The sequence below is a fragment of the Pseudomonas citri genome, assembly GCF_025336485.1.
Lineage (GTDB): Bacteria > Pseudomonadota > Gammaproteobacteria > Pseudomonadales > Pseudomonadaceae > Aquipseudomonas > Aquipseudomonas citri.
Genome location: NZ_JAODAB010000033.1, coordinates 1 through 54,982, shown reverse-complemented (window position 1 = coordinate 54,982; position 54,982 = coordinate 1). Strand labels below are relative to the sequence as shown.

Below are 54,982 nucleotides of genomic sequence, written 5' to 3'. Positions count from 1 at the left end.
GGCAAGGCCCAGTGCTCTAGCCATAACGTCGATTCACTGCGGCCCAACGGATCGGTTTCGCTGATCAGGTTGCCGGCTTCGTCGTAGCTGAATTGGTACTGGCCGCCCTGTGGATCGGTGGCGCCGAGCAGTTGGCGTTCGTCGTTCCATTCGAAGCGCCAGGTCTGACCGAGGTTGTCGGTGAGGCGGGTGATCTGGTGCTGGTTGTTCCACTGCCGGGTGCTGACCCGTTGCAGGCTGTCCGTGATGCGGGTGGTGCCGGCCTTGAGGTCATAGTCGAACTGGTAGGCGTCGCCGTCGTCGGTCCAGTGGCGGACCACGCGCCATTCCTGGTCTTCGATCAGCGCCCAGTCATAGAAGCAGCGCAGGCCGCTGGGCAATTGGTGTTCGACCATGCGTCGGCCGACGTCGTAGCTGAAGCGCCGCTGCACTTGGCCGCTGGCGTCGCGCACTTCGGTCAGATTGCCCACGGTGTCGTAGGCGTAGCTGACCAGTACGTCGCGCGACTGGTCGGGGTAGAGGCGTTCCAGACGCGTGACGCGTTCACTTTCGCGGATCAGTTCGACCTGCACCAGATCGAAGGTGTCGCGCAGCCGCACCAGGCGCCCGGCGGCGTCGTAGTCGAGGTGGATGCGGTTGTCGTTGCGATCACCCAGTTGGCTCAGGCGCAGCCGCGACGCATTCCCTGGCGTAGCTTCGAACAAGCGGTACAGGCCGTCGTCGCTTTCGATCAGCAATTGCCCGTTCACATGGCGGCGCACGGCCAGGCCTTCGCCAGCGCTGAACACCGCACCGCCCAGGGGGATCGCGCCCATGTCGATGGGACGGCCTTGTTCATCGGTGTATTGCAGGGTTTCGCCGCCGTCCGGGTGCGGGAGGATGTCCACGCAGACTTCGTAGGCCACGCTCCAACCGGCGCCGAACAACGTATCGTGGCGTTCGTCGCGGCTGTTGTAGACGCGTTGCCAGTCGATCGGCAGGATGCCGGGCAATACGAAATCCAGTTCCTCCACATCACCGAGCACTTTGGCGCCAGTGGCGGCATGCACCGGGTTCGACGAGCCCATGGCGGCATTGGCCGCGGCGCTCATGGCGCTGCTGATGGCCATCGACGCCGCCGCGCCGGCCAGCATGCACGGCAGCTTGCTGAAGAATTTGCCCTTGCCGCCCTTGAGCATCAACAGCGCCGTGACCGCCAGCCCGACGCCCGGGGTCTTGCCGCTGCGGATCTCACGCACCACCACCGAGCCACCGCCAATGGTCACGTTGGGGGAGATCAGCCCCGACGACACTACCTTGGCATCGCAGGTGCTGCGGTCGCCGCTGCGTACGGCGGGCTGGCCGTTGATGGTGACCTTGTCCGATCCTTCGGCCAGGAACTGCGGCGGCATCGGTGGATGCTTCATGCAGGTGATCATGTCCAGCGGCTTGGGGACCGCGCCGGGAGCGGGCGTGGCGACAGTGGGGCGCCACATCTGCGAGAAGAAACTCTCGGCCATGTCCAGGTAGCTGGGCTCCGGTGCTTCCAACTCGGTGCCGGCGGCTTCGACGTGGGACTGGATGGCCCCGGCGGCACGGGCCGCAGGAATGCTGTTGGTCAGGGTGTCGATGGCGCCGGTGAGGATGTTGGCCTGCACCGTGGGCGGAAAGAGCGCGTTGCCGATGCCTTCGCACATGTCGCTCAGGCCCTTGTCGGCCCCGGTCTTGCTCATGGCGATGCCGACCACTGCCCCGACCACCGCGCCAAGCAGGAAACAACCGAGCCCGCCGGTGGCGACGGTGATGCCCGTGGCGGCCACCACGGCAGCGGTGGCCAGGGCGGTGATGGCGATGTTCGCGGCTACCTCGAGCACGCCGCCGAGGATGTCGGCCATCATCGAGGTGTGTTCCAGCGCGTCGCCCAGGCGAGCGGCCCAGAGTGCCTCAGACATCTAGCGCTTCCATTGCACGTTGCTCCTTGTCGGTTTCCGTCCAGCCTCTGGTAAGGCAATCGGGCGGATGGAGATTAGCATTCCAAGTGCAGGATTGTCCGCGAGCATCAAAAGTGAGACGGCTGTCATGGGCCTCGAAAACGAGCCCCTCGGTCAGCTTGATTGTTACCATTCATTGCTTGAAGATCTGCCACTTGCCGCAGCCTCTCTCTTGCCTGGAAACGATCCGAATCATGACGCTCTATCGCCTTCAAGAAGCCGATCTCGATATCCCTGACAGCTGGCAGGACCAGAGCATCAATATCTTCAAGCTGCCTGCCGTGGGCGGTGCCAAGGAAGCCAGTTTCGTCATCAGCCGTGACCCGAGCCGGGGCGACACGCCGTTCAATGACTACGTGGCCCAGCAACTGGCGAGCGCCGAACAGCAATTGCCAGGTTTCAACCTGATCAAGCGCTGGGACTTCTTCCTCCATGGCCATGCCGCCGTGCTGCTCGATTACAGCTGGCAACGCGAGGGCCGCGAGTTGATGCTGCGCCAGGTGTTCATCGACCGCCAGCCCGTGGGGTTGATCACCACGCTGACGACCACGCCGAACGATCTGGTTCACCACGAGCCGGCCTGGAAGGCGGCGATGCATTCTTTCAAGGTCCTGCCTCAGACCGCTTGATCACTCCGGGAAGATCACAACGCAATGGATATGCTGGCCGCTGCGCGCCTTGGCGATGAAATAGCCCACGGTTTTGGTGTTGCCGCGATGGTGGCGGGCGCCGTCGCGGGGGCGTTGATCGGGGCCGCGGTGGTGGCGGCCACCGTGGCGACCGGCGGCGTGGCGCTGGCGATCATGGCCGGTTCGATTGCCGCCGGCGGGCTGTCGATGTTCCAGATCCTCAAGGGCCTGAACACGATTTTCAACCTGCCCGAACCCACGACGGGGGCGCTGATCATGGGCAGCCTGAATGTCCAGATCAACCGGCGCAATGCGATGCGCGCCGGCATGGACACGGCGGCCGGCTGCACCGGCTTGCCCCTGAACCACCCGATCTGGCCATTCCCGGTGTTGATCGCCGAAGGCAGCGCCACCGTCTTCATCAACGGCAAACCGGCGGCACGCTTGCAGAGCAAGATGGTGTGCGGCGCGCACATCAAGACCGGCAGTTCCAATACGTTCATTGGCGGGCCCACGGTGTCCGTGGCGTTTGTGCTCGACCTCGAAGGCTGGCTGCACACCGGTCTCGAAGCGTTGGGGATGCTGGCTGCGGGGGCCGCGCTGGTCTTGGCTGCCATGGCAGGAGCCGCCGCCCTGGCCACCGCCGTTGCCATCGGTGCCGCCGCAATGGGCGGCATGGCCCTGCTGGGCGAATTGGGCGACCGCCTGGGGCCGGGTTATCGCGATCTGTTGCAGGGCGTGGCGGGGATGGCTTTGCTGGGTATCGGGCCGAAGTTGGCGAAGCTGGGCAAGCCAACCACCCCTCCCAAGACGCCCAAGACATTTGAAGAGGTTTATGCCAAGGCACCGGCTGCCAAAGCGGAAATCGATGCCGTCGCCGATGAGATCGCCGCCCAGTACGGGGGCAAGGTTGCCAAGGCACCGGTCAAGTCCGAGGCGCGTGCCCGGCAGAAAATCGATAACGACTACGGTGGGGATGCGACCCGGATCAAGGACCTGGCGCGCAACACGATCATCGTCGAGTCCGACCAGATCAATGCCGTTGCGGCAGAGCTTGGCAAGCGCGGCGCGAACGTGAAGGTCATTGAAGGCGCCACCAATGAAATGGGCTATAGCGGCGTTAACTCGACCTTGCCAACCCGTGCGGGCATACCAGGGGAGATCCAGGTTAACTCGCCGGAAATGATCTACGCCAAAGAGCCGGAACCGCTGGCCCGGGTACTGTTGGGGGACGAAACCTATGATGCCGTTGCCGCTAAATCCGGGGTGCCTGGGGGGCTGGGTCATAAGTACTACGAGGACTTCCGGGTCTTGGACAAGGCCAGCCCGGAGGCGCAAGCTATCGCGGACCAGAGCAAAGCCTATTACGACGCGATAAGGGGGAACGGTGGGAATTAAGGATCTGAGTGCCTTCGCGAGCCGGGATGTGTTCCTGGATTATGACTTCGAAGAGGTGACCTACCGCTGGGATCATCGCACCAAGACGGTCTTCGTGAAGTTCTACGGCGCCGCTGAAAGCGACCGGCCAGTGCCGGCGGATAACCGGCTGTACAACGATGCAGTCTTGTATGGCCGCGAGATTTCCAAAGAAGAATACGAGAAAGGCTTCGAGCGCCGATGAGCATTCTGGATGCGGCAATCGCCCTGGCGGCACGGGTCCACGCGGGCCAGGTGGACAAAGCGGGCAAACCCTACATCCTTCACCCCTTGCGCCTGATGATGGCGTTCGATGGGCTGGAAGAACAGTTGGTCAGCTTGCTTCACGATGTGGTCGAGGACGGTGATGTCACCCTCGATGAGTTGCGTGCGCTGGGTATTCCGGAGACGGCCGTGACCGCCATCGATTGCCTGAGCAAGCGCCCGGGCGAAGCGTACGAACAATTCATTGCCCGGATTCGCCCCAATCCGCTGGCGACCAAAGTGAAGATCGCGGACATCCGTGACAACCTCGACCTCACCCGACTACCCGTCGTGCGCGACAAGGATCTGGAACGCGCCGCGAAATACCATCGGGCACTGCTCTACTTGCTAGAGCCTCTTGAGTCGTAGTGCTGGATCCGGCATCGCCGCCCGGCGCAAGCTTCACCCCCACAATCAGGCCGGGCTGTCGAACACCAGCGAGCCCTTGATCGTCGCCCAATGCGCGGCTTCGGCATCCCCGAGCTTTTCGGCTTTCACATAGCTGAGTGCCAGCAGCTTGCGGGTGCCGGGCAGGACCAGCGCCAGTTGGAACTGGAAGACCTTTTCAGTGCCCTTGTTGAACTGGCTGCGCAGCTCGACGCCTTCGACGTCCTGGTTGGGGCCCAGGCGCACGGCGACGCCGGGTTGGCAGCGCAGGTCCTGGACCTGTTTTTCCAGGCGTTCGAGCTGGGCGTCGAGGTTGCTTTGCAGGGTTTCGCCCTCGGCCAGCAAGCTGCGACTGATGATCAACGACGTGCCCAGTTCGGGGAACTTGAGGATGTTGATCGTCGCGTCCAGCAATTCGCTGGGCGGCAATTGGAACTGGAATTCGTTGATGCGGTAAGTCATGGCGCCTGAGTCTCTGGATTAACCCTTGGGGAACGCGGCTTTGACGTTGGCGTCGATGCTCGCCTTGACGCCCTGGCCGTCGGGTGTGGCACCCGGGCCGTTGCCGTTGTTCAAGTGCAGCACGCCGCCGGTGTTGAACTCGGCATCGCCCTTGGCATAGAAACTGATCTGCACGCCGCTCAGGTTGATCTGGCCGCTGGCATTGAGTTCCAGGATGCTTTCGCCACACACCAGGCGCAGGTTCTCACCCACTTCGATGACGTAGCTCTGGCTGATGCTATCGGTCTTGCGCAGGCCCACCGACAGGATGTCTTCCTGTTTGACGATGCGCAGGCGGTTGTTGCCGATGGTCACCGTTTCGTTGTGGCCGATGCTCTTGTTGCGGTCGTGGCCCACCGAATGGCTTTCGTCCACCTCGACCACGATGTCCTGGTTACGCTCGGCGTGGATGTACAGCTGCTCGGCGCCCTTTTTGTCTTCCATGCGGATTTCGTTGAAATTCGCCGGCGTGCCGCCCTTGCTGGAACGGCTCTTCATGCCGCTCTGGGTGGCGTTGTCGGGCAAATCGTAGGGCACGGTCTGTTCGGCGTTGTAGACGCGACCGGTGATGATCGGCCGGTCCGGGTCACCTTCGAGGAAGCTGACGATCACTTCCTGGCCGATGCGCGGGATCTGCATCGAGCCCCAGTTCTTGCCGGCCCAGGATTGCGACACACGAATCCAGCACGAGCTGTTTTCGTTGGACTGGTCGTGACGATCCCAATAGAAATGCACCTTCACCCGGCCGAACTGGTCGGTCCAGATTTCCTCGCCTTTGGGGCCGACCACCAAGGCGGTTTGCGGGCCTTTGACGATGGGGCGGTGGGTCGTCGCCAGCGGACGAAAACTCTGCTGGGCGTCGATGCAGGTCAGGGTACTTTCGAACTGCGCGGAAGGCGCGCCGCCGCCGGTTTCGCCGCTCTCCTGGGAAAGGTAGTAGCGGGCGCCGACGATCAGGTATTCGCGGTTCTGGTCCTGGCGGGTGAAGCCGGTGAGGCTGAACAGATGGCCCGATCCCAGGCCCCGGGCATTACCGGCCAGCTCGACCTGTTCGTGTCGGCTCTGCAAGGCTTCAATGCGTGTGCGGGCGTAGTGTTCGCCGTCTTCGCTCTGCACATAGGTGCCGGGATAGTCGTACAGCGGATAGTCACCGGCGGTGTGCGGACGCGGCATCGCCGAGCGCACGTCGATGCGCGCGCTGGGGCGTTGGAAATCGTAGTCGTTGAGCTCCAGCGAACCGGGCTGGACTTCCTGGGCCAGGTGCCAGTCGTGGATGTGATCGCGCTCGCGCTGCTGTTCGTTCTTCGGGTAGTAGGGCACTGACGCGTAGCCCGGCGCACTGGTATGGGCGCCGTAGGCGTCGGCCAGCACCAGCACATGGCGACCCTGTTCGTGACGGAAGAAGTAGTAGATACCTTCCTGCTCCATCAGCCGGCTGACGAAGTCGAAACTGGTTTCGCGATACTGCACGCAGTATTCCCACTCGCGATACGGACGGCTCAGGGCGTCTTCGAAATCGGAGAAGCCCAGGTCGCGGAACACCTGCTTGATGATCTGCGGGATGGTCAGGTTCTGGAAAATCCGGCAATCGGAGGTGCGGGTCAGCAGCCACAACCAGGGGCGCAGCGTGGCCTGGTAACTGGCGAACTGGCCTTGGTCGACGTTCTGGCTGAAGCGGGCAACGATGCCATGGAAATGCCGTTCGCCGCCGCCGTCCAGCTGCATGCTGACGCACATGGGCTTGCCGAGCACCTGGTGGAGGTCGATGGCGTTGTCCAGCGAGTGCAGTTGCAACTCATAGTTGAACAGCCTGCCCAGCTCTTCGCCGCCGCCCATGTCCTTGAGCAGCAGCACCTCGGGGCCCAGGGGGCTGGTGATCTTTGCCAGGCGTGAGGCTTGGTTGAATAACATCGAGTGTCCCATGCACGTTGTAATAGCCGAAGGTGCGCAACCCTGTGGGAGCTGGCTCCCACAGGGTTATCGGTGTTCCGGTCCGATCAAGCCGCGTCGCTGAAATCGTACTGCAATTCGTTATCCACAGCGCTGATCCGCACGCCGGCCAAGGCCTTGCCTTCGAGCATGCGGGTCAGGAACTCGCGGCTCATGTCCGGCAGCAGGCTGTTGGTCAGGATGGCGTCGATCATGCGGCCGCCGCTTTCGGTTTCGGTGCAGCGCGAGACGATCAGGTCAACCACCGCGTCGTCATAGTCGAATGCCACCTTGTGGGTGTTCTCCACACGCTTCTTGATGCGGTTGAGTTGCAAGCGGGTGATGGACTTGAGCATCTCGTCGCTCAGCGGATAGTACGGAATCGTCACCAGGCGGCCCAGCAAGGCCGGCGGGAAAATTTCCAGCAGCGGCTGGCGCAGGGCCTTGGCGATTTCCTCGGGCTCGGGCACATCCTGCGGGTTCTTGCAGACCTGGGCGATCAGCTCGGTGCCGGCGTTGGTGGTCAGCAGGATCAGGGTGTTCTTGAAGTCGATCACCCGGCCTTCGCCGTCCTCCATCACGCCCTTGTCGAACACCTGGAAGAAAATCTCATGGACGTCCGGGTGGGCTTTTTCCACCTCGTCCAGCAACACCACGCTGTACGGTTTGCGCCGCACGGCTTCGGTCAGCACGCCGCCTTCGCCATAACCGATGTAGCCCGGTGGCGCACCCTTGAGGGTGGACACGGTGTGGGCTTCCTGGAACTCGCTCATGTTGATGGTGATGACGTTCTGCTCGCCACCGTACATGGCTTCGGCCAGGGCCAGGGCGGTTTCGGTCTTGCCCACGCCCGAGGTGCCGGCGAGCATGAACACGCCAATCGGCTTGCTCGGGTTGTCGAGGCCGGCACGAGAGGTCTGGATGCGCTTGGCGATCATCTGCAAGGCATGGTCCTGGCCGATGATGCGTTTTTTCAGGTGCTGGTCGAGGTTGAGCACCGTTTCCAGTTCGTTGCGGGCCATGCGGCCCACCGGGATACCGGTCCAGTCGGCGACCACCGAGGCCACGGCCTGGTAATCCACGGTCGGCAGGATCAGCGGGTTTTCGCCTTGCAGGGCGCTCAGGCGCTGTTGCAGGTCCACCAGCTTTTCGCGCAGGGCATGGCTTTCGTTGTCAGAAGCTTCGCTGGCGTCGTCGCTGTCCACCACGCCGACGCGTTCGCGCAGGGTCGCGCGGGTTTCCAGCAACTCATCCACCAGGGCTTTCTCTTCGGCCCAGCGGCTTTCCAGTTCGGCCAGGCGCTCACGCTCGGCGCTCAGCAGGCTTTCGGTCTGGGTCTGGCGGCTGCCGATGGCCACGCCGATGGCGTGTTCACGGGCGATGATCTGCAGCTCGATTTCCAGCGCTTCGATGCGCCGACGGCTGTCGTCCACTTCGGCCGGCACCGCGTGCAGGCTGATGGCGACGCGGGCGCAGGCGGTGTCCAACAAGCTCACGGATTTGTCCGGCAACTGGCGCGCGGGAATGTAACGGTGGGACAGCTTGACCGCAGCTTCCAAGGCTTCGTCGAGGATCTGCACCTGGTGGTGTTTTTCCATGGTCGAGGCCACGCCGCGCATCATCAGCAGCGCCTTGTCTTCCGACGGCTCGGCCACTTGCACTACTTGGAAGCGGCGGGTCAGGGCCGGGTCTTTCTCGATGTGTTTCTTGTACTCCGCCCACGTGGTGGCGGCGACGGTGCGCAGGGTGCCACGGGCCAGGGCCGGCTTGAGCAGGTTGGCCGCGTCGCCCGTGCCGGCGGCGCCACCGGCACCTACCAGGGTGTGGGCTTCGTCGATGAACAGGATGATCGGTTTCGGCGACGCCTGGACGTCTTCGATGACCTGGCGCAGGCGCTGTTCGAACTCACCTTTCATGCTCGCGCCGGCCTGCAACAGGCCGACGTCGAGGCTGCGCAGTTCCACGTCCTTGAGGGACGGCGGCACGTCACCGGCGACGATGCGCAGGGCAAAGCCCTCGACCACCGCAGTCTTGCCCACGCCAGCTTCACCGGTGAGGATCGGGTTGTTCTGCCGGCGGCGCATGAGGATGTCCACCAACTGGCGGATCTCTTCGTCGCGGCCGACGATCGGGTCGAGCTTGCCGCTGCGGGCCTGTTCGGTGAGGTCGACGGTAAAGCGCTTGAGGGCCTCCAGCTTGCCCATGGCGCTGGGGGCCATGGCGCCGCTGGCTTCGCCGGGCACGCTGCCGGCGTTGAAACCGTCGCTGGCGGTCAGGGCGTTCTCCGGCGAGTCGCCGACATACTCGTCAAAACGCTCGCTCAGGGCTTCGACCTTGACCTTGTCGAACTCCGACGACAGCCCCAGCAATGCGTGGCGCAGGCTCGGGGTCTTGAGGATGCCGATCACCAGGTAACCGGTGCGCACCTGGCTTTCGCCGAACATCAGGCTGCCGTAGACCCAGCCGCGTTCCACCGCTTCTTCCACGTGGGACGACAGGTCGGTGATGGACGTCGAGCCCCGTGGCAAACGGTCCAGGGCGTCGGTCAGGTCACGGGCCAGGCGCGCCGGCTCGATGTTGAACTGGCGGATGATGCGGTGCAGGTCCGAGTCCTGCAGTTGCAGCAATTGATGGAACCAGTGGACCAGTTCCACGTAGGGGTTACCGCGCAATTTGCAGAACACGGTGGCGGCTTCGATGGCTTTGTAGGCCACGCTGTTGAGTTTGCCGAACAACGCGGCGCGACTGATTTCACCCATGCTCATGGCTCCTTGAGGTCTGTGAGGTGTTGGCCTGTTCGGCGTAATGCCGGGCCAGGATTAAATCGTTGGCATCTGTTTCGGGTTTCCCCAGCCAGGTGTTGAATCCCAGGCGGAAGCGACCGTTGAGTTGCAGCGCCGGGACTTCGGGCTGCTCCAGGACCAGGTTCAAGTCCCAGTCCAATTCATGGCCCAGGTATTCGGCGACCCAGGCCACCAACTCGTTGAACGGTTGGCTGCCGGGCAGCATGCCCATGTAGTCGACGAGCTTGAGGGGGCCCAGGCGAATGCGGAATTTGTGTTGGCGGTCCCACACGTAGCGACCCAGGCAGAAGTCCACGCCCAGCCGATGAGCGCTGACGCCGACGCGGCTGCGCTCGGGCAATTCCAGCCATTGGCCGACGTACTCCTCGATCTCCACCGGCAAGCCGAAGTACTCGCTGAGAATGGCCTTCAAGCCGTCCGGGTAGCGGGTCTGTGCCGACAGGTGACCGCTGTAGTGCAGCTTCGCGGTGTCGGGGATCGGGCCCTGGTTGAGCAGGCTCGGCATGCCCCGGCCGCTGAACGCCGCCAGGCGCGCCGACCAGTAGTCATCGTCGGGGCGGTCGTGGCTGATGGTCGGCCGCGCTTCGGCCCAGGCCCGGTAGAACAGGCTGAGCAGGCGATGGTGGAACACGTCGAGGAAGCGCTTGCTGGTGCTGTCGGCGTTGTTGCGCTGGCGTTCGCGCACGTATTCGGTGAGGTGCAGCGGCATCGGGCCGTTGGGGCCGCCGAGGCCAAAGAAGAACTGCTCCAGGCGCGCCGGCGCACCGTCGACACCCGGTTGCACCGCGGCCAGGGTTCTCGGGGCGAAGGTGCAGTCGGGCTGTTGGCCCAGGCGCAGCGGGTCATCGGCCAGGCGCAGGGAATGGCCCAGGCGCGGCAGCTCGGGGGTTTCGCACTCGATGCGCCGCAACGCCTGGAAGAAGTCGTATTCCCAGGGTTCCTGGTGCATCGCCTCCAGGGTACTCACAGGGTCGGACGACGTCCGGGCTTGGCTTTCCATCGCATGATCTCGCCGCGTTCGGTGGTGCGCACCACCGTCTCGGTAAAACTGTTGATCGACACGTAGCGTGCCAGGAAGCGCTCGAACACGGCGCCGAGCAGGAACACCCCGGTGCCGCGAAACGCGTTTTCATCGAATTCCAGGGTGATCTCCAGGCCGCGCCCGAACACGATCGGGCCGGGCATCGGCAGGCGTCGGGTGCAGGCCTTGCTGCTGACGTCGCGCAGGCCTTCGATCTGCAATTGCAGCGCCGCGTCGTTGTTGTCGCCGTACAGGCGCAGCAGCTCGCGCAGGGCCGCGGCGCCCTGGCCCTGTTCGCTGAGGGACAAGTAGTTCAGCGACAACTGGCTGATCAGCCGCCAGGCCTTGGCGTCGTGGGCATGGCTGGCCCGTGGGCGACTCGGCCCGGCCACGCAACGCACGGCCGAGACCGGCGCGCTGTCGGCCAGGGTGAAATCGGTCTTGCCACTGCCCACGCTCATGAACAGCGGCAGGTCGCGGTTGGTGCACAACGCCGTCACGCCCAGTTGACGCAAGTCGTGGCGATAGGGCGCTTGCTGGCTGTCCACCAGGCTGACGAAGGTTTCGCTGCCCACATAGGTCGAGCGCGGTCCGTTGCGGCGCTGGTCGCTGGACAACACGCGCGGCTCGCGACGCACGGTGTAGTAGGCCTGGTCGCGGCCATAGCGCGACGGATCGCGCACGGCGTAGAACGGCAGGAAAGGTTGTTCCGGGCCTGTGCCATGGCCGCTGAGGCCGGTCAGCGAATGCACTTCGAAATCCATCGGCCGGGTACGGTCGGCGATGACGTGGTGTTCGTTGACCCGGTCCGACAAGTGGATACGGTCCAGGCGCTTGGGGAACAGGTTGATGGCCGGGGTGCAGAACGGCAGGAACTGCGCGGCACCGACGCTGCCTTCCAGGCTCGGATCATGACGGTTGAATAGCACGATCAGCTCCAGCTCCTGGCCGTCGCAGCGCCGGACCGCACGGCTGAGCTGGGTGAAATCGACAAACAGGAAGCGCTGGGGCAGGGCGAAATATTCCTGCAACAGGCGATAACCCTGGAAGGCTCTCGACACCACTGGCAGTGCGGCGTCGGCATCGTCGAAACCCCGCGGACGCAAGGCATCCTGGGGCAGGCGCTCGACCCAGTTGCCGCCGGGCTGGCGGGCGAACACCGCGCAGGCATTGCCCAGCAGTTGTTCATAGAGGCGGAACGGTTGTTCGTCGGCGCCGCTCAGATACAGCGGCAGGTTGTCCAGCGCCAGGCTGTTGAACGGCAGTTCGGCGCCGGTGCGCAGGGTCAGGCGCAAGCCGGCCTTGGCCTTCGGTTCGCTGGCGGCCAGGCGTCCGAGCACGGTGGACGGGTTGCCGAAATATTCGGCCTGGCTGATCTGCAGTGGCCACAACGTCACCGGGTGCGCGGTGCGGTACTCGCAACAGGTCTGGGTTTCACGCCCCAGGGCGGCGCGCAGGGCAGTGTCGCGCGGGAGCGCGAAGCCACTGCTCAATGAGCCTTCATCGGGATCGGCCTGCAACTGCACCACGGTCATCGACGGCGTCGGCGCCAGGTAATGGGGGTAGGCGATTTCCAGCAGGTTGTGGGTGAACGTCGGGTACTCGGCATCGAGCTTGAGCTGCACCCGCGCCGTCAGGTAGGCGAAGCCTTCGAGCAGGCGCTCGACGTACGGGTCGGCGCAGTCCATGCCGGACAACGTCAGCCGACTGGCGATCTTGGGGTATTCCTTGGCGAACTCCGCCGCGCTTTCGCGCACGTGGTGCAGTTCCTGGTTGTACAGCTCCAGCAGGCGCGGGTTCATGTGCGTCTCCGCTGATCAGCGTTGACGACTTGCACGTGTCCGGTTTCCAGGTCCAGGTCGGTTTGCAGCATCAGGCGCAGCGGCACGGGCTGGGCCCACAGGTCACCTTCGATCTCGAAAATCAGGGCGTTGTGGTTCATTTCTGCCGTCGAGCGGGCGCGCACCCGCAGGGTATGACGCAGGATGCGCGGTTCGAACGTGGCGATGGCCTGGTGGATCAACGCCTCCAGCGCCGGGACGTCGACGTTCGACGCGCTGCTGCCGGCCAGCGCCGGTAACCCGAAATTCGCCACCGACGTGCCCGCCGCGGTGTGCAGCGTGGCGTCGGCATCGAGCAATGACGTGGTGTTGAGCAACCACGCCAGGTCGCGCAGCACCGAGGCTTTCAACTGGGTGAGCGACAGCACGCGCTTGTCGGCGCTTTCCTTGGGATTGGTCGGATCGTCATCGGTCAACCGGTCCAGCAGGGACGGTTGCAGGCGATCGCGGGTGGCGATTTCGGTTACCACGTAAAGGGCGCTACGTACATTTTCTGGTCTCCGCCGGAGCCGCAAGACGCATATCGACTGACCGGACCCGCCTCAAAACCTGTCGGCATCTGACGGATAGCCTGCATTTTGCTCAGGCAATCGCGGCTGGGGGCCGGCATATGTTCGCTGCGCCAGACCGCAAATATGGGGATGTTGTTGAACATCTCCACGCGCAGTTTTTGCTGTTTATCCAGGCTGAAGCCACAAGGCCATTCCATGTCCAGCTTCATGCGGCTTTGGTCGGCTTTGACCAGCGTGCATTGGCCCTGGTCGTCAACCAGGCTGAGTGGTTGACCCGCGAAAACGGCCTGGGTCGTCGGTGTCGCGGCCTGCTCGGCGCAGGCCGTCAGGCTGGATAACAGGCAGCCAACCAATATCGCGCAGTGAGCCTTGCTCATGTGAGCTCCCAGAACCAGATCGCGCGTGAACGATAGCCGGGATCGTCATAGCCGAGGGTCAGGCCACGATTCCAGAGATCGATGTGATCGCCGGTACGACTGTCTGAAGACTCGCCCAGTTGCTGGAAACAATCCTTGAAGAAGATCAGCCCTTTCTTGTCCATCAGCTTACGGCGTTCTGCTGCGCTGCCGCCGAGAATCATTGGACGTCCCAGGTGATGTTTCCACAGCCAGTTCGCCAGCGATTCGGCGCCCCTGGCGTGTTCGTGCGCGCACTTGGGTTCGGTGTACGTGGATTTGTTGACCTTGATGGTGAGCTCTGCATTGAGCGTCATGCTCATGCGGATAGCGCACTGGTTTGCCCACGGTCCGTCGCATGGTTTTGCGTCGGGATAGGTCGCCAGCAGATCGGAATACGCTTTCCACAGATTGATAAACGAAGGCTTGGCCATGACTCAGATACCGCGCTATAGAGGATTGGATTCGAGCAAGCACCAAACACCCCCGGCGTGTGGCGCCGGGGGTGTGTTCGATTACACCTTGACGTTCTGGCGGATGTTCCAGCCGAACTTGACCGGGCCGCCTTCCTTGGTGCCGTCGGCTTTCTGCGGCTGGTAGTCCACCAGCACCTTGGCGAAGTTCAGGGTGACGTTTTCGGTCAGGCGATCATCGCTGCCCGAACCGCCGGTGCTCAGGGAGGTGATCAGCACTTCTTCCAGGTTGATGATCATGTACTCGACCTGGCTTTCGCCGCCGGCCTTGCGCACGGTCAGCTTGACCTTGTCGATGTGCTTGCCGCTGGCGCAGTGCATCATCAGGTTCGGGGAAGCCTTGTCGACGTACTTGGTCAGCGACAGGTCCTGGACGTTGACCTTGCCGGCACCGCCGCCGCTGCCCACGTGCATGTTGCCGGACTGGGACATGCCCCAGCTCCAGTTCAGGACATCGATCTCGTCCTTGTGGGCCTTGTCCATGGACTCGCCCTTGATGTCGCCGATCTTGATGAAAATATCAACAGCCATGATGTCTCCCTGCGTGGTGTCTACCACATTGTTTGATTGACGCTGACCTTGCGAAATTACGTTGGATGCCGGTCAGGCCCGCTCCCACACAGGAACGGGCCTTTTCCAACAAACCTTCTGCTTACGCGCCCTTGGCCGAAGGCAGTTTCGATACCAGGCGCAACGACACGGTCAGCCCTTCGAGCTGATAGTGCGGGCGCAGGAAGAACTTGGAGTTGTAATACCCCGGGTTGCCTTCGACTTCCTCGACGATCACCTCGGCCGCTGCCAGTGGGTGTTGGGCCTTGGTGGTCTCGGTGGAGTGTGCCGGGTCGCCGTCGACGTAGTTGAGGATCCAGTCCTGCAACCAGCGCTGCATCTCGTCCTTCTCTTTGAAGGAACCGATCTTGTCGCGCACGATGCACTTCAGGTAATGGGCGAAACGGCAGGTGGCGAACAGGTACGGCAGGCGCGCGGCCAGGTTGGCGTTGGCGGTGGCGTCCGGGTCATCGTATTCGGCCGGTTTCTGCAACGACTGGGCGCCGATGAACGCGGCGAAGTCGGTGTTTTTCTTGTGCAGCAGTGGCATGAAACCGTTCTTCGCCAGCTCCGCTTCACGGCGGTCCGAAATGGCGATTTCGGTCGGGCACTTCATGTCCACGCCACCGTCGTCGGTCGGGAACGTGTGGGCCGGCAGGTTTTCCACTTCACCGCCCGATTCGACGCCACGGATGCGCGAGCACCAGCCGAAGTGCTTGAAGGAGCGGTTGATGTTCACGGCCATCGCGTAGGCGGCGTTGGCCCAGGTGTACTTGGAGCTGTCGGCGCCATCGGTGTTTTCTTCGAAGGCGAAGGCTTCCACCGGGTCGGTCTTGGCGCCATATGGCAGGCGCGCCAGGAAGCGCGGCATGGTCAGGCCGATGTAGCGCGAGTCTTCCGATTCACGCAGCGAACGCCAACCGGCGTATTCCGGCGTGGTGAAGATCTTGGTCAGGTCGCGCGGGTTGGACAGTTCCTGCCACGAGCCCATGCCCATCACCGTCGGCGAAGCGGCGGAGATGAACGGCGCGTGCATGGCCGCACAGACTTTCGACAGCTCGCCCAGCAGCTCCACGTCCGGAGGCGACTGGTCGAAGTAGTAGTCGCCCACCAGGCAACCGTAAGGTTCGCCGCCAAACTGGCCGTATTCTTCTTCGTACATCTTCTTGAAGATCGGGCTCTGGTCCCACGCGGTGCCTTTGAATTTCTTCAGGGTCTTGTGCAGGTCGGGCTTGGAGATGTTGAGCACGCGGATCTTGAGCTGCTCATCGGTCTCGGTGTTGTTGACCAGGTAATGCAGGCCACGCCAGGCGCTTTCCAGCTGTTGGAAGTCCGGGTGGTGGATGACCTGGTTGACCTGGGCGGTGAGCTTGGCGTCGATGGCGGCGATGATCGACTCGATCGACTTGATGGCGTCGTTGGACACCAGGTCGGTCTGCGCCAGGGCCTGCTCGGCCAGGGTGCGCACGGCGGTCTCGACGGCTTCGCGAGCGCGTTCGGTCTTGGGTTTGAATTCTTGCAGCAGCAGGGAAGCGAACTCGCTGGTTTCTTCGGTCGCGCCCAGGTTCTGCGAGCTTTCGCGGGCTGTATTGTCAGTCATGATCATTGGTCCTGTGCTGGCTTCGGCGCGCTCGCCAGGGCCTGCAACAGCGCTGGGTCCTTGATCGCCTTCATGATGATTTCTTCGGCACCGGTCTTGCCGTCCATGTAGGTCAGCAGGTTGGCCAACTGGGTACGGGCCTCGAGCAACTTGTTCAGCGAGTCGACTTTGCTAGCCACGGCGGCCGGGCTGAAGTCGTCCATGCTTTCAAAGGTCAGGTCCAGGCTCAGGTTGCCTTCGCCGGTCAGCTCGTTCGGCACATTGAACGCTACGCGCGGCTTCATGGCCTTGAGGCGCGAGTCGAAATTGTCGACATCGATCTCGAGGAACTTGCGATCGGCCACCGGTGCCAGAGGCTCGGCGGGCTTACCGGCGAGGTCGGCCATTACCCCCATGACGAAGGGCAACTGGACCTTTTTCTCGGCGCCGTAGAGCTCGACGTCGTACTCGATCTGCACTCGAGGCGCGCGGTTGCGCGCGATGAATTTCTGAGAACTTTGCTTCGCCACGTTGCTGCTCCTGGTCGCTTGAGCGACGGTGTTGGCGTCATCGGCGAAACCGATGACGTGACTGCGTGATCCGTTCGCTTTTTATTCGCTGTCTGGGCCGCGCAGGTTTTCAAATTGGCTCATGCCGTCGGGAATCAGGTTGCGCACGATGGCTGCGAAGTCGGCGTTGACCAGATTCTTGGCCCGGTTCAACAGCACCGGCAGGGGGCTGGAGGGCTCGTGACGGGTGTAGTAAGCGAGAATCCGGTCCAGGCTGCGCAGCACGTCGTCGCGGCTGCCGATCTCGCCGCTGACGGCGTTCGGGGCAGCGCGCGGAGCGCTTGGCGCGGCGGCATGTTCCAGCGCGACGGCGCCGTCGTCGTTGACGGCTTCGGACGCTGCGCTGTCGCCACTCTGCGGGGCGAACTGGCCGAGTATCTGCAAGGCCATCTTCAGCGGCTGCTTGAGCGGGCCCAGGTCCACGCCCTGGGCGGAACCGACCTGGTCGCTGACTTCTTGCTCGATGGCTTCGGCGGCGCTGCGGGCTTCCTGCAGGGCGGTGCGAGTGATTTCCAACTGTTCGGGATCGCTGTCGAGCAGTGCCCCGGTGAGCTGTTCCGCGCCGAGGGTTTCATCGGCGAAATTTTGCAGGCCGCTGGCGTTGGCGGCGGCGCGCAGGCTGACGGGGCCGAACGTGCGCGAACGCACCAGAATGCTTTCGCGCAGCAGACGAATGGTGACGTCCGAGGTCAGGCCAGTCAGGGCGTTGATGCGCACGGTGGGGTCGTTGTCGTCATCGGCATCCAGGCGCGGGTGCAGGTCCGCCCAGTATTGCTTGAGCAATTCACTGATGAGCGACAGCACACGGGCCAGGCCGGGAATGCCTTCCAGGGCCAGGGAGCTTTGCAACAGGAAATGGGTGATGCGCAGGTCTTTGCTGCGTTGCAACAGGTCCAGGCTTTGCTGTTGGATGCTGCGCCATTCAGGCGGTTCGGCAGGCAGGATCGAATCGCCCATGCTGCGCTCGGGCTGACCCCGGGAGTCGCGTTCCAGGCGCAAGAAATCCGCGTCATATTCCAGATCTTCACCGCACGGCGAGGTCGCGGAAACGGCGGCGAGCAGCAAAGGCACATCCACTTGGATCGATCTCCCTATCACCCGCTGAAGAAGTCGGGCAGTTCACACGCAAGTTTCGGATGAAACTTCACATGTTTCCTTGACGGTAATGGCCTGTTAGATGCGCAATGATCTTAAAGTGCCATCATCTATATTCAAGAAGTTGTGCATTTTTGGTGTAGTACTTATGGCTTGTCAAGGTAAGCTATTTCGTCAGTGTAGCCGCTGTGTAACAGTTGTGATGGGCTTAACAGCCTGTCCGACCGAACGGTCGAAGCAGCGACTGACGTGGGGTTTTTGTCATGCAAGAGGGTTATGATCTGCCATCATGCTGGCAAAAAGCCGTTTAGCTCGGTGGTTGGCAAGGTTGTCGGTGGGTGGCAAAGGGATCTCTGTCCTCGAATGCACGCCCGCGCGCGGAAGTATTAAGCAAGGAGGCGAAATGCCACTGTGTTTGACTATCACTAGTTATCACAAGATTACCCCAGGCCAATGTTCTGAGAAGTCCATGGACCAGGGAGTGATGGCAATTGGCCGTAATTCCGATAATGACTGGGTATTACCGGATCCCGAGCGCCTGGTATCGGGCAAGCATTGCGTTATTCAATACAAGGATGGGCGCTATTACTTGACCGATAACAGCACTAACGGCGTGGAATTGGTCAAGGCCGGTGTTCGTTTGCGCAAAGGCAACAGCGAGCCGCTGCAAGACGGCGAAGTGATCCGTATCGGCGATTACGAAATCCAGGCGCGCGTCGATTTCAGCCTGCCGGTTGCCGGCAGCAACCCATTTGCCGAATCCCCCAGCAGCTTCGAAGCCCTGATGGGGGCCCAGGGTGCGAGCGCGCCTGCGCCCGTGTCGATCGCAGCGGCGCCTCCGGCACACTTCCAGGGCGGCTCGGCCATGGACACCCTGCCGGACCTGTTCGACTTCCTGGCGCCCAGCAGCATCCCGCCGGCGACCCAGCCTGATCACGTCCCGGCCCAGCAACATGATTTCCGTCCGCCGACACCGATCCCGCGTCCGACTCCGATTCCGAGCCCTGCACCGACTGTCGAACCACTGGCAGTGCCTTCCGCCTCGGTGATACCCGAAGACTGGGACCTGTTCAGCGACAAACCCGCGCCCGCGGTGCCGCGGCCCCTGCCCGTCGCGCCACCGCCGATCATCGAGCCGGTCGTGACGGCCCAACCTCGAATTCCCGATGTCGAACCGGCGCCGCTGGAATCCGCACCCTTCGAAGCGACGCCATTCCCCTTCGAAGCTGCCCCTTTTGAAGCTGCCCCGTCCGAGGCGGCCCCTTTCGAAGCTGCGCCGCTGCGCGAGGCGCCGGTGACCCGCGTCGAAACCCCGGTTGCGCCACCGGCTGTCACCCCGGTTGTCACGCCAGTGGCAACCCCGGCCCCACCGCCGGTCACCGCCGCCAATCCGGTGGACGCTTCCCAGCCCGACCTGCTGCAAGCCTTCCTGCGCGGCGCCGGGCTCGACCAGTTGCGCCTGGACAAGGCCCAGGCCGAGGCGCAGATGGAGAGCATCGGCCGCAGCTATCGGCTGATGGTCGAAGGCCTCATCGATGTGCTACGCGCCCGCAGCAGCCTCAAGGGTGAATTCCGCATCCAGCAGACGATGATCCAGCCGGTGGAAAACAACCCGCTGAAGTTCGCCCCCAACGTCGACGAAGCGCTGCTGTTGCTGTTGCGCCATGGCAACCAGGCATTCATGGCCCCGGACGCGGCGGTGCGCGACAGCTTCGACGACCTGCGTGCCCATCAACTGGCGGTGATGGCCGGGGTGGAGGCAGCGATCAAGCATTTGCTGGCGCGCTTCGAGCCGTCGCAACTGGAGGAGCGCATGGCCAAGCCCGGTGGGCTGTCGGGGATTTTCGGCGGCTCGCGACAGGCCCAATACTGGCAGCAGTTCACCGAGCTCTACAGCAACATTTCCCGCGAAGCCCAGGAGGATTTCCAGGACCTGTTCGGACGTGAATTCAGCCGTGCCTACGAAGAGCACAGCACGCGACAGCGACGCCGCTGAGTGGCGTCGCCCTAACCATTCAATAGCAAACAACGGATAGCTCAAAACGTCATTGAGGACGCAGGATGATTCCCAGGTTTTTACTCGCAGCCGCCACCGCGCTGCTGCTGACGGCGTGTGCCAAGGACACGGCCCAACCCCAGCCCGAAGAGGCTGAGGCCGATACCGCCGCCGTCGAACTGCACTTCCACGCCATTGCCGGTCTCAACCCCGGCGCCACCGGCCAGCCCGCGCCGGTCCGGGTGCGCATTTTCGAATTGAAGAACGCCGCCACCTTTGGCCGCGCCGATTATTTCGCCTTGGCCGAACGGGCCCAGGCGACCCTTGGCGCCGACCTGCTCGACCAGGACGAAGTGCTAATCCAGCCCGGCCAGCAGTTGAGCTTGCAACGCGACCTCGACCCGGCCACTCGTCATATCGGAATACTGGTGGGTTATCGCGAGCTGGATCGGTCGTTGTGGCGCACGGTGATGAATGTCCCGGCGCGCCAATACACCGAGTACCAGATCAGCCTCGACGTGCGCGCCGTGCGCAGCGACGTCGTCGTTCTCCCAACCAGCCCAGCCCAATAAGCAATCGGAGCCCCCATGTCCTGGAACAATCGCGTGGTCTGGTCGGAAGGCATGTTCATTGGAACGCAGCACTTCCAGCAGCATGACCGTTACCTGGAAAACCTCATCGACGCCCGCAGCCGCCCGCTGTCGGCCGGTGCCTGGGGGTTCTCCGAATTGATGATCGACCAGGGCCTGCTGGCCCAGGGCAAGCTGGCGATTATTTCGGCACGCGGCCTGTTGCCTGACGGCACACCTTTCAACATTCCCCAGGATGACATCGCGCCGACGCCACTGAACGTCGACGACAACCTGCGCGACGGCCTGGTATACCTGGCTTTGCCACTCAAGCGCGCCGGCGCGCGGGACACCGTCGACGAGGGCGAAGAGTTGGGCGCTGCGCGCTACGTGAGCCAGGTGAGCGAAGTGCGCGACGACAACGCGCCGTTCGAGAACCGCGCGCCGGTGGCCCTGGGTGCCCGGGCGCTGCGCTTGCTGACCGAACAGGACGGCATCGGCGACTACGCCGCCGTCGGTGTGGTGCGCATCAAGGAGAAGCGCGCCGACCGCGCCCTGGTGCTCGATGACGCCTACATCCCGCCGCTGCTGGATGTGGTCGCCTCCAAGCCGTTGGCGGCGTTTCGCAGCGAACTGCTGGGGTTGCTGCATCAACGCGGCGAAGCCCTGGCGGGACGGGTGGTGGCGTCCGGTGCCGGTGGTGCCTCGGAGATCGCCGATTTCATGCTGTTGCAACTGGTCAACCGCGCCCAGCCGTTGATCCAGCACCTGAGCCAGTTGAGCCCGTTGCATCCCGAACGTTTCTACAGCGAGCTGGTGAGCCTGGCCGGGGAGTTCTCCACGTTCACCGCCTCCGAGCGACGACCGCAGCAATATCCGCAATACCAGCACGATGACCTGGCGCTGAGCTATGCGCCGGTGATGCAGGCCTTGCGCGAAGCCCTGTCGATGCTGATCGACAGCAAGGCCACGCCGATCCCGATTGTCGAGAAGGCCTACGGCATCCACGTGGCGATGCTGGCCGACAAGACGTTGCTCGACAACGCCAGTTTCATTCTGGTGGTGCGCGCCGATGTCCCCGCCGAAACCCTGCGCGGCCGCTTCGGCCAGCAGAGCAAGGTCGGCTCGGTGGAGCACATTCGCGACCTGGTCAACCTGCAACTGCCCGGCATCGGCTTGCTGCCGTTGCCGGTGGCGCCGCGGCAACTGCCATACCACGCCGGCTCCACCTACTACGAACTCGACCGGGGCAGCGACCACTGGCAGCAGTTGAGCAACTCTGGCGGCTTTGCGTTCCACATCGCCGGCCAGTTCCCTGGGCTGAACCTGGCCTTTTGGGCGATCCGAGGATAAACCGCGATGAGCAACGACGATCGTACTCAGTTCATGCCGACACCCGGTGGCCGTGGCGGGGATCCTTTGCGCCAAGACCCTTTGCGCCAGGACCCGTTCCGTCCGGACCCGGTGCGTGCCCAGCAGCCCGCGCCAGCACCACTGTCGATGCCGGCGGCACCGGTCCTGACTGGCAAGGCCCAGGGCCTGAACCCCTTGGAGAGCGCCGCCGGCCCGCTGCTGGCCCTGCTCACGCGCCTGCGCAGCACCATCGCCCACCCGGCGCCGGCCAGCCTGCGCGCGCAACTGCTGGCCTACCTGCGCCAGTTCGAAGAGCGCGCCGAGGCCGCCGGCGTGGTGCGCAACGATGTGCTGCTGGCGCGCTATGCCTTGTGCACCGCCCTGGACGAAGCCGTGCTGAGCACCCCGTGGGGTGGCGCCAGTGATTGGGGCAAGCAAAGCCTGCTGATCACCGTGCACAACGAGGCCTGGGGTGGCGAGAAAGTGTTCCAGCTGCTGGAGCACTGCCTGCAAAGCCCACGGGAGCGCCTGTACCTGCTGGAGCTTTTGTATCTATGCATGTGCCTGGGTTTCGAAGGCCGCTACCGGGTGATGAACGACGGTCGCAGCCAGTTGGAAGCGTTGCGCGAGCGTACCAGCGCTGTGATCCGTAGCGCCCGTGGCGAGTACGAGCGCGAGCTGTCGCCGCACTGGCGTGGGGTCACGGTGGCCCGTGACCGGCTGGCGCAATTCATGCCGCCGTGGATCGCCGTGGCCATCGGTGCCGCGCTGCTGCTGGCGTTGCTGTTCGGCCTGCGCATGAAGCTGGCATCGGATGCCGAGCCGGTGTTCAAGAACATTCACTTCCTGGGCGAAATCCCGGTGCAAACCATCGACCGTCCGGTGGTCCAGCCCAAAGTCGTCGAGCGCCCACGCCTGGCCGGCTTTTTGGCCGATGAGATCAAGGCCGGTCGGGTGGCGGTGGAAGACGCCGTGGACCGCTCGGTGGTGACCATCCGTGGCGATGAACTGTTCTCCTCGGGCAGCGCCAGCATCAAGGACGATTTCGAGCCGCTGATGCTGCGCATCGCCGAAGCCGTGCGCCGGGTCAAGGGCCAGGTGCTGGTAACCGGTCACAGCGACAATCGGCCGATCGCCACCCTCAGGTTCCCGTCCAACTGGGCGTTGTCCGAGGCGCGGGCGCAGTCGGTATTGCAGATTCTTTCGGCCAAGACCGGCCAGCCCGAGCGCTTCAGCGCCGAGGGCCGCAGCGACACCGAGCCGCTGGCCTCCAACGCCACGACCGAAGGACGTGCGCGCAACCGTCGGGTTGAAATCACAGTATTGGCGGAGGGAGTCGAGTGAAGGCTTTTTTCAGTTTTATGATCCGCTGGGTCATTCCGGTACTGGGGCTGATCGCCCTGAGCCTGATCATCTGGTTCGTCGGCCCGCTGCTGGAGTGGCTGGTGCCCGAAGGTCGTCGCTGGGCATTGATCATCCTGGTGTTCGCGGTGTGGATCGCCTACCGCGTGTTCCGCATCATCCAGGCCCGCCGCCAGGCCGCCGAAGTCATGCGCAGCCTGGCCGCGCAAACCCCGCCCGACCCGAGCAGCATCGCCACCGCCGAGGAGCTTGAAACCCTGCGCCAGCGCATGGACGAAGCCCTGGCCCTGCTCAAGAAAGCCAAGCTGGGCGGTGACGAGCGCCGTAATCTCTATGAGCTGCCGTGGTACGTGATCATCGGGCCGCCGGGTTCGGGCAAGACCACCGCGCTGGTCAATTCCGGGCTGCATTTCCCGCTGGCCGCGCAACTGGGTGCCGGAGCGGTGCGTGGCGTGGGCGGTACGCGCAATTGCGACTGGTGGTTCACCGACGAGGCGGTCCTGCTCGACACCGCCGGCCGCTACACCACCCAGGACAGTGACGCGACCGTCGACAAGGCGGCCTGGCTGGGCTTCCTGGGCCTGTTGAAAAAACAACGGGCCCGTCGCCCGATCGATGGTGCGTTCATTGCCATCAGCCTGTCCGACCTGCTGTTGGGCAGCGATGCCGAGCGTGCCGCCCATGCCGCGGCGATCCGTTTGCGTATCCAGGAGCTGTACACCCAATTGGGCGTGCGTTTCCCGGTCTACCTGATGCTGACCAAGCTCGACCTGGTGCCTGGGTTCATGGAGTATTTCGATACCCTGAGCAAGGAAGAGCGCGCCCAGGTCTGGGGCATGACCTTCGCCCTGGACGACGGCAAGAGCACCGACAGCCCGCTGGCGCACCTGCAAAGCGAATTCGCCCTGCTCGAACAGCGCCTCAACGACCGTTTGGTGGAACGCTTGCAGCAAGAGCGCGACCCGGCGCGGCGTGACCTGATCTACGGCTTCCCGCAGCAATTCGGCGCCCTGAAGGATTGCCTGCAAAGCTTCCTCGAAGGTGTGTTCAAGCCCAATGCCTTCGAAGAGCGCGTGCTGCTGCGCGGTGTGTATTTCACCAGCGGCACCCAGGAAGGCAGCCCGATCGACCGCCTGATCGGCGCCATGGCCCAGAGCATGAACCTGGACCGTCAGCATCTGGCGCGCCAGACCGGCACCGGGCGCAGTTACTTCATCGAAAAACTCTTCACCGCCGTGGCCTTCGCCGAGCGTGGCCTGGTGGGCGTCGACCCGAAGGTCGAGCGTCGGCGCAAATGGATCGCCCGTGGCGTGCTGGCCTCCACCGTGGCGTTGGTGTTGGTGGTCAGCACCTTGTGGTGGGTGAGCTATCGCGCCAACCAGGCGTACATCGCCCAGGTCGACCAAAAGGTCGCGCCACTGGGCCAGACCGTGCAGAACCTCAGCCCGGCACAGCGCGACGTGCTCGCCGTGCTGCCATTGCTCAACGCGGTCAAGCACCTGGCCGGCGACGCGCCGAGTTGGGCCGAAGGCCTGGGCCTGTACCAGGGCGACATGCTCGAAGCCGAGTCCGGCAGCGTCTATCGCAAGTTGCTGATCGCGGTGTTCGCCCCGCGCTTGCTGACGCGCATCGAAGAGCAACTGCACAGCGGCGGTAATTCGGACTTCCTCTACGAAGGCTTGAAGGCTTACCTGATGCTCGCCGACAACGAGCATTACGACGCCGACTTCATCAAGGCCTGGATCGCCCTGGATTGGGACCGCACCCTGCCGCGCGACCTGCCGGCCGAGCAGCGCCTGGCCTTGAGCGAGCATTTGCAGGCGCTGTTCGAGCGGCGTCCGCCGACCGCGCGCCTGGATCCGCGCCTGGTCGAAGACCTGCGCCGCCAACTGCAACAACTGCCGGTGGCCCAGCGCGTCTATGACCGCATCAAGCGCCAGAAACTGCCGGAAGGCATCCCGGACTTCCGCATCAACGAAGCCGCCGGACGCGACGCTGCGCTGGTGTTCAGCCGCAAGAGTGGCAAGCCGCTGGGTGAACCATTGAGCGGGTTCTTCACCGTCAAGGGTTACCGCCAGGGCTTCTTGCTCACCAGCCTGAGCCAGACCGGCACCCTGGCCGAAGAGCAATGGGTGCTGGGTCACGAACAGGCCGATCAACAGAACGTCGCCAGCCTGGCCGCCGACGTGCGCCGCCTGTACTTCCAGGACTACCAGCGCCAATGGGATGCCCTGCTGGCCGACATCGACTTTGTGCCGATCACCAGCGTGGCCCAGGCCGCCGACGTGCTGCGGGTACTTTCCGGGCCGACCTCGCCGCTGAAGAAACTGCTGGTGGCGGTGGCGAAGGAAACCGACCTGCAACAGGACGAACGCCTGCTGGCCGCCCAAGGCGCACCAGTGGAAGGCGGCGTGGACAAGCTCAAGGAGCGCCTGGGCAGCCTGCTCGGCCAGGAACAGGCGACGCAGAACACCCCGGCGGCCAGCGATGATCCGATCACCGCGCACTTCGCCGAGCTCAACAGCATCGTCAATAAAAACGAAGGCGAACCGGCGGCCATCGATGGCCTGTTGGCGGACATGAACGCCTTGTACGTGCAGGTCAGCGCCATGGTCGGCGCCAGCGGCGATGCCTTGCTGGGCGAAGCCAAGAACCAGGCGAGCGCCGCCGCCACCCGCGTCAGCCTCAACGCCGAACGCCAGCCGCCGCTGGTGCAGGGCCTGGTCAAGTCGGTGGTCAACTCCACCACCAACACCATGATGGGTGGGGTGCGAAACCAACTGAACGCCGCCTGGACCAGCGAAGTGGTGAACATCTATCGCCAGTCCCTGGCCGGACGCTACCCGATGTCGCCGGGCAGTGCGCGGGACGCGACCCTGGACGACTTCGGCCAGTTCTTCGGCGTCGGCGGGGTGATGGACAACTACTTCCGCAAGTACCTGCAACCTTATGTCGACACCTCGACACCGACCTGGCGCTGGCAGCCGGGCGCGGCGCAGAAACTCGGCATCGCCCCTGGCGTGCTGCAGACCTTCCAGCGCGCGGCGACCATTCGCGATGCGTTCTTCCGTTCCGGCGGCACCCAGCCGATGGTGCGTTTCGAACTCAAGCCGGTGGCAATGGATTCGACCATCACTCAGTTCCTGCTCGACCTCGACGGTCAGCAACTGAGCTACGACCACGGCCCGAGCCGCCCGACCGCCATGCAATGGCCAAACCCCGGCAGTATTGGGGTGGTGCGGATCTCGGTCATGCCGCCGTCGTCCAGTGGTCGTTCCGGCATTACGCTGGACGGCCCGTGGGCCTGGTTCCGGCTGCTGGAGCAATCGGACCTGACCGCCGGCAATTCGCCGGACCGCTTCAACCTGCGGTTGCGGGTCGACAACGCCAGTGCCTCTTACGAACTGCGGGCCAACAGTGCCTTCAACCCGTTCAAGAGCCGGGTACTCAGTGGCTTCAGCCTGCCGGAGCGGCTATGAGTACAGCGGGCTTCTATGGAAAGTTGGCCAGCCGTGGGGACTTTGTCAGCCGTGGCTTGCCCCAGAGCTTTATCGGCCCGTGGGACTCCTGGCTGGCGGCGGGTTTGCTCGCCAGCCAGGCCAGCCTCGGCGAACGTTGGCTGGACGCGTACCTGGTCAGCCCGTTGTGGCGCTTTTTGGTGGCGCCGGGCGTTTGCGGGCCGGACGCCGCCGTGGGCGTAGTGATGCCGAGCATCGACCGGGTTGGGCGTTATTTCCCGTTGACCGTCGCGGTGTTGCTGGAGCCCGACGCCGATCCGGCTTCGGTGGTCGGCGGCGCGGACGATTGGTTCGAGCGGGTGGAAAACCTGCTGTTGGGCACCTTGAGTGTGGAGGCCAGTTTCGAGGCCTTCGGCGCAGAGCTGGAAAGCCTGGGCAGCCCGATGACCGTGCCACGTACCCCGAGCGGCCGGTTCGCCAGCCTGCACCGCTTCGACGCCACCGACCCGCAGCGGCGCATGAGCGCCCTGGCCGAGTCGGCCTGTGAAGGCATGAGCCTGTGGTGGGGCCAAGGTTCGGAGCGTATCGCTCCTGGTTTGATGCGCTGCCAGGGATTGCCGGCGGCGGCTGATTTTGCACAATTTCTGCTCGGCCAAGAAGGTGTGGTGTAGATGCGTCCAAGTGCTGGGAAAGCATTCAAGTCGGCAAGCAAGAGCCATGTCGGCATGGTCCGTCAGGTCAACGAAGACGCTTGCCTGGATCTGCCGGAAAACGGTTTATGGGTGGTCGCCGATGGCATGGGCGGGCACGCGGCGGGCGACTACGTCAGCAGCCTGATCGTCGATAGCCTGCGCAGCCTTGCCCTGGGGCGCTCGTTGGACGAATACGTCGCGGCGCTGCACAGCGACCTGCTGCGGGTCAACGCCGCCGTGCGTGAGGAAACCGCCAACCGTGGCGTGACCATGATGGGCAGTACCGTGGTCGTCCTGGCCACGCGCGACTTGCGTGGCGTGTGCCTGTGGGCCGGTGACAGCCGCTTGTATCGCCTGCGCGACGGCGTGCTCGAAGGCATCTCCCGTGACCACAGCTACGTCCAGGACCTGCAAGACAGCGGCCTGCTCAGCGAAGCCGAGGCGCGAGTGCACCCACGGGCCAACATCGTCACCCGGGCCATCGGCGTCGAAGCGCAATTGAACCTGTCGACGGTCGAGCTGCTGCTGGTGCCGGGCGACAGCTACCTGCTGTGCAGCGACGGGCTGACCAAGACCGTCGAAGATGACGAAATCCGCGGTGTGCTGGGCCACGACGACCCCGGCGAAATCGCCAGCAGCCTGGTGTCCCTGGGCCTGATGCGCGGTGCGCCGGACAACATCACCGTGGTGGTCGTGAAGGTGCCGTCATGAGCCTCACCCTGAACATCCAGATTCCCGGCTACGACATCGAAGGGGCCATCGGCGAAGGCGCGATGGCCAGCGTGTACCTGGCGACCCAGCGTTCCCTGGAGCGCAAGGTGGCGTTGAAGGTCATGGCGGCGGCGCTGGCGGCCGACCCGACGTTCTGCGAGCGTTTCCTGCGCGAAGGCAAGACCCTGGCGCGCCTGTCGCACCCGCACACCGTCACCATCCACGACATCGGCAACGTCGGTGAGCTGTATTACATGGCGATGGAGTACTTGCCCAACGGTACGCTCAAGGAGCGCATCGCCGAGGGGCTGACGCCGGAGCAAGGCCTGATCTACATCCGCCAGATCGCCTCGGCCCTGGGTTATGCCCACGGCCTGGGCCTGGTGCACCGCGACGTGAAACCGGCCAACATCCTGTTCCGCGCCGACGGCACGGCGGTGCTGTCGGACTTCGGCATCGCCAAGTCCCTGGACGACCGCACCCAATTCACCCAAGCCGGTTTCGCCGTCGGCACGCCCAGCTACATGAGCCCGGAACAGGCCCGTGGGCAGGACATCGACGGGCGCGCCGACCTGTATGCCCTGGGCGTGGTGCTCTATGAAATTCTCGTCGGCAAGCTGCCGTATACCGGCAACGACGCGTTGTCCACGGCGTTGGCGCACCTGACGGAACCGTTGCCGGAATTGCCGGTGCATCACGGGCGTTATCAGGACGTGTTGCGCAAGCTGCTGGCGAAGGATCCGGCAGAGCGCTTCCCGGATGCCGCGGCACTGTTGCGGGCGTTGGACAACCTGCCCCAGGATTCGGCGGAGGCGACCTTGATCCGGCCGTTGCCGCTGCCGGTCTCGACGAAGCCGGCAGGCGATGACCTGGCGGGCTTGACGCCGATGTCCATCGACATCCCGAGCGGCCCCGCACAGCCGCAAGCCCGGCCCCAGCCGACACCGCCGCCCGTGAGCCCGCCGCCACGGCCTGTCGTTGCAGCGCCGCGCAAGACGCCGGTGTTCGCCTTGGCCGCTGTCGCCGTGGCCGTCGCGCTGGCCCTGGGCGGCGCCGGTTACTGGTGGATGTCCGGTGATGCGAAGAAGCCCGAGAAACCGCCCGTGGCTTCGACGAAGGCGGTGAAGCCTGCCGAGACCTCCCAGCCCAAGCCCCCCGAGGCGCCACCGGCCAAACCGCCGGAGGCCCCTCCGGTACAACCACCCGTACAGCCGCCCGTGGCGAGCGAGGCTGACGGTGGCCAGCGCCCGTTGCTGATGGCCGGCAAGAAAACCTTGTTCCAGCGCGTGCTCAGCAAGCCGGGGGCAAAACTCGCCGACGCGCCGGGCTCCGCCCCGGGCAAGGCACTGCCGGCGTTTTCCGTGCTCTATGTCTATCAGCGCAAGGACGTCGATGGCAGCCCGTGGGTACGGGTCGGTGCGGCTACCGATGGGCGCAGCGACGGTTGGTTGCCGGCCGCCCAGGTCAGCGACTGGAAGCAAAGCCTGGTGCTCAAGTTCACCGAACGTTCCGGTCGTGCGCCGGTGATGTTCCTGCGTCAGCCCGGCGACGTGGAAAAGTTGTTGGCGAACCCTTCGAACGCCAGGAACATGTTGCTCAAGGCCCAGCAGAACCCCCAGGACAACCAGCAAGTCCTGGCCCTGGAGCCGGCCGCCAGCGCGGTGCCACAGAGCCAGTTCTACCTGTTGCCGATCTTCGATTCCCGCGAGAGCCTCGACGAGAACGGTCAGCCCGTGCAGTTGCTGAACGTAGCCTCCATCGACCCGGGCGATACGCCCAAGGCCAGCGCCAACACCCCCATCCTGACGGCCAACGCCGACGCGTTCCGCACGGCCGTGGTACTGGTGGTGGACACCACCGTGTCGATGCAGCCCTACATCGACCAGGTGCGCGACGTGGTCCACGAACTGCAGACCCGCATCGCCGAGCGCGGTGAGTTGGACAGCGTCAGCTTCGGGCTGGTGGGGTTCCGCAGCAGCGTCCAGAAAACCCCGGGCCTGGAATACGTCGCCAAGACCCTCATCACCCTGGAGCAAGGTCGCGACCCGCAACGCTTCATGGAGCTGGCGCGGCAGGTCAAGGCGGCCACGGTGTCGAGCCATTCGTTCAACGAAGACGCGTTCGCTGGCGTGATGGAAGCGGTGCAGGGCATGGACTGGTCCGGCTATGGCGGCCGCCTGATCCTGCTGGTGACCGACGCCGGCGCCCTGCGCAAGAACGACCCGCTGGCCGCCACGCAAATGAACGAAGCCGAAGTGCGCCAGGCTGCATTGGGCAAGCAGATCAAGATCTACGCCCTGCACCTGCTCAGCGACGCCGGCAAGAAAACCCACGCCGGCGCCCAGAGCCAGTACCGCACCCTGACCGCCGACCCCAACCCGCAGATCGGCGACCTGTACATCCCGGTGCCGGGCGCCGATGTGCGCAAGTTCGGCGAGCGGGTCGACGAGATCGGCTCGGTGTTCGCCGACCTGGTCCACCAGGTGCGCAGCAACAAGGCGCAAAGCGCGCCGATGCTGGGCGCGGCGCCGAGCGTGGCCGACAAATCGGCAGCGGTCGGCTATGCGATGCATATGGACTTTCTGGGTCGCAAGAGCGCCAGCCAGGCGCCGCAACTGGTCAGCGCCTGGACCGCCGACCGCGACCTGACCAACCCGGCGCTGCCGTCGTTCCAGGTCTGCGTGATGCTGACCAAGCTGCAACTCAACGACCTGCAACAGTCGCTGAAGCTGATCGTCGACGCGGCCCGCAAGACCCAGAGCTCGCCCAAGGATTTCTTCCAGGAAATCGCCAGCGCCAGTGCCTACATGAGCCGCGATCCGCAGGCCCTGCGCAAGGGCGGCAACCTGGCCGATGGCGGGATCCTTGGCGAATACCTCGAAGGGCTGCCCTACCGCAGCAAGTCACTGAACATGACCCAGGAGCTGTGGTTGTCGTTGAGCGTAGCCGAGCAGGAAGACTTCATCGACGAGTTGGATTCGAAAATCCGTCTCTACGAAACCTTCCACAACGACCTGGCGAACTGGGTGCGTTTCGGCGATGCCGAGCCGGGTGACGCCCTGTACCGCGTTCCGTTGTCGACGCTGCCGTGATGCTGAGCCTGAACGCCGTGCACAAGAGCCGGGGCGCCGGCAGCCAGCGCTACAGCCTGGTGATCCCACGGCTGCAACTGCGCGGCGGTGAACAACTGGCGGTGGTCGGTCCCAGCGGCTGCGGCAAGAGCACCTTGCTCGATCTGCTGGCGCTGGTGTTGGCGCCGGATCAGGCCGGGCAGTTCGACTTCACGCCCGCCAACACGCCGGTTGACATCGCCAAACTGTGGCGCGCGTCGCAACAGGACACCTTGGCCGAGCTGCGCAGTCGTCACCTGGGGTATGTTCTGCAAACCGGCGGCTTGCTGGGTTTCCTGGATGTGCGCGGCAACATCGAGTTGTCGCGCAAACTGCTCGGTTTGAAGGATGACGGCAGCGTGACGCGCCTGGCGGGACAGTTGGACATTGCCGATCAGCTGGGCAAGAAACCGGCGGACTTGTCTGTCGGCCAGCGCCAGCGGGTCAGTTGCGCCCGGGCCTTGGCCCATGGTCCGCGGCTGTTGCTGGCGGATGAACCGACCGCCGCCCTCGACCCGCTGAACGCCGAACGCGTCATGCAGTTGCTGGTGACCCAGGCCCGCGAACAACGCGTGTGCTGCGTGGTCGCCACCCACGATGAAGCGCTGGCCCGCGCCAGCGGCTTGCAGGTGCGGCGCATCAGTTGTCGGCGCGACGCCGACGGCGGTGTCACCGCCACCCTCGGGGAGGCCAGCTGATGCGCAGTGCGTTGGTGGCTTCCCTGGCCTGGCAGGATTATCGCAACGACGCCTGGCTGTCGGCCTGTTCGGTGTTGGCGCTGGTGGCCGTGGTCGCGCCGTTGCTGGTGTTGTTCGGCCTGAAGTTCGGCCTGGTCACCAGCCTGACCGAGCGCTTGCAGAACGACCCGGCCACCCGGGAGATCATTCCCTTGGGCGGCGGTCGCTTCAGTGCCCAATTCATCGAGCAATTGAGCCTGCGTAGCGACGTGGCATTCGCCTTGCCGCGCACCCGGCAAATCGCGGCGACGGCCGATCTGAGTGGCGATGCTTCGGTCGTCACGGTCGAGATGATTCCCACCGCAGCCGGTGACCCCTTGTTCGACCGTTTGCCAGTGCCGCAAGGATTGGATCAAGTGGTGCTCAGCCACACCGCAGCCGAAAAGCTCGGGGCCAAGGCCGGTGATTGGTTGCCGGCCAGTTTCGGCCGGCAGGTGGCCGGTCGTAACGAGGCGCAGCGCACGCGCGTCCAGGTACTGCATGTGCTGCCGCTGGAAGCCTTTGCGCGGGACGGTTTGTTCGCGCCGCTGGCCTTGCTGGAGGCGGCCGAGGATTACCGCGACGGTCGCGCCGTGCCCGCGTTCGGCTGGCCCGGTGATGCGGTGAGCGTGCCCGGGCAACGGGTCTATCCAGCCTTCCGGTTGTATGCCCGCAGCCTTGGCGACGTGGAGCCGCTGCGCCAGTATTTCGCGGCGCAAAACCTGTTGGTGTCGACCCAGGCCCAGGCCATCGCACAAGTGCAATCGTTGAGCCGCAACCTGTCGATCGTGTTCTGGATCATCGCCGGGTTGGCCTTGGCCGGCGCGTTCGCGGCGATTTCCGCCGGCGCCCTGGCGGCGGTCGAGCGCAAGCGCCGGGAGCTGTCGGTGTTGCGCCTGCTGGGGGTGTCGACCGCGGCGCTGTTGTGGTTCGTGGTGTTGCAGGCGCTCTACAGCGCCACGTTTGCGGCCCTGCTGAGTGCCGGGTTGTATGGCATGGCTCAGTCGGGCCTGAATCATTTATTTGCGCAGATGCCCGGCGAGTACGCCAGCCATCTGCTGCTGCGTCATTACCTGTTGGCCCTGGTGGCTGTGCTCGGCGTCAGCGCCGTGGCGGCGGCCTGTGGTGGCTGGCGCGTGGCGCGCATCCAGGCGTGTGAAGGAATTCGTGATGTATAAGTTATGGGGCGCCGCCGTGGCGCTGAGCCTTGCCGCTGCGATCAACGTAGCAAGCGCTGATGAAGGCACCGACAAGCTCGACAACCCCAAGCCGTTGCCCGACGACATCAGCCTGCCGCTGCCGTGTGACGGGCAGATGGTCTTCCGTTACGTCTACATCCTCGCCCAGGGCACCCTGGACGACCGTGAGATCAGTCTCGGCTACCCGTTCAGCGAAGGTGAGGCGGGCTATCAGCAGTCGTTCATTTCCGGCTACCGGCGCGATTTCATCAACGGCCAGTTCACCCTCAAGGACCTGCCCAAGGATTGGAACAAAACCATCACGCCGTTGATGCCCAAGACCGACGCCAAGACGCCGCTCAAGCCGATGCTGTACTTCATCGGCAAGTACGAGGTCACGGCCCGGCAATACGCCCAGGTCATGGCCCAGGCCCAATCGTTGGCCAGCGGCGAACCGGCGCCGGCTTGCGAAACCCTGCAAGCCGACTTGCCCCAAGGCGTGGCCGGGCGCTTGCCCAAAGTGAAACTGTCAAAATTCGAGGCCGAGCGCTTCGCGGCGGTGTACAGCGCCTGGCTGATGAAATACCACAAGGACCTGCTGCCAGTGAGCGGGCGCGGCACCGCGGCTGAAGACGGCGGGCTGGGTTTCGTGCGCCTGCCCACGGAAGTCGAATGGGAATTCGCTGCCCGGGGCGGGCAAGCAGTCAGCCGCCAGGACCTGGAAGGACGCCTGTTCCCTCGGCGCCTGGAAGGCAGTGAGAGCGACGGGCCGCTGGCCGACTGGGCGGTGTTCAACCAGGTTGCCGGCGGCACCGGCCAGGCGGCGCGGCTGATGCCCATCGGCACCAAGCTGCCGAACCCCATCGGCCTGTTCGACGTGGTCGGCAACGCTGCCGAGATGGTCCAGGAGTCCTTCCAACTGGTGCACGCCGGTCGCCGCCAGGGCGCCTATGGCGGCTTCGTGGTCAAGGGCGGCAACTACCTCGAAGGCGAGGGCACGCTGTTCACCGGCATGCGCCGCGAATACCCGTTGTTCGCCGCCGACGGCACCGAACAGAGCAATGAAACCACCGGTTTCCGCGTGGCGGTCGGGGCGTTGTCGGCGCCGCGTTCGCGCTACAAGGAACTGCTTGCCCAGTGGCAGAAAGAAGGTCGCCTCGCGTCCCTCACCGATGCCATCGATGACGCCGAAGATCCGACCAAGCGACTGGACAGCATCATCGCCGCCAGCACCGATCCGCGCCTGCAAGCCGAACTGGGCCTGGTCAACGAAGAGCTCAAGCGCAACGTTTCGCTCATCGCCCAGCAACGCGAGGAAGCGGCCGGCAACCTGATCCAGTCTTCGGCCCTGGTGGCCGAGACCGTCAACAACTACAACATCCGCCTGACCAACCTGCAAAACAGTCGGCAGGCGGCCCTGGACGCCAAGGACGAGGCCAGCGCCGCGCTGTTCGCCACGGCCATCGACAACGGTCGCAGTGCGCTGGAGGGCGCGGTGGCGATCTACATCGACAACCTGGCCACCGGCACGCGCTACACCGATGCCGTGATCCAGGCGCAGTTTCAACGCATCAAGGAGGAGTTGGAGCGCAAGCCGGTACTGGGCAAGAGCCTGGTGGCGCGCGCAACGCTGTTCGTTCGTCATGTCGGGGACTATCGTCAGCAAAAACGAGCCGACCCGGCAGCGATATTGAAGGAATTGCTCGCATCGAATGCCCAGCGGTCTTGAGTATTCGTTGTCAGCGAGCTTGGAAGGGACTCAGGTGGCAATCGGGCCGCGCTGAGCTGGTCAAACTTAAAACGAGAACACAACTATGCTTTTCTCCCGTAAACCTTCTGCTTCGGTTTCCAAGCGTCACTTGCTGATGGTCGCAGTTGGCTTCAGCACCGTACTGACCGGCTGCGCCACGTCGCCGACCTCCAAGGTCGCGTCGAGCACCAAGGTCGAGTACTACCCGAGCTGCTACGAGCCGGTGCAGCATTTGCGCGCCACCGAAGGCAACATGACCAAGTCGGTGCTCACCGGTGCCGCCGTGGGTGCGGTGGGCGGTGCGCTGCTGGGTGCCCTGACCGACTCTGAAAACCGTGGCCGCAACGCCGCCATCGGTGCCGCGGGTGGCGCCCTGGCCGGTGGTGCCGTCGGTTACTACAACGAGCGCCAGAAGCAGATCGCCGATGACAACCAGCGCATCGCGTCCTACGCCGCCGACGTCAACAAAAGCGTCTCCGACATCGACCGCAGCACCGCCTACGCGAAGACGTCGCAGCAGTGCTACCAGAACGCGTTCAGCAAACTGGTCGCCGACCGCAAGACCAAGACCGTCAACGACACCGAAGGCCGCAAGCGCCTGGCGGAAATCGTCGCGGGCCTGAAAGAGTCCAACGACCTGATCGTCGCGGTCAACGGCAAAGCCTCCGAAGACCTGAACAACTACACCCAGGCCTACGAGAAAGACCTGCAGCAAGTGGGCGTGCAGCGCACTGACGTGGTCACCGTCGCCACCGCCGATACCACCCCGGTCGTGGCGCCAACCACCAAGACCAAGAAAGCGGTGAAGCCTGCCAAGAAGCCGGTACTGCCAACCGTGCCGAAAGAAGCGGTCACCACCGAGAAAACCCTGCAGACCGCCAAGGCCAAGCAGAATGAAAGCGCGCAGGTCGCCAGCGCTGGTACCACCCAGGTCAACAGCATGTGCAAAAACCCGGACCTGGGCGACTGGGCACCGGTGCCTTGCCCGAATGTTTGATTGAGTGATGGCTGCTGGTCCTCCTGATCGGGTGACCAGCAGTTAAAACCTGGGGGGCGGGCTTGTTTGCGAAGGTGGCCTTGTGGGTGGCTTGGTTTTTTGACGGGGTACATATCCGTTGCTGCGGTAACGGCGGCTTATGGTTCCGCCCTTACGGCGGCTCACTTTTTTTCAGACGCCAAAAAAAGTAAGCAAAAAAGGCTTGGCCCCACCACTCGGCACCTCGCCTAGGCGAGGTGTTCCCTCACTCCGGCATTGCTCCGTGGGCCCGCCGCGAAGGGCCCTCCATGGCCCAGCGCGGCTATCCCGGCATCCATGCCGGGATGCCCACTGCGCAATACCTGCGTTCGGCCAGCGTGGTTAACGGGGCCCCAAGATCAAAAGCAAAAAGCAAAGCGCCGCGGCCTGACGCTCTCGACGGTACACCGATCCAGATTGTGGGAGCGAGCCTGCTCCGGGCGGCGATCCGACGATGGCGGCGGTACAGCTTGCATCAATATTCGTTCTATCCCTTGGCGCCAGACGTCGCTATTGCCTTCGCTTCCAGATGATCCAACGCCCGCTCAACCAACAACTGAACCCCATCGGCCATGCGGCTAATCGCCAGGGCTACGCAGCGGCGTGAGTCTTCGACGTCGTCGGCCAGGTCGGCGGCGATGGTGCTGATGGAGAGCAGGTCTTCGGAGGCGTTGGCGAGCAGGGTTTCGGTGTCGATGTGGGGGGCGACGATGAACAGCTGGGAGTTGTCAGGTTCTGCTGAGGCGGGCTTGGGGTTGAGGTAGTAGTCGAGGGCGCGGGTGGCGGCTTCGTCGAGCTTTTTCGCTTCGAGGGTTTCGACGCGGGACTTCGGCTGCGGAGGATTCGGAGAAACCTTGAACATAGTAAAGATCCTGAGAATTGGAGCCGACACCCCTCGATTGCACTTCGAAATAAAGGTGGCAGCTGTACGTAGGTGTGCAAGACCGGTCTCAGGAACCCGGCAGACCCGAAGGTCTCCCACGCGCAGCCGCCATAACGATCGGCGAGCATAGAAAAATGCTCGACGAATAGCCATAACCGAATGCACCTGAGATCGGACTTGCACGTCCGTGTCACCGCTTTTGTGATGACGAACAGAGGTTAGCGGCGCCCTAAAGCACTGCCTAGTTCATGAACAGCCCGGCGTGTTGAAGGAAATGTCCGAGGGTTTGGCAGGGAAAAAGGATCAAAAGATCGCAGCCTTCGGCAGGTCCTACGGAAATCGATGTAGGAGCTACCGAAAGCTGCGATTTTTTGATTTATTATTTCGTGACTTGGTAGTCATATTTCATGAAAACAGGCTTATCTTCCGCTAAACCTATCCGATGATGGTGTTTCGACGAAGAGTCGCTAAACTGCGCCAGCCATTCATTTTTCTCACGAGGCTGTGCCCATGAAATTTCGTTTTCTGCTGTGGATGCTGGGGTGGTTGATGGGCAAGGCCAGTCGGACTAACCCTGCGTTCCAGCAGCAATTGGGCGACAAGGAGTTGGTGTTTCAACTGCAAACCCTGGACGGTAAGGTCGCTCGGCATTTCATCGTGAAAAACCAGCGCATCACCAGCAAGGCCGGCGTTTACCCGACCCCGGCCTTCGCCATTGGCTTCAAGGACGCCGCCTACGGTTTTGCCACAATGCAGGCCAAGAACAAGCAGTTGGCGTTCATGACGGGGATTCAGGACAAGTCGATCCAGATCAAGGGCAACCCGGCGCTGGTGATCTGGTTCCAGGGGTTGACCAAGTATTTGAGGCCGAAGAAGAAGGCTTAGGCGGCAATGACCTTATATGGGAGCAGGGCTTGCCCGCGATGAGGACGATGCGGTCGTCCAGGCATCGAGTCGCCTGTATCGCGAGCAAGCTTTGCTCCCACCGTTCATTTCTCAGCATGGCGTTCTCAGCCATCAATGGCTGAACTGCGACGCCAACTCCCGCAACAGCACTTCCGCCTCCAGCACCTTGCTGACCACGTCGTTGGCTTTTTCCCGGGTCAGGCCCACGCGTTCGAGCAGGGCGTCGGGGATCTCTTCCTCCGGGCCGGAGCCGATGCTGCGGGCGCGCAGCAGGCGTACGGCCAGGCACACCAGGTTCGGGTAGGCGGCGTAGTCGCCGTCGTAGTGCGGGTCGTGCTGGAAGCGCAGGGCGGTGGCCAGTTCGTCGGGCATGTCCCAGTAGCGCATCAGCCAGGCGCCGATCTGCTCGCGGCTGATGCCCAGCAGGTGCTGTTCCACGTAGCTGTGGCACAGGTGCGGGTTGACCTCCAGGTGCCGGCAGATCAACGAGAAGTGCGGCGGGAACACATGGGCCAGCAACAGGTAGCCGAAGTTGTGCAGCAGGCCCGACAGGTAGGTCAGGCCGCCTTCGGGGCGCTGGGCACGGGGCATGGCGCGGGTGAGGCCTTCGATGACGGCGGCGGTGTAGATCGATTGCTGCCAGTACGGCGTGGTGTGTTGCGGGCGGTCCTTGGGCAGGCTCAGGGTCTTGCCCAGGGCCAGGCCCAGCGCCAGGTTGATCACCAGGTCGAAGCCCAGTACCCGCACGATGGCATCTTCCACCGAGCGGATCTTGCCCGGTGAGGCGTAGTACGGCGACGCCGCCCAGCTCACCACTTGCGCGGCCAGGGCCGGGTCGGTTTCGACGACACCGGTGATGTCGTCGATGGTGGCATCCGGGTCGACCCGCAACTTGATGATTTTTTGCGCAGTCTCGGCCAGCGGCGGGATCTCGATGGTTTCTTCCAGCCGTTGCTGGATACGCCGGGCGGTGAACGCCTGTACAGCCTGGGTGATTTCCGCACGGTCGTCGTGAGGGCGGTCCAGGTTGGGGGAAATGTTGCGCAGGTCTTCGCCGAACGTCGCGGCGCTGGCCTTGGTGAGCATGGTCTTGAAGGCTTCGCTGGTGACCTCCAGCAGCACGCCCGGCTCGCCCGAGTTGATCAGCAGCTTTGGTTCGCGCAGCAGGCTTTCTTCGTACAGGCATGGCGAACTGGTCAGCGCCGGCAGGCCGGGCAGCAAGCTCAGGTTATGCTTGCCGAGCATGCGCTCCAGGCGTTCGGTGGACACCGCCGTCAGCTTGCGGCCGGTGAGTTCGGCCAGGCGGTTGAGGTCCAGCAACTGGCTCTGGGGAAACAGCACCATGAGCGCGCCAACGGCATCGTGCAGCAGCACGGCTTGCACTTTGCGGGCAGGATTGAGGCCGGGTCGCTCAAGGACTTCGTCAAAGCCGATGCCCAATTTCTCAAGCAACTGGCGAATAACAGACGGAGCGTGCGGTGGTTCGGGGGCGAGGGCAGCTTCTGTCATGGTCTGTATCCGTGTTCTTACAAGTGGGTCAGTATAACCAGCTTGTCTGAGCCGCGCGTCCGGAAACTGAGAGCGTGCTCACACTTGGCCGTATTGCTGCCCATGCCGCAGCCAGCGGTCGAGCAATGGGCTGACGTGCTGCGGCCAGCGTTCCAGCAACGCCTGGGCGGCGTCACGCACGGCGGGGAGCAGGTCGGCGTCACGCATCAGGTCGGCCACCTTGAATTGAAGCAGGCCGGTCTGGCGGGTGCCGAGCATTTCACCAGGGCCGCGCAGCTCAAGGTCTTTTTCGGCGATGACGAAGCCGTCGTTGGTTTCGCGCATGATGCCCAGGCGTTGACGGCCAATTTGCGACAAGGGCGGGTGATACAGCAGCACGCAATGGCTGACGGCGCTGCCCCGACCGACCCGGCCGCGCAGCTGATGCAACTGCGCCAGGCCCAGGCGCTCGGGGTTCTCGATGATCATCAAGCTGGCGTTGGGCACGTCGACACCCACCTCGATCACCGTGGTCGCGACCAGCAACTGCAACGCGCCGGCCTTGAATTCGGCCATGACGGCGGCTTTCTCGGCGGGTTTCATGCGGCCGTGGATCAGCCCGACCTTCAGTTCGCCGAGGGCGGCGCTGAGGTCTTGGTAAGTGGTTTCGGCGGCCTGGCAGGTCAGTTCTTCCGATTCCTCGATCAGGGTGCATACCCAATAGGCTTGCCGGCCTTCGGCGCAGGCACCGCGCACGCGCTCGATCACTTCCACCCGACGGGTGTCGGTGACCAGCACGGTGTTGACCGGCGTGCGGCCGGGGGGCAGTTCGTCGAGGATCGAGGTGTCGAGGTCGGCATAGGCGCTCATCGCCAGGGTCCGCGGAATCGGTGTCGCGGTCATGATCAACTGGTGTGGGCACATGCGCCCGCCCACGCCTTTCTGGCGCAGGGCCAGGCGCTGTTGCACGCCAAAGCGGTGCTGTTCGTCGATGATCACCAAGGCCAGGTTCTTGAACTGCACTTCATCCTGGAACAGCGCATGGGTGCCGACCACCATCGGTGCGCCCTCGGCGATCTGCGCCAGGGCGGCGAGGCGGTTCTTGCCCTTGAGCTTGCCGGCCAGCCAGGCGACTTCGATGCCCAGTGGTTCGAGCCAGCGCTGGAAGGTGATGAAGTGCTGTTCGGCGAGAATTTCCGTCGGTGCCATCAAGGCCACCTGGTAACCGGCCTCCAGGGCCTGGAGCGCGGCGAGGGCGGCGACCACGGTCTTGCCGGCGCCGACGTCGCCCTGGATCAACCGCAGCATCGGCTCGGGCTGGCTCAGGTCGTAGGCGATTTCGTTGCCGACCCGTTGCTGCGCGCCGGTCGGCGTGAAGCCGAGGTTGGCCAGGTAGCGGGCCGGCAGGTCCGTGGCCTTGGGCATGGCCGGGGCACGTAGCGCGCGCAGGCTTTCGCGCAAGCGCTGTTGGGACAGTTGATGGGTCAGCAGTTCTTCGAACGCCAGGCGGTGTTGGGCCCAGTGATGCCCGAGGGCCAGTTCCTCAACATCGGCATCGGCCGGCGGATGGTGCAGGTAGCGGATCGCATCGGCCAGCGGCGCCAGTTGGTAGTCGCGCGCCAGTTCGGTGGGCAGCCAGTCCGGCAGGCTGCTGGGGCCCAACAGCGTCAGGGTCTGCTGGCAGAGCTGGCGCAGGCGCTGTTGGGTCAGGCCCTCGGTGAGGGGGTAAACCGGGGTCAGGGTTTCAGCCACCGGCGGCGGTTCGTCGCCGGTGATGGTGCGGTATTCCGGGTGATAGATCTCCAGCCCCGACGCACCGGGCCGCGCCTCGCCATAGCAACGCACGCGGGTGCCGCGCTTGAGGCCTTCCTTCTGGGCATTGCTGAAGTGGTAGAAGCGCAGGCTCAGGCCGCCGGTGCCGTCCTGCAGGCGCACCACCAGGCTGCGGCGCCGGCCCATGACCACGTCGGCACCGCTGACGGTGCCTTCGATCACGGCGTCCTGCCCTGGGCGCAGGTGGCCGATGGGCACCACGCGGGTGCGGTCCTGGTAGCGCAACGGCAGGTGGAACAGGACGTCCTGGAGGTTTTCCAGCCCCACCTTGGCCAGTTTCTCGGCCATGGCCTCACCGACGCCCTTGAGCGTCGTGACCGGTACCTGCGACAGCTCCGTCATGGCGGCGGCTTACTGGGCGGCGGGCGGCTTGGCCACGGAGCACAGGCGGATCGAATCGGCGAGGATCTCGATGGCCTTGGGCCGCGGGAAGCTGGCGCGCCAGGCGATGGCGACGGTGCGGAACGGCGCGGGCGGCGTCAACGGGCGGACTTCGATCACGCCGGGGGCATAGTGATGGCTGTCCACCGCCGACAGCGGCAGGATCGACACGCCCAGGCCCGAGGCGACCATGTGACGAATGGTTTCCAGGGAGCTGGACTCCACCGTGGTGTGCTTGGCGCCTTCGCTGCCCTTGGTCAGGGTCGGGCAGGCTTCGAGCACCTGGTCGCGGAAGCAGTGGCCCTCGCCGAGCAGCAATAGGCTCTTATCGTTGAGCAGGGCGGTGTCGATGGTTTTTTTCTGGGTCCAGGGGTGCTGGGCCGGCATCAGGACGTAGAACGGTTCGTCATAGAGCGGCAGGGTCAGCACGTCGGCTTCGTTGAACGGCAGGGCGATGATGATCGCGTCCAGTTCGCCGTTGCGCAGTTTGTCGCGCAGTACATGGGTGAAGTTTTCTTCGATATACAACGGCATCTGCGGGGCGACCCGGTGCAGTTGCGGAATCAGGTGGGGGAACAGGTACGGGCCGACGGTGTAGATCGCGCCGACCTTCAGTGGCGCAGTCAGCTGGTTCTTGCCGGCCTGGGCCAGCTCACGGATGCCCTGGGCCTGCTCCAGCACTTTTTGCGCCTGGGCGACGATTCCTTCGCCCACCGGGGTCAGGCGCACGGCGCTCTTGCTGCGCTCGAAAATCAGCACCCCGAGTTCGTCTTCCAGCTTTTTCACACCCACCGACAGCGTCGGCTGGCTGACATGGCAACGCTCGGCCGCATGGCCGAAATGCTGCTCTTGGGCGAGGGTAACGATGTAGCGCAGTTCTGTGAGAGTCATAGCGAGCGTCCGTGAAGTTGCGAGCCAAGCATACCGGCTGCAATCGATAGACGCACGTTATCAGACTGAGGGCGCGGTGCGACATGGTCCAATGTGCGTTGGGTCGTTGCCGGATATGAAAAAGGCACCTTTCGATGCCTTTTTTCGGTTGGCCCTCGCCACAGGTGTCATGCATGAAGCAATGGTTAGCGCTTGCGCTTGTCGATCGAGTAAACGAACGGTGCCGTCAGTTCGACACTGCCGTTGGTCAACAACTCGGCCGGGGGCTTTGGCAGCGGTTGGGCGCGGCGGATCATGTCCAGGGTGGCCCGGTCCAGCAAATCCGTGCCGGAGCTGCCGACCAGTTCGAAGGACAACACGTTGCCTTCGGCGTCCACCACAAAGCGCAGGCGGTTCATGCCTTCCTTGTTCATTTGCTGGGCCCTGGGCGGGTACTTCTTGTACTTGGCCAGGTGCGCCAGCAACGTGCCTTGCCAGTTGGCTTTCGCTGCTGACTGGGCAGGCGAAGGGCCGGGGGCCGGCTGGGCGGATTTTTCGCTGGGTGCTGGAGTCGGCGGAGTGTCGCTGGGCTTTTGCTCCGACGGCTGTTCCTTCGGTGGCTCCGGCTTCTTCTCTTCCACGGGCTTGGGTTTGGGCGGTTGGGGCTTTGGCTTGGGTTTGACCGGCTTGGGCACGGAAATTTCGGGTTTCGGTGCTTCGGCAAGTTTAGGCAGCGGCAGCTCTTCGACCGGCTCGGGCGGTTTCGGCGGTGTGACAACCTTTGGTGGCGCCGGCGGTGGCGGGGCCGGTAGCGGGGCCAGCTCGACCATCATCGCCTGGGGTGGCAATTCGATGGGCGGGCGTGACGTCCAGTTCAGCGTCAGCGCGATGGCGAGCGCATGTACGCCCAGCACCACGGCCAGGCTACCGCTGTAACGCGTCAGCTTTTGGCGCGTCGTGATCATTTCTGCCGCGCCGTCTCGAGTCCGACCAAGCCGACCTTGAGATAGCCGGCGCCGCGTAATGCGTCCATCACGCTCATCAGGTCACCGTAGTCCACGCCTTTGTCGGCCTGGAAGAAGATCGTCGTGTCCTTCTTGCCCTGGGTCTTGGCATCCAGGGCGGCGCCGAGGCTTTCGGTCTTGATCTCTTCTTCGCCTAGGAACAGGCGCTGGTCGGCCTTGACGCTCAGGAACACCGGTTTCTCGGGCCGTGGTGATGGCTTGGCCGTCGAGGCCGGCAGGTCAACCTTGATGTCGACGGTGGCGAGCGGGGCCGCCACCATGAAGATGATCAACAACACCAGCATCACGTCGATGAAGGGGGTGACGTTGATCTCGTGGTTCTCGGCCAGATCGTCTGCGCCTTCTTTCAAATGCAGGCCCATGGCCGATTACCCCACTTTCACCATGTGCGGTTGCGAGGCGCGCTCAGGCGGCAGGTGGTCCAGGTCGCGGCTGACCAGCAACAGGACTTCGGCCGAGGCGTCGGACACCTGCGCCTTGTAGCCGGCGATGGAGCGGGCGAAGACGTTGTAGATCACCACCGCCGGGATGGCCGCGACCAGGCCCAGTGCCGTCGCCAACAGCGCTTCGGCGATACCGGGAGCGACGACGGCGAGGTTGGTGGTCTGGGTCTTGGCGATGCCGATGAAGCTGTTCATGATGCCCCACACGGTGCCGAACAGGCCGACGAACGGCGCGGTGGAACCGATGGTGGCGAGCACGCCGGTACCGCTGCTCATGTTGCGACCGCAGGCAGCGACCAGGCGCTCGAGGCGGAAACTCACGCGCTCCTTGATGCCTTCCTTCTCGCGGCTGTTGGCCGACAGACGCATCTCCTCGAGTGCGTCGTGCACCAACAGGTGGGCGAGGGTGCCTTGCTTGGCGGCGCTGGCGCTGGCTTCCTTGAGGGTGCTGGCTTGTTTCAGGGCCGCGATCTCGCCGCGCAAGCGACGTTTGGCGCCCAACAGCTCGAAGCCTTTGGCAATCCAGATGGTCCAGGTGATGATCGAGGCGATGGCCAGGCCGATCATGACGAGCTTCACCACGATGTCGGCGTTCTTGTACATGCCCCATGGCGACAGGTCGTGGCCCAGGCCCAGGGAGTTGTCGGCTTCGAGTGTTTGTGGTGCGGTGGCCTCGATGGCTTGGGCCGGCTCGCTGGCCGCGGGCGTCGCAACGGGGGTGGCCGGCTCGACAGGCGCCTGGGCCGTCACCGGCGTGGCGGCCGGGGTCGTGGCTGGCGACTGGGTATCGGCGAAGGCGGCGGGCACCAGCAGTAGGCTGAGCAGCAAGGCTGCCACGGCGCTCCAGGCGCGAGGTCGATTGGTTGGCGAAGCGAAGGATGGAGAGCGTTTCATGCTGGCCGGACCTGAGAGAAAAAGAAGTTGATGTTCTTCCAGGCCTCGTGAGGCCGAGAACAAAAGCGGGGTGCATTATTGCAAGTAATTCTTGTTAACAAAAGCAATACAGTTGCTATTTTTGTCTTGCGGGTAGCCGCTCGTCCCTCTCGGAGGCTAGTCTGCGGCTTTGCCAGAGGAGTTCTTGATGTCCGCGCCTTCTGTTTTGATCGCCGGCTGCGGCGATATTGGCGGCCGCCTGGCCAGTCGTCTGGTGGCTGAGCATTGGCAGGTCCATGGCTTGCGACGATCGGTCGCACAGCTGCCGGAGGGGGTCATCGGGGTCGCGGGTGATTTGTTCAGCGACCAATGCCCGGCCGATTGGCCCACCGGGCCGCTGGATTACCTGGTGTACAGCGCCGCCGCCACCGTGCACGACGAAACCGGCTATCGCGCCGCCTATATCGATGGGTTGCGGCATGTGTTGGGTTGGGTGAAGCAGCACGGCCAGCGGCCCAGACGGCTGCTTTTCGTGTCCAGCAGCAGTGTTTACGGCCAGCAGAACGGCGAATGGATCGACGAAACCTCGCCCACCGAGGCCGGTGGTTATTCCGGGCGCTTGATGCTCGAGGCCGAGCAACTGGCGCTCGACAGCGGTATCCCTGCCAGCCGCGTGCGTTTGACCGGTATTTACGGCCCGGGCCGCGAATGGTTGCTCAGCCAGGTGCGCCAGGGCTATCGCGTGGTGATCGACCCGCCGCTGTATGCCAATCGCATCCATGCCGACGATGCGGCTTGCCTGCTGGCCTTTCTGCTCGACGCCGATCGCCAGGGCAAGGCATTGGATGATTGCTACATCGGGGTCGACGACGCGCCTGCGGCATTGGCCGATGTGGTGGGTTGGCTGCGGGAGTACATGGGCGTTACCGAGTGGGCTGAAGACGCCAGCGTGCGTCGCGCCGGCAGCAAGCGTTGCAGCAACGCCCGGGCGAAGGCGCTGGGCTGGACGCCGCGCTATCCGAGTTTTCGCGAAGGGTATGCGGCGATTCTGGAAGGGCGTTGCTGATCCGTCGCCGCCTTTAAAACAAAACAATTGTGGAGGCGAGCCTGTGGGAGCACAGCTTGCTCGCGATGAGGCCAGCACATCCAACGCTTCTGCTGGCTGTAACACCGCTATCGCGAGCAAGCTTTGCTCCCACAGGTGTTGCTCTTGTAGCTAACAAAGAGCGGGGTTACTGCTTTTCAAGCACCCACTGCCGGTTACCCGGTATGAACGACGGCATCTCGTCGGCCAGCGCCGTGTTGACAGTCTGGAAGATCTCCAGCTTCTTGCCATCACGAGCGAAGATCCAGGTGTTGCCCTGGCCGTTCTTCTGTAGCCAGATGTTGTCGTTGCCTGCGCTCATGGAGGCGCAATCGCCGGCCAGGCACAAGGCGTAGCGATCGGCGCCCGGCAGGCCGCTGACCTGGCCGTCGGGCTGGAACTGCACGGTGGCGCCCTGGCCGGGGCCGCTGGCGATGTTCCAGGTGCCGCCGAGGTAGGCGGCATACAGCGCACGCTCGAAGCTGGCGCCGATGGGCGCGCCTTCCGGTACCTGGACTTGCGCACGGTCGAAGACTTGCTGCGGTTCGTTCTCGGTGGCGGCCTGGTTCAACTGGTCGCCGTCGCGCTTGAGCTCGCTGGCGGAGCTGCCGTAGAAGTCGACTTTCCACGCGCCGTCATCTTCGCCCAGCAACTTGCCTTCGACGTTTTCAAAACCGTTGGTGTAGCGCGCCTGGCCTGCCTGGGTGTTGACGTCCCATTCCAGGTTCGGGCCATAGCCCTGCAGCGCCTCGCGAAGTGGGCCGCCCTTGGCGGCAGCGTCGATGGCGGCCTGGTTGATCCAGGTGCCGCTGATGTCACGGTCGGCAGGGTCGCTGGCGCAACCGCCCAGGAGCAGGGCGAGCAGCGAGAGAGCAAGCGCTTGGCGCATGGTGGAATCCTTTCAAAACGAAAACGGCGCAGCGGGGAATGCTGCGCCGGCCTTGTTACTCGATGACCAGGATGGCATCCATCTCAACCTGCGCGCCCTTTGGCAGGGCTGCCACGCCAATGGCGGCGCGTGCAGGGTAAGGTTGTTCGAAATACTTGCCCATGACCTCGTTGACTTTGGCGAAGTGGCTCAGGTCGGTGAGGAAGATGTTCAGCTTGACGATGTCCTTGAACGAACCGCCGGCCGCTTCGGCCACGGCCTTGAGGTTTTCGAACACTTGTACGGTCTGGGCTTCGAAGCCTTCCACCAGCTCCATGGTTTTCGGGTCCAGGGGAATCTGGCCCGACATGTATACGGTGTTGCCGGCCTTGATCGCCTGGGAGTAAGTGCCGATGGCGGCCGGGGCCTTGTCGCTGGTGATGACGGTTTTGGTCATGTATGACTCCTTGTAATGGGCGGGCTACGCACGCATGCGGGTGATGCGAATCACGCCGGTAAGGGCGCGCAGTTTCTTGATCACGCGGGCCAGATGCACGCGGTCGTGCACGCTGACCACCAGTTGGACGACGCTGATGCGGCCATCGCGTTCGTCCATGCTGATCTTTTCGATGTTGCCGTCGGCTGCGTTGACGCTGCTGGCCAGCAGGGCGATCAGGCCGCGTTGGTGCTCCAGCTCGACCCGCAGTTCGACATTGAATTCGCCAGTGACATCCTTGGCCCAGGAGAGCTGGATGCATTTTTCCGGGTTATGACGGATTTCACTGATGTTGCGGCAGTTGTCCAGGTGCACCACCATCCCCTTGCCGGCGGACAAATGGCCGACGATCGGGTCGCCAGGGATCGGCGTGCAGCACTTGGCGTAGCTGAGCACCAGGCCTTCGGTGCCGCGAATCGCCAGCGGGCCTTCGGGGCTGGGCAGCTGTTCGCCTTCGCCGAGCAGGCGACGGGCGACGACGTAGGCCATGCGATTGCCCAGGCCGATGTCTTCGAGCAGGTCTTCGACCAGTTCGAGGCGGTATTCGTGGAGCATCACCTGCACGCGTTCGGCCGGAATCTTGTCCAGGGCGCTGTCGAAGCCGTTCAGGACCTTGTTCAGCAAGCGCTCGCCAAGGCTGATGGATTCGGAGCGGCGTTGCAGTTTCAACGCGTGGCGAATATGGGTGCGGGCCTTGCCGGTGACCACGAAGTTGAGCCACGCCGGGTTCGGTCGCGCACCGGGGGCGCTGACGATTTCCACCGTGGAGCCGCTTTGCAGCGGTTCGGACAGCGGCGCCAGGCGCCGATTGATCCGGCAGGCGATGCAGCTGTTGCCGACGTCGGTGTGTACCGCATAGGCGAAGTCCACGGCCGTGGAGCCTTTGGGCAGTTCCATGATCCGGCCCTTGGGCGTGAAGACGTAGACCTCGTCCGGGAACAGGTCGATCTTCACGCTTTCGATGAATTCCAGGGAGTTGCCGGCTCGTTGCTGCATTTCCAGCACACCCTTGACCCATTGTCGGGCCCGGGCGTGGGTGCCCTTGGGTTGCTCGTCGCCGCTGGATTTGTACAGCCAATGGGCGGCGATGCCATTGTTGGCCATCTCTTCCATTTCGCGGGTACGGATCTGGATCTCGATGGGAACGCCATGCATGCCGAACAACGTGGTGTGCAGCGATTGATAGCCGTTGGCCTTGGGAATCGCAATGTAGTCCTTGAAGCGTCCCGGCAAGGGTTTGTACAAGTTATGCACGGCGCCCAACACGCGGTAGCAGGTATCGACCTTGTCGACGATGATCCGGAACGCATAGACGTCCATGATCTCGTTGAAGGCCCGACGCTTGCCGCGCATTTTCTTGTAGATGCCGTAGAGGTGTTTCTGGCGACCGCTGACCTCGCCTTCGATGCCGTCGATGGCCAGGCAATGACTCAGGGATTCTTCGATCTTGTTGACGATTTCCTTGCGATTGCCCCGGGCGCGCTTGACCGCTTGCTTGATGCGCGCCGAGCGCATCGGGTGCATCGCCTTGAAGCCCAGGTCCTCGAACTCGATGCGAATCGCGTGCATACCCAGGCGATTGGCGATCGGCGCGTAGATTTCCAGGGTTTCCTTGGCAATTCGCCGACGTTTTTCCCCGGAAAGCACTTCCAGGGTGCGCATGTTGTGCAGGCGGTCGGCGAGCTTGACCAGGATCACGCGGATATCGCGCGCCATGGCCATGGCCATTTTCTGGAAGTTTTCGGCCTGGGCCTCGGCCTTGGTCTCGAAGTTCATCTGGGTCAGCTTGCTGACCCCGTCGACCAGTTCGGCCACGGTTTCGCCGAACTGCGCTTGCAGCGCTTCCTTGGCAATGCCGGTGTCTTCGATCACGTCATGCAGCATCGCCGCCATCAGGCTCTGATGGTCCATGTGCATGTCGGCAAGGATATTGGCCACGGCAAGAGGATGCGTGACGTACGCTTCGCCACTGCGCCGGCGTTGGCCGTCGTGGGCTTGTTCAGCGTAGAAATAGGCTCGGCGGACCAGGTTGACCTGGTCCGTGCCGAGGTAGGCCGATAAGCGATCGGCGAGGGCGTCTATGCTCGGCATGGTACTGACTCCTGCCGTTCGCTGTGACCCCGCGCCGTGCTACGTCGACCAGGCATAGGATTAGACCGCCTCGTTGGACTCGTCCTCGAACGCTGCGAACAGCGGTTCGTCCTCAACGATTTCTGCGTTGGCGATGAACTCGTAGCTCATCAGGCCTTCAGCGATTTCACGCAGTGCTACAACGGTAGGCTTGTCGTTTTCCCACTGGACCAACGGCTCTTTGCCACCGGTGGCCAGTTGACGGGCCCGCTTGGTAGAGAGCATGACCAGCTCAAAGCGGTTTTCCACGTGTTCTAGGCAGTCTTCAACGGTTACGCGGGCCATGGTATTCCTCGGAACGAATGCAATATGCGCGCTGCCCGGTTGGGCGAGCGGACTCGACAGTTTAAAAAAACACCAGCGTTTAGGGAAGCGCTGATTTTTTAACCAAACCCCTCGGCGCGCTGCGAGTACCAATGTAAAGCCGTCGCAGCGGTTTTGGGAAGAGCTGTTCAGCCCAGCAGTTCGGCCAATAATTTACCGAAACGTTGCTGCTGGCGTTTTTGCTGTAGCTGGCTGGCGCGGAAAATCGCCTTCAGGTCGTCCAGCGCGTGGGCAAAATCGTCGTTGATGATCAGGTAATCGTAGTCCACGTAGTGGCTCATTTCGCTGACCGCTTCACGCATCCGGCCTTCGATGATCTCGTCGCTGTCCTGGCCACGGTTGGTCAGGCGCTGGCGCAACGCTTCCTGGCTGGGCGGCAGGATGAAGATCGAGCGGGCCTGGGGCATCAGCTTGCGCACTTGCTCGGCGCCTTGCCAGTCGATTTCCAGGATCAGGTCGTGGCCTTCGTCCAGGGTCTGCTGCAAGTAGCTTTGCGACGTGCCATAGAGGTTGCCGAAGACTTCGGCGCGCTCGAGGAAGTCGCCGTGCTCGGCCATCTTCACGAACTGCTCGCGGTCGACGAAGTGATAGTTCACCCCGTTCACTTCGCCCGGGCGCATGGCGCGGGTGGTGTGCGAGACCGAGACGCGAATCTGCGGCTCGGCGTCGATCAGGGCCTTGACCAGGCTGGTCTTGCCGGCGCCCGAGGGCGCGGAAATGATGTAGAGAGTGCCGGTGCTGTGGGTCATGTGGGGTTAGCCTTACTCAATGTTCTGCACTTGTTCGCGCATCTGCTCGATCAACACCTTGAGGTTGACCGCAGCCTGGGTGCTGCGCGGGTCGAAGGCCTTGGAGCCCAGTGTGTTGGCTTCGCGGTTGAGCTCCTGCATCAGGAAGTCCAGGCGGCGACCGGCCGCACCGCCGGACTTGAGCACCCGGCGAACTTCGATGATGTGGGTGCTCAGGCGATCCAGTTCTTCGGCCACGTCGCTCTTTTGCGCGAGCATGACCATTTCCTGTTCGAGGCGTTGCGGATCCAGTTCGGCTTTCATATCGGCGAAGCGATCGAGGATCTTCTGGCGCTGGGTGGCGAGCATCTGCGGGACCAGTTCGCGCAGGGTGCTGACGTCTTCTTCGATGGAACTCAGACGCTCATTGATCAGTCGGGCCAGTTCCGCGCCTTCACGCTCGCGCCCGGCCTTGAGTTCTTTCAAGCCTTGGTTGAACAGCGCCAGTGCCTCGGCGTTCAAGGCTTGCGGGTCGCTTGCGTCGCCCACCAGCACGCCGGGCCACGCCAGGACCTCCAGTGGGTTCAGGGCGGCGGGGTTGGCGATCAGGCTGGCAACGGTCTCGGCCGCCGCGACCAACTGCGCGGCACGCTTGCGATCGACTTGCAGCGCTTTGCCGGTGTTTTCTTCGGTGAACCGCAGGGTGCATTCCAGCTTGCCCCGCGACAGGCTCTGACGCAGGGCTTCGCGCACACCACCTTCCAGGTCGCGGAAAGATTCGGGCAGGCGCAGGTGAGGCTCCAGGTAGCGGCTGTTGACCGAGCGCAACTCCCAGCTCAGTGTGCCTTGGGCCCCGGCTTTTTCGACGCGGGCGAAGGCGGTCATGCTGTGCACCATGAAGGTTCCTCGCAATGCAGGCCGGCACGACCGTAGCCGTGGCGCCTGGAATCTGTGGGTAACAGCCCAAGGGCTGCAAAGGCGCAGGATTGTAGCGCAGTGAGCCCCATGGCCCAAACCGCGCAGGTGACAAAGCACTGCGGCCCGTCGGACAGGCGTTCGAGAGGCGGCGCTCGTCGTGCCGTTTTTTTAGAACTGCCCTCGGATCGCCCACGGCCTTATAATGCCCGGCAGTTTTCCGTCCTCTGTACAGGTATTCCCTATGAAACGTCCAAGTGGTCGCGCTGCCGATCAGCTTCGCTCGATCCGCATTACCCGCAACTACACCAAACACGCCGAGGGATCCGTACTGGTCGAATTCGGTGATACCAAGGTCATCTGCACCGTCAGCGTCGAAAACGGCGTACCGCGCTTCCTCAAGGGCCAGGGCCAGGGCTGGCTGACCGCGGAATACGGCATGCTGCCGCGTGCCACTGGCGAGCGGAACCAGCGCGAGGCCAGCCGTGGCAAGCAGGGCGGCCGGACTCTGGAGATCCAGCGCCTGATCGGTCGTTCGCTGCGCGCTGCGCTGGACATGTCCAAGCTGGGCGACGTGACCCTGTATGTCGACTGCGACGTGATCCAGGCCGACGGTGGCACCCGTACCGCGTCCATCACCGGCGCCATGGTTGCGTTGGTCGATGCCTTGAAAGTGATCAAGAAGCGTGGCGGCCTCAAGGGCGGCGATCCGCTCAAGCAGATGATCGGCGCCGTGTCCGTGGGCATGTACCAGGGCGAGCCGGTGCTGGATCTCGATTACCTGGAGGATTCCGCCGCCGAGACCGACCTGAACGTGGTCATGACCAGCGCCGGTGGTTTTATCGAGGTCCAGGGTACCGCCGAGGGTGCGCCGTTCCAGCCTGAAGAATTGAGCGCTATGCTGGAGTTGGCGAAGAAAGGCATGAACGAGATTTTCGAACTGCAAAAGGCCGCGTTGGCTGACTGATCGATTCCTGCTTCAGACAAGGAGAACGTCATGAGTGATGAGCAAATCCTGCTGCCCCAGCCGAGCAAAGAGGCGCGTCAATGGGCGATGTTCTGTCACCTGTCGGCCTTGTTGGGCATCTGGATTCCGTTCGGTACGTTGATCGGGCCCCTGGTGCTCTGGCAGCTCAAGCGCGACTCCGACCCGTTCGTCGACGCCCAGGGCAAGGAAGCGCTGAACTTCCAGATCACCGTGGCGATCGCCTCGGCCATCAGCCTGCTGCTGATGGTCGTGGTGATTGGTTTCTTCCTGTTCGGCCTGGTGGCCATCGGCGCGTTGGTGCTGACCATCATCGGCGGGGTGAAGGCCAACGAAGGGCAGGCGTACCGATATCCGTTCACCTGGCGCCTGGTCAAATAATGATCGATGGCCGCTGCTCCTTCGGAGCGAGCCTGTCCAGTCGGCGCTGACGTGATCCACAAAAAAGCCCCAGGTCTTGCGACCTGGGGCTTTGTTTTTGGATGGCGATAACACGGGCAAGCTGGATCTGAGCTTGAGGCCTGTGGGGTTGGAACAGATTGACGATGACTTTTGGGATGCTTTCGACGGGCATGGAGCATTCTTCCGAGTCCGGGGCACGCGCAGTTGCGATCCGTGAGCGATCAGCGTTTCTTTTTTTGGCTGCTCAGGCGCTTTTCCAAACGCTCGAGCTCCGCCAGCTCTTGAGCATCGGAGGCTAGGGCTTCGGCCTGTCGGCGGTGCTGGTCGAACTGCTCGTAACGCTCATGTGCCACCTGTTTCATTTGCTCGTGGCTGATGCTGCCCGCGGTGCGCAGGAGCGGTTGCTCGTTGAAGGCCAGAAAGCTGTCGATGTATTGCCGCCAGTCGGCGAGCGTCAGGTGCTTACGCTGCTCGGCGCGTAGCTCGGCGAAGTCGAGGAACATGCCGACTAGGCGGTTGAGCTGGTCTAGCTCCTCGGCATTCAGGTAGTTCTTGGCCACCACAACGTCGGCCTTGCGTACCCGATCGCCCTTGAAACTCAGCAGGCTCATATTGGGTGCGCTGGCATCGGCCCGCTGTACGATCAACTCGGCGGCAGTGTGGCCGGTAACGGCGAAAAACAGTTTGTTCTGCACCTCGGCAAACAAGCGGGCCGTGTCCTGCTCGTTGGCACGGTAATCCTCGGCCAGGGTGAAGAGGTCCCGCACCTTCTGGTAGAAGCGCTTCTCCGAGGCCCGTATGTCACGGATGCGCTTGAGCAGTTCATCGAAGTAGTCCCAGCGTGGCTCCCTCAGTCGGGCGTCGTCCATCACGAAGCCCTTCTGCAGGTACTCACCCAGGGTGCGGGTGGCCCACTGACGAAATTGGGTGCCACGCGTTGAGCGCACACGGTAGCCCACGGCGATGATCATCGGCAGAGCGTAGAGGAGGGTCAGGTAGTCTTTGCCATCGGCGGCAGTAGTAAACTTCTGGTTTACAACTGCCCCTTCAGCCAGCTCCCCATCAGCGATGATGGCCTGGATATGCTTGCCGATGTTCTGCTTGCTTGTCTGGTACAGCTCGGCCATTTCCAATTGCGTCAGCCAGACCTGACCATCCATTTCGCGTAGGGTGAACTGCGCTAGACCATCGTCCGTGCTGTAGAGAATTAGCTCGCTATGTGCCATCAGGCGACCTCCAGTTCATCTCCCTTGACGGCGCTTGCCGGTGAGCAGTGGTTGTATAACTGCTCTCTTTTCCTGCCGACTTTTAAACGCGAGAGATAATCAGAAACGACAGAGCCCGCACGGAGCGGGCTCTATCGAGCGTTTCGTAGACATCTATAGACAACTAGAAACAATGATCTGGCGCACCAGGCGGGATTCGAACCCACGACCCCTGCCTTCGGAGGGCAGTACTCTATCCAGCTGAGCTACTGGTGCAATGCGGGCGCCATGATACTCATATGCAATGCGGGCGTCCATGCTGCTGATTTGCCGGTGTTTTCATGAGCATAGGCGGGCATCGGCTACGCTGATCAGAAAAAATGGGCAAAAACGGCTTTTTTGTTCTTTTTTTCGAACAGCCTATTGTCCTTGCCCCCCATCGGCCCTAGGATTCGTTTGAGATTTCAAACGCTCTTGTCTGGGTGCTGAACCGCACGGTTATGCTTCTGTGCGTTATTTCTGTGCTTCGGCCCGGTGAATGATTTCCCTGACGGCAGCCCCTGGGGTTTGTACGAAAAGTCGCCGAGCGGCGATCAGGCAAGGCGAAAACAGGCGAGGAAGCGGAGTTTACTGTAGTAAATGAGCATTCCGAGCCTGTTTTCAACGCAGCATGATCGTCGCGCAGGCACTTTTCTCGTACAAAGCCTAAGGCGCCTTTCTATAAATCTAATTCGCTCCGCGATGCGCGGTGCTGTTAAGGAAAGCCGACATGCAGCTTAAAGACACCCAGTTGTTCCGCCAGCAAGCCTTTATCGATGGCGCTTGGGTCGATGCCGACAATGGTCAGACGATCAAGGTCACCAACCCGGCAACGGGTGAAGTGCTGGGCACCGTGCCGAAGATGGGCGCCGCCGAAACCCGCCGGGCGATTGAAGCTGCCGACAAGGCGCTGCCGGCCTGGCGTGCATTGACCGCCAAGGAGCGCGCCAACAAGCTGCGCCGTTGGTACGAATTGCTGATCGAGAACCAGGACGACCTAGGTCGCCTGATGACCCTGGAACAGGGCAAGCCACTGGCTGAAGCCAAGGGCGAAATCGCCTATGCTGCCTCGTTCATCGAATGGTTCGCTGAAGAAGCCAAGCGCATCTACGGTGACGTGATCCCAGGCCACCAGCCGGACAAGCGCCTGATCGTGATCAAGCAGCCGATCGGCGTGACCGCGGCCATCACTCCGTGGAACTTCCCGGCGGCGATGATCACCCGCAAGGCCGGTCCGGCCCTGGCGGCCGGTTGCACCAT

General features: G+C 63.4%; 48 protein-coding genes and 1 tRNA gene. 21 read left to right on the top strand and 28 right to left on the bottom strand.

What is annotated here, in order from left to right; genetic code table 11:
* On the bottom strand, positions 1–1,931 hold a 1,931-nt coding region (locus N4Q37_RS25205; protein WP_260962755.1), incomplete at its 3' end, for a DUF6531 domain-containing protein.
* Positions 1,932–2,164: 233 nt separating this feature from the next.
* Here N4Q37_RS25205 and N4Q37_RS25200 point away from each other — a divergent pair.
* The 4 genes from N4Q37_RS25200 to N4Q37_RS25185 are packed head-to-tail and all read left to right on the top strand — an operon-like array spanning position 2,165 to position 4,648.
* Complete coding sequence (locus N4Q37_RS25200; RefSeq protein ID WP_260962753.1) at positions 2,165–2,599, top strand: DcrB-related protein; 435 nt, start codon at positions 2,165–2,167, stop codon at positions 2,597–2,599.
* A 24-nt stretch (positions 2,600–2,623) separates the two neighbouring features.
* Positions 2,624–3,997 (top strand): PAAR domain-containing protein, encoded by a 1,374-nt coding sequence (locus tag N4Q37_RS25195; protein ID WP_260962751.1) that lies wholly within the window; start codon positions 2,624–2,626, stop codon positions 3,995–3,997.
* Positions 3,987–4,220, top strand: a complete 234-nt coding sequence (locus N4Q37_RS25190) for a hypothetical protein (RefSeq protein WP_260962749.1) — start codon at positions 3,987–3,989, stop codon at positions 4,218–4,220. Before N4Q37_RS25195 ends, N4Q37_RS25190 begins: the two co-directional genes overlap by 11 nt.
* Positions 4,217–4,648, top strand: coding sequence for a GTP pyrophosphokinase (locus N4Q37_RS25185; RefSeq protein WP_260962747.1), 432 nt, complete (start codon positions 4,217–4,219; stop codon positions 4,646–4,648). The genes N4Q37_RS25190 and N4Q37_RS25185 overlap by 4 nt, the downstream gene beginning before the upstream one ends.
* 45 nt (positions 4,649–4,693) lie before the next feature.
* On the opposite strand, the gene N4Q37_RS25180 is transcribed toward N4Q37_RS25185, so the two are convergent.
* The 12 genes from N4Q37_RS25180 to tssA all read right to left on the bottom strand — a co-directional run bounded on the left by N4Q37_RS25180 (position 4,694) and on the right by tssA (position 17,916).
* Complete coding sequence (locus tag N4Q37_RS25180; RefSeq protein WP_260962745.1) at positions 4,694–5,128, bottom strand: DUF1795 domain-containing protein; 435 nt, start codon at positions 5,126–5,128, stop codon at positions 4,694–4,696.
* Positions 5,129–5,146: 18 nt separating this feature from the next.
* Positions 5,147–7,078, bottom strand: a complete 1,932-nt coding sequence (locus N4Q37_RS25175) for a type VI secretion system Vgr family protein (protein ID WP_260962744.1) — start codon at positions 7,076–7,078, stop codon at positions 5,147–5,149.
* A gap of 86 nt (positions 7,079–7,164) precedes the next feature.
* Positions 7,165–9,855, bottom strand: a complete 2,691-nt coding sequence (gene tssH, locus N4Q37_RS25170) for a type VI secretion system ATPase TssH (RefSeq protein ID WP_260962742.1) — start codon at positions 9,853–9,855, stop codon at positions 7,165–7,167.
* Positions 9,848–10,900, bottom strand: coding sequence for a type VI secretion system baseplate subunit TssG (gene tssG / locus N4Q37_RS25165; RefSeq protein WP_260962740.1), 1,053 nt, complete (start codon positions 10,898–10,900; stop codon positions 9,848–9,850). Before tssG ends, tssH begins: the two co-directional genes overlap by 8 nt.
* On the bottom strand, positions 10,864–12,723 hold the full coding sequence (tssF, locus tag N4Q37_RS25160; protein ID WP_260962738.1) for a type VI secretion system baseplate subunit TssF: 1,860 nt from the start codon (positions 12,721–12,723) through the stop codon (positions 10,864–10,866). The genes tssG and tssF overlap by 37 nt, the downstream gene beginning before the upstream one ends.
* Complete coding sequence (tssE, locus tag N4Q37_RS25155) at positions 12,720–13,232, bottom strand: type VI secretion system baseplate subunit TssE (protein WP_260962736.1); 513 nt, start codon at positions 13,230–13,232, stop codon at positions 12,720–12,722. Before tssE ends, tssF begins: the two co-directional genes overlap by 4 nt.
* Complete coding sequence (locus N4Q37_RS25150; protein WP_260962735.1) at positions 13,226–13,651, bottom strand: hypothetical protein; 426 nt, start codon at positions 13,649–13,651, stop codon at positions 13,226–13,228. Before N4Q37_RS25150 ends, tssE begins: the two co-directional genes overlap by 7 nt.
* On the bottom strand, positions 13,648–14,103 hold the full coding sequence (locus N4Q37_RS25145) for a type VI secretion system amidase effector protein Tae4 (RefSeq protein WP_260962733.1): 456 nt from the start codon (positions 14,101–14,103) through the stop codon (positions 13,648–13,650). The genes N4Q37_RS25150 and N4Q37_RS25145 overlap by 4 nt, the downstream gene beginning before the upstream one ends.
* An 81-nt stretch (positions 14,104–14,184) precedes the next feature.
* Positions 14,185–14,673: an Hcp family type VI secretion system effector gene (locus N4Q37_RS25140; protein WP_260962731.1), complete on the bottom strand. Its 489-nt coding sequence runs from the start codon at positions 14,671–14,673 to the stop codon at positions 14,185–14,187.
* 121 nt (positions 14,674–14,794) lie between these two features.
* On the bottom strand, positions 14,795–16,291 hold the full coding sequence (gene tssC / locus N4Q37_RS25135; protein WP_260962729.1) for a type VI secretion system contractile sheath large subunit: 1,497 nt from the start codon (positions 16,289–16,291) through the stop codon (positions 14,795–14,797).
* Positions 16,292–16,293: 2 nt separating this feature from the next.
* Entirely contained in the window at positions 16,294–16,800 is a 507-nt protein-coding gene (tssB, locus tag N4Q37_RS25130; RefSeq protein WP_260962728.1) for a type VI secretion system contractile sheath small subunit, read from the bottom strand.
* Positions 16,801–16,881: 81 nt separating this feature from the next.
* Positions 16,882–17,916, bottom strand: coding sequence for a type VI secretion system protein TssA (gene tssA, locus N4Q37_RS25125; RefSeq protein ID WP_260962726.1), 1,035 nt, complete (start codon positions 17,914–17,916; stop codon positions 16,882–16,884).
* A gap of 421 nt (positions 17,917–18,337) precedes the next feature.
* On the opposite strand from tssA, the gene tagH reads away from it, so the two are divergent.
* The 12 genes from tagH (at position 18,338) to tagQ (ending at position 35,826) form a co-directional block, all read left to right on the top strand.
* Entirely contained in the window at positions 18,338–19,930 is a 1,593-nt protein-coding gene (gene tagH / locus N4Q37_RS25120; RefSeq protein ID WP_260962724.1) for a type VI secretion system-associated FHA domain protein TagH, read from the top strand.
* Between the two features lie 65 nt (positions 19,931–19,995).
* Positions 19,996–20,502: a type VI secretion system lipoprotein TssJ gene (tssJ, locus tag N4Q37_RS25115; RefSeq protein WP_260962722.1), complete on the top strand. Its 507-nt coding sequence runs from the start codon at positions 19,996–19,998 to the stop codon at positions 20,500–20,502.
* 15 nt (positions 20,503–20,517) lie between these two features.
* Positions 20,518–21,852: a type VI secretion system baseplate subunit TssK gene (gene tssK, locus N4Q37_RS25110; protein ID WP_260962719.1), complete on the top strand. Its 1,335-nt coding sequence runs from the start codon at positions 20,518–20,520 to the stop codon at positions 21,850–21,852.
* Between the two features lie 6 nt (positions 21,853–21,858).
* The gene (locus tag N4Q37_RS25105; protein ID WP_260962717.1) at positions 21,859–23,196 is read left to right on the top strand and encodes a DotU family type VI secretion system protein; all 1,338 of its coding nucleotides are present in this window, start codon (positions 21,859–21,861) and stop codon (positions 23,194–23,196) included.
* Complete coding sequence (gene tssM / locus N4Q37_RS25100) at positions 23,193–26,693, top strand: type VI secretion system membrane subunit TssM (protein ID WP_260962716.1); 3,501 nt, start codon at positions 23,193–23,195, stop codon at positions 26,691–26,693. The genes N4Q37_RS25105 and tssM overlap by 4 nt, the downstream gene beginning before the upstream one ends.
* Entirely contained in the window at positions 26,690–27,343 is a 654-nt protein-coding gene (gene tagF / locus N4Q37_RS25095; protein ID WP_260962714.1) for a type VI secretion system-associated protein TagF, read from the top strand. The genes tssM and tagF overlap by 4 nt, the downstream gene beginning before the upstream one ends.
* Entirely contained in the window at positions 27,344–28,075 is a 732-nt protein-coding gene (locus N4Q37_RS25090; RefSeq protein ID WP_260962712.1) for a PP2C family protein-serine/threonine phosphatase, read from the top strand.
* Entirely contained in the window at positions 28,072–31,167 is a 3,096-nt protein-coding gene (locus N4Q37_RS25085) for a serine/threonine-protein kinase (RefSeq protein ID WP_313958330.1), read from the top strand. The genes N4Q37_RS25090 and N4Q37_RS25085 overlap by 4 nt, the downstream gene beginning before the upstream one ends.
* Complete coding sequence (locus N4Q37_RS25080) at positions 31,167–31,883, top strand: ABC transporter ATP-binding protein (RefSeq protein ID WP_260962757.1); 717 nt, start codon at positions 31,167–31,169, stop codon at positions 31,881–31,883. The genes N4Q37_RS25085 and N4Q37_RS25080 overlap by 1 nt, the downstream gene beginning before the upstream one ends.
* Positions 31,883–33,079, top strand: coding sequence for an FtsX-like permease family protein (locus tag N4Q37_RS25075; RefSeq protein ID WP_260962711.1), 1,197 nt, complete (start codon positions 31,883–31,885; stop codon positions 33,077–33,079). The genes N4Q37_RS25080 and N4Q37_RS25075 overlap by 1 nt, the downstream gene beginning before the upstream one ends.
* Complete coding sequence (locus N4Q37_RS25070; protein WP_260962709.1) at positions 33,072–34,808, top strand: formylglycine-generating enzyme family protein; 1,737 nt, start codon at positions 33,072–33,074, stop codon at positions 34,806–34,808. Before N4Q37_RS25075 ends, N4Q37_RS25070 begins: the two co-directional genes overlap by 8 nt.
* Positions 34,809–34,893: 85 nt before the next feature.
* Positions 34,894–35,826, top strand: a complete 933-nt coding sequence (tagQ, locus tag N4Q37_RS25065; RefSeq protein WP_260962707.1) for a type VI secretion system-associated lipoprotein TagQ — start codon at positions 34,894–34,896, stop codon at positions 35,824–35,826.
* 505 nt (positions 35,827–36,331) lie between these two features.
* Here the strand turns inward: tagQ and N4Q37_RS25060 are convergent.
* Positions 36,332–36,706, bottom strand: a complete 375-nt coding sequence (locus N4Q37_RS25060; protein WP_260962705.1) for a DUF6124 family protein — start codon at positions 36,704–36,706, stop codon at positions 36,332–36,334.
* A 531-nt stretch (positions 36,707–37,237) separates the two neighbouring features.
* Here N4Q37_RS25060 and N4Q37_RS25055 point away from each other — a divergent pair.
* A complete protein-coding gene (locus N4Q37_RS25055) occupies positions 37,238–37,612 on the top strand; it encodes a helicase (RefSeq protein ID WP_260962703.1) in 375 nt (124 codons plus the stop codon).
* 132 nt (positions 37,613–37,744) lie between these two features.
* On the opposite strand, the gene N4Q37_RS25050 is transcribed toward N4Q37_RS25055, so the two are convergent.
* The 6 genes from N4Q37_RS25050 to exbB form a co-directional block, all read right to left on the bottom strand.
* Complete coding sequence (locus N4Q37_RS25050; protein WP_260962701.1) at positions 37,745–39,142, bottom strand: aminoacyl-tRNA deacylase and HDOD domain-containing protein; 1,398 nt, start codon at positions 39,140–39,142, stop codon at positions 37,745–37,747.
* Positions 39,143–39,220: 78 nt separating this feature from the next.
* Positions 39,221–41,296 (bottom strand): ATP-dependent DNA helicase RecG, encoded by a 2,076-nt coding sequence (gene recG, locus N4Q37_RS25045; protein WP_260962699.1) that lies wholly within the window; start codon positions 41,294–41,296, stop codon positions 39,221–39,223.
* Positions 41,297–41,305: 9 nt separating this feature from the next.
* The gene (locus N4Q37_RS25040; protein ID WP_260962697.1) at positions 41,306–42,226 is read right to left on the bottom strand and encodes a hydrogen peroxide-inducible genes activator; all 921 of its coding nucleotides are present in this window, start codon (positions 42,224–42,226) and stop codon (positions 41,306–41,308) included.
* 185 nt (positions 42,227–42,411) lie between these two features.
* A complete protein-coding gene (locus N4Q37_RS25035) occupies positions 42,412–43,170 on the bottom strand; it encodes an energy transducer TonB (protein ID WP_260962696.1) in 759 nt (252 codons plus the stop codon).
* Positions 43,167–43,592: a TonB system transport protein ExbD gene (gene exbD, locus N4Q37_RS25030; protein WP_260962695.1), complete on the bottom strand. Its 426-nt coding sequence runs from the start codon at positions 43,590–43,592 to the stop codon at positions 43,167–43,169. Before exbD ends, N4Q37_RS25035 begins: the two co-directional genes overlap by 4 nt.
* A gap of 6 nt (positions 43,593–43,598) precedes the next feature.
* Positions 43,599–44,567, bottom strand: a complete 969-nt coding sequence (gene exbB / locus N4Q37_RS25025; protein ID WP_260962693.1) for a tonB-system energizer ExbB — start codon at positions 44,565–44,567, stop codon at positions 43,599–43,601.
* A gap of 187 nt (positions 44,568–44,754) precedes the next feature.
* Between exbB and N4Q37_RS25020 the strand changes: the two genes are divergently transcribed.
* Positions 44,755–45,612, top strand: coding sequence for an NAD-dependent epimerase/dehydratase family protein (locus tag N4Q37_RS25020; protein WP_260962692.1), 858 nt, complete (start codon positions 44,755–44,757; stop codon positions 45,610–45,612).
* Positions 45,613–45,778: 166 nt separating this feature from the next.
* Here the strand turns inward: N4Q37_RS25020 and N4Q37_RS25015 are convergent, their stop codons facing one another.
* The 6 genes from N4Q37_RS25015 to N4Q37_RS24990 form a co-directional block, all read right to left on the bottom strand.
* Positions 45,779–46,519, bottom strand: a complete 741-nt coding sequence (locus N4Q37_RS25015) for a hypothetical protein (protein WP_260962690.1) — start codon at positions 46,517–46,519, stop codon at positions 45,779–45,781.
* Between the two features lie 55 nt (positions 46,520–46,574).
* Positions 46,575–46,955 carry a RidA family protein gene (locus tag N4Q37_RS25010; RefSeq protein ID WP_053148685.1) on the bottom strand — a complete coding sequence of 127 codons (381 nt, stop codon included), beginning with the start codon at positions 46,953–46,955 and terminating at the stop codon, positions 46,575–46,577.
* A gap of 24 nt (positions 46,956–46,979) precedes the next feature.
* Entirely contained in the window at positions 46,980–49,085 is a 2,106-nt protein-coding gene (gene spoT / locus N4Q37_RS25005; RefSeq protein WP_260962686.1) for a bifunctional GTP diphosphokinase/guanosine-3',5'-bis pyrophosphate 3'-pyrophosphohydrolase, read from the bottom strand.
* Positions 49,086–49,145: 60 nt separating this feature from the next.
* Positions 49,146–49,409, bottom strand: a complete 264-nt coding sequence (gene rpoZ / locus N4Q37_RS25000) for a DNA-directed RNA polymerase subunit omega (RefSeq protein ID WP_003177259.1) — start codon at positions 49,407–49,409, stop codon at positions 49,146–49,148.
* Between the two features lie 167 nt (positions 49,410–49,576).
* On the bottom strand, positions 49,577–50,197 hold the full coding sequence (gmk, locus tag N4Q37_RS24995; protein ID WP_260962682.1) for a guanylate kinase: 621 nt from the start codon (positions 50,195–50,197) through the stop codon (positions 49,577–49,579).
* Between the two features lie 12 nt (positions 50,198–50,209).
* On the bottom strand, positions 50,210–51,073 hold the full coding sequence (locus N4Q37_RS24990) for a YicC/YloC family endoribonuclease (RefSeq protein ID WP_260962680.1): 864 nt from the start codon (positions 51,071–51,073) through the stop codon (positions 50,210–50,212).
* Positions 51,074–51,335: 262 nt separating this feature from the next.
* On the opposite strand from N4Q37_RS24990, the gene rph reads away from it, so the two are divergent.
* Together rph and N4Q37_RS24980 are read left to right on the top strand one after the other, a co-directional pair.
* On the top strand, positions 51,336–52,058 hold the full coding sequence (gene rph, locus N4Q37_RS24985) for a ribonuclease PH (RefSeq protein ID WP_260962679.1): 723 nt from the start codon (positions 51,336–51,338) through the stop codon (positions 52,056–52,058).
* A 30-nt stretch (positions 52,059–52,088) separates the two neighbouring features.
* A complete protein-coding gene (locus N4Q37_RS24980) occupies positions 52,089–52,457 on the top strand; it encodes a DUF4870 domain-containing protein (RefSeq protein WP_260962677.1) in 369 nt (122 codons plus the stop codon).
* Between the two features lie 242 nt (positions 52,458–52,699).
* On the opposite strand, the gene N4Q37_RS24975 is transcribed toward N4Q37_RS24980, so the two are convergent.
* On the bottom strand, positions 52,700–53,704 hold the full coding sequence (locus tag N4Q37_RS24975) for a virulence RhuM family protein (RefSeq protein WP_260962675.1): 1,005 nt from the start codon (positions 53,702–53,704) through the stop codon (positions 52,700–52,702).
* Positions 53,705–53,882: 178 nt separating this feature from the next.
* Positions 53,883–53,959: transfer RNA gene (locus N4Q37_RS24970), tRNA-Arg, on the bottom strand.
* A gap of 493 nt (positions 53,960–54,452) precedes the next feature.
* Here N4Q37_RS24970 and N4Q37_RS24965 point away from each other — a divergent pair.
* Positions 54,453–54,982: aldehyde dehydrogenase family protein (locus N4Q37_RS24965; RefSeq protein ID WP_260962674.1), on the top strand; the 530-nt coding region annotated here is incomplete at its 3' end.

What these genes read in the sequence shown, in the direction of transcription:
- N4Q37_RS25090 (WP_260962712.1), top strand. Translation starts at nt 27,344, where the DNA reads ATGCGTCCAAGTGCTGGGAAAGCATTCAAGTCGGCAAGCAAGAGCCAT.
- N4Q37_RS25050 (WP_260962701.1), bottom strand. Translation starts at nt 39,142, where the DNA reads ATGACAGAAGCTGCCCTCGCCCCCGAACCACCGCACGCTCCGTCTGTT.
- N4Q37_RS25185 (WP_260962747.1), top strand. Translation starts at nt 4,217, where the DNA reads ATGAGCATTCTGGATGCGGCAATCGCCCTGGCGGCACGGGTCCACGCG.
- tssJ (WP_260962722.1), top strand. Translation starts at nt 19,996, where the DNA reads ATGATTCCCAGGTTTTTACTCGCAGCCGCCACCGCGCTGCTGCTGACG.
- N4Q37_RS25040 (WP_260962697.1), bottom strand. Translation starts at nt 42,226, where the DNA reads ATGACTCTCACAGAACTGCGCTACATCGTTACCCTCGCCCAAGAGCAG.
- N4Q37_RS25070 (WP_260962709.1), top strand. Translation starts at nt 33,072, where the DNA reads ATGTATAAGTTATGGGGCGCCGCCGTGGCGCTGAGCCTTGCCGCTGCG.
- exbB (WP_260962693.1), bottom strand. Translation starts at nt 44,567, where the DNA reads ATGAAACGCTCTCCATCCTTCGCTTCGCCAACCAATCGACCTCGCGCC.
- N4Q37_RS25055 (WP_260962703.1), top strand. Translation starts at nt 37,238, where the DNA reads ATGAAATTTCGTTTTCTGCTGTGGATGCTGGGGTGGTTGATGGGCAAG.
- N4Q37_RS25150 (WP_260962735.1), bottom strand. Translation starts at nt 13,651, where the DNA reads ATGAGCAAGGCTCACTGCGCGATATTGGTTGGCTGCCTGTTATCCAGC.
- N4Q37_RS24975 (WP_260962675.1), bottom strand. Translation starts at nt 53,704, where the DNA reads ATGGCACATAGCGAGCTAATTCTCTACAGCACGGACGATGGTCTAGCG.
- N4Q37_RS25075 (WP_260962711.1), top strand. Translation starts at nt 31,883, where the DNA reads ATGCGCAGTGCGTTGGTGGCTTCCCTGGCCTGGCAGGATTATCGCAAC.
- recG (WP_260962699.1), bottom strand. Translation starts at nt 41,296, where the DNA reads ATGACGGAGCTGTCGCAGGTACCGGTCACGACGCTCAAGGGCGTCGGT.
- N4Q37_RS25020 (WP_260962692.1), top strand. Translation starts at nt 44,755, where the DNA reads ATGTCCGCGCCTTCTGTTTTGATCGCCGGCTGCGGCGATATTGGCGGC.
- N4Q37_RS25060 (WP_260962705.1), bottom strand. Translation starts at nt 36,706, where the DNA reads ATGTTCAAGGTTTCTCCGAATCCTCCGCAGCCGAAGTCCCGCGTCGAA.
- N4Q37_RS25140 (WP_260962731.1), bottom strand. Translation starts at nt 14,673, where the DNA reads ATGGCTGTTGATATTTTCATCAAGATCGGCGACATCAAGGGCGAGTCC.
- spoT (WP_260962686.1), bottom strand. Translation starts at nt 49,085, where the DNA reads ATGCCGAGCATAGACGCCCTCGCCGATCGCTTATCGGCCTACCTCGGC.
- N4Q37_RS25010 (WP_053148685.1), bottom strand. Translation starts at nt 46,955, where the DNA reads ATGACCAAAACCGTCATCACCAGCGACAAGGCCCCGGCCGCCATCGGC.
- N4Q37_RS25035 (WP_260962696.1), bottom strand. Translation starts at nt 43,170, where the DNA reads ATGATCACGACGCGCCAAAAGCTGACGCGTTACAGCGGTAGCCTGGCC.
- N4Q37_RS25175 (WP_260962744.1), bottom strand. Translation starts at nt 7,078, where the DNA reads ATGTTATTCAACCAAGCCTCACGCCTGGCAAAGATCACCAGCCCCCTG.
- rpoZ (WP_003177259.1), bottom strand. Translation starts at nt 49,409, where the DNA reads ATGGCCCGCGTAACCGTTGAAGACTGCCTAGAACACGTGGAAAACCGC.
- gmk (WP_260962682.1), bottom strand. Translation starts at nt 50,197, where the DNA reads ATGACCCACAGCACCGGCACTCTCTACATCATTTCCGCGCCCTCGGGC.
- N4Q37_RS25180 (WP_260962745.1), bottom strand. Translation starts at nt 5,128, where the DNA reads ATGACTTACCGCATCAACGAATTCCAGTTCCAATTGCCGCCCAGCGAA.
- N4Q37_RS25105 (WP_260962717.1), top strand. Translation starts at nt 21,859, where the DNA reads ATGAGCAACGACGATCGTACTCAGTTCATGCCGACACCCGGTGGCCGT.
- tssH (WP_260962742.1), bottom strand. Translation starts at nt 9,855, where the DNA reads ATGGGTGAAATCAGTCGCGCCGCGTTGTTCGGCAAACTCAACAGCGTG.
- rph (WP_260962679.1), top strand. Translation starts at nt 51,336, where the DNA reads ATGAAACGTCCAAGTGGTCGCGCTGCCGATCAGCTTCGCTCGATCCGC.
- exbD (WP_260962695.1), bottom strand. Translation starts at nt 43,592, where the DNA reads ATGGGCCTGCATTTGAAAGAAGGCGCAGACGATCTGGCCGAGAACCAC.
- N4Q37_RS25145 (WP_260962733.1), bottom strand. Translation starts at nt 14,103, where the DNA reads ATGGCCAAGCCTTCGTTTATCAATCTGTGGAAAGCGTATTCCGATCTG.
- tssK (WP_260962719.1), top strand. Translation starts at nt 20,518, where the DNA reads ATGTCCTGGAACAATCGCGTGGTCTGGTCGGAAGGCATGTTCATTGGA.
- N4Q37_RS25085 (WP_313958330.1), top strand. Translation starts at nt 28,072, where the DNA reads ATGAGCCTCACCCTGAACATCCAGATTCCCGGCTACGACATCGAAGGG.
- tssF (WP_260962738.1), bottom strand. Translation starts at nt 12,723, where the DNA reads ATGAACCCGCGCCTGCTGGAGCTGTACAACCAGGAACTGCACCACGTG.
- N4Q37_RS24990 (WP_260962680.1), bottom strand. Translation starts at nt 51,073, where the DNA reads ATGGTGCACAGCATGACCGCCTTCGCCCGCGTCGAAAAAGCCGGGGCC.
- N4Q37_RS25080 (WP_260962757.1), top strand. Translation starts at nt 31,167, where the DNA reads ATGCTGAGCCTGAACGCCGTGCACAAGAGCCGGGGCGCCGGCAGCCAG.
- N4Q37_RS25015 (WP_260962690.1), bottom strand. Translation starts at nt 46,519, where the DNA reads ATGCGCCAAGCGCTTGCTCTCTCGCTGCTCGCCCTGCTCCTGGGCGGT.
- N4Q37_RS25200 (WP_260962753.1), top strand. Translation starts at nt 2,165, where the DNA reads ATGACGCTCTATCGCCTTCAAGAAGCCGATCTCGATATCCCTGACAGC.
- tssC (WP_260962729.1), bottom strand. Translation starts at nt 16,291, where the DNA reads ATGACTGACAATACAGCCCGCGAAAGCTCGCAGAACCTGGGCGCGACC.
- N4Q37_RS24980 (WP_260962677.1), top strand. Translation starts at nt 52,089, where the DNA reads ATGAGTGATGAGCAAATCCTGCTGCCCCAGCCGAGCAAAGAGGCGCGT.
- tagH (WP_260962724.1), top strand. Translation starts at nt 18,338, where the DNA reads ATGCCACTGTGTTTGACTATCACTAGTTATCACAAGATTACCCCAGGC.
- tssG (WP_260962740.1), bottom strand. Translation starts at nt 10,900, where the DNA reads ATGGAAAGCCAAGCCCGGACGTCGTCCGACCCTGTGAGTACCCTGGAG.
- tagF (WP_260962714.1), top strand. Translation starts at nt 26,690, where the DNA reads ATGAGTACAGCGGGCTTCTATGGAAAGTTGGCCAGCCGTGGGGACTTT.
- N4Q37_RS25195 (WP_260962751.1), top strand. Translation starts at nt 2,624, where the DNA reads ATGGATATGCTGGCCGCTGCGCGCCTTGGCGATGAAATAGCCCACGGT.
- tagQ (WP_260962707.1), top strand. Translation starts at nt 34,894, where the DNA reads ATGCTTTTCTCCCGTAAACCTTCTGCTTCGGTTTCCAAGCGTCACTTG.